The organism is Streptomyces sp. NPDC007808 (assembly GCF_042868655.1).
Taxonomy (GTDB): domain Bacteria; phylum Actinomycetota; class Actinomycetes; order Streptomycetales; family Streptomycetaceae; genus Streptomyces.
On sequence record NZ_JBIAEQ010000004.1, the window covers coordinates 1 to 57,671 of the forward strand.

The 57,671-nt window shown below is 70.9% G+C and carries 44 protein-coding genes, 8 tRNA genes and 1 riboswitch (1 of these 53 running past the window's edge); of the genes, 26 read left to right on the top strand and 26 right to left on the bottom strand.

Features of this window, described 5'->3' with window-relative positions; genetic code table 11:
• Positions 1-483: 483 nt before the first annotated feature.
• Positions 484-1,032: a MarR family winged helix-turn-helix transcriptional regulator gene (locus tag ACFYNL_RS15755; protein WP_388802779.1), complete on the bottom strand. Its 549-nt coding sequence runs from the start codon at positions 1,030-1,032 to the stop codon at positions 484-486.
• 132 nt (positions 1,033-1,164) lie between these two features.
• Here ACFYNL_RS15755 and ACFYNL_RS15760 point away from each other — a divergent pair, with 132 nt between their 5' ends.
• Positions 1,165-2,436: an MFS transporter gene (locus ACFYNL_RS15760; RefSeq protein WP_388804537.1), complete on the top strand. Its 1,272-nt coding sequence runs from the start codon at positions 1,165-1,167 to the stop codon at positions 2,434-2,436.
• A gap of 30 nt (positions 2,437-2,466) precedes the next feature.
• Here ACFYNL_RS15760 and ACFYNL_RS15765 read toward each other — a convergent pair whose 3' ends face one another.
• Complete coding sequence (locus ACFYNL_RS15765; protein ID WP_388802782.1) at positions 2,467-4,131, bottom strand: SpoIIE family protein phosphatase; 1,665 nt, start codon at positions 4,129-4,131, stop codon at positions 2,467-2,469.
• Positions 4,132-4,321: 190 nt separating this feature from the next.
• Positions 4,322-5,701, bottom strand: a complete 1,380-nt coding sequence (locus ACFYNL_RS15770) for an NAD(P)/FAD-dependent oxidoreductase (RefSeq protein ID WP_388802784.1) — start codon at positions 5,699-5,701, stop codon at positions 4,322-4,324.
• 382 nt (positions 5,702-6,083) lie between these two features.
• Here ACFYNL_RS15770 and ACFYNL_RS15775 point away from each other — a divergent pair, with 382 nt between their 5' ends.
• Positions 6,084-6,866 (top strand): TetR/AcrR family transcriptional regulator, encoded by a 783-nt coding sequence (locus ACFYNL_RS15775; protein WP_388802786.1) that lies wholly within the window; start codon positions 6,084-6,086, stop codon positions 6,864-6,866.
• Positions 6,867-7,398: 532 nt separating this feature from the next.
• Positions 7,399-9,411 carry a sigma-70 family RNA polymerase sigma factor gene (locus ACFYNL_RS15780; RefSeq protein ID WP_388802789.1) on the top strand — a complete coding sequence of 671 codons (2,013 nt, stop codon included), beginning with the start codon at positions 7,399-7,401 and terminating at the stop codon, positions 9,409-9,411.
• 349 nt (positions 9,412-9,760) lie between these two features.
• On the opposite strand, the gene ACFYNL_RS15785 is transcribed toward ACFYNL_RS15780, so the two are convergent.
• Both ACFYNL_RS15785 and ACFYNL_RS15790 read right to left on the bottom strand, forming a co-directional pair.
• The gene (locus ACFYNL_RS15785) at positions 9,761-10,423 is read right to left on the bottom strand and encodes a response regulator (RefSeq protein WP_388802792.1); all 663 of its coding nucleotides are present in this window, start codon (positions 10,421-10,423) and stop codon (positions 9,761-9,763) included.
• Positions 10,424-10,441: 18 nt separating this feature from the next.
• Positions 10,442-11,650: a sensor histidine kinase gene (locus ACFYNL_RS15790; RefSeq protein WP_388804539.1), complete on the bottom strand. Its 1,209-nt coding sequence runs from the start codon at positions 11,648-11,650 to the stop codon at positions 10,442-10,444.
• 107 nt (positions 11,651-11,757) lie between these two features.
• On the opposite strand from ACFYNL_RS15790, the gene ACFYNL_RS15795 reads away from it, so the two are divergent.
• Both ACFYNL_RS15795 and ACFYNL_RS15800 read left to right on the top strand, forming a co-directional pair.
• The gene (locus ACFYNL_RS15795; RefSeq protein ID WP_388802794.1) at positions 11,758-12,699 is read left to right on the top strand and encodes an ABC transporter ATP-binding protein; all 942 of its coding nucleotides are present in this window, start codon (positions 11,758-11,760) and stop codon (positions 12,697-12,699) included.
• A gap of 2 nt (positions 12,700-12,701) precedes the next feature.
• Positions 12,702-13,436: an ABC transporter permease gene (locus ACFYNL_RS15800; RefSeq protein ID WP_388802797.1), complete on the top strand. Its 735-nt coding sequence runs from the start codon at positions 12,702-12,704 to the stop codon at positions 13,434-13,436.
• A 273-nt stretch (positions 13,437-13,709) separates the two neighbouring features.
• On the opposite strand, the gene ACFYNL_RS15805 is transcribed toward ACFYNL_RS15800, so the two are convergent.
• On the bottom strand, positions 13,710-15,809 hold the full coding sequence (locus tag ACFYNL_RS15805) for an asparagine synthase-related protein (protein ID WP_388802800.1): 2,100 nt from the start codon (positions 15,807-15,809) through the stop codon (positions 13,710-13,712).
• A 714-nt stretch (positions 15,810-16,523) separates the two neighbouring features.
• On the opposite strand from ACFYNL_RS15805, the gene ACFYNL_RS15810 reads away from it, so the two are divergent.
• The 4 genes from ACFYNL_RS15810 to ACFYNL_RS15825 all read left to right on the top strand — a co-directional run bounded on the left by ACFYNL_RS15810 (position 16,524) and on the right by ACFYNL_RS15825 (position 21,746).
• Positions 16,524-17,948, top strand: a complete 1,425-nt coding sequence (locus tag ACFYNL_RS15810) for an MFS transporter (RefSeq protein WP_388802802.1) — start codon at positions 16,524-16,526, stop codon at positions 17,946-17,948.
• 165 nt (positions 17,949-18,113) lie between these two features.
• The gene (lhgO, locus tag ACFYNL_RS15815) at positions 18,114-19,322 is read left to right on the top strand and encodes an L-2-hydroxyglutarate oxidase (protein WP_388802805.1); all 1,209 of its coding nucleotides are present in this window, start codon (positions 18,114-18,116) and stop codon (positions 19,320-19,322) included.
• Positions 19,323-19,404: 82 nt separating this feature from the next.
• A complete protein-coding gene (gene trmB / locus ACFYNL_RS15820; protein WP_388802808.1) occupies positions 19,405-20,259 on the top strand; it encodes a tRNA (guanosine(46)-N7)-methyltransferase TrmB in 855 nt (284 codons plus the stop codon).
• A gap of 83 nt (positions 20,260-20,342) precedes the next feature.
• The gene (locus ACFYNL_RS15825; protein WP_388802811.1) at positions 20,343-21,746 is read left to right on the top strand and encodes a PrsW family intramembrane metalloprotease; all 1,404 of its coding nucleotides are present in this window, start codon (positions 20,343-20,345) and stop codon (positions 21,744-21,746) included.
• Positions 21,747-21,837: 91 nt separating this feature from the next.
• Here ACFYNL_RS15825 and ACFYNL_RS15830 read toward each other — a convergent pair whose 3' ends face one another.
• The 4 genes from ACFYNL_RS15830 to ACFYNL_RS15845 form a co-directional block, all read right to left on the bottom strand.
• Positions 21,838-22,782 carry an aldo/keto reductase gene (locus ACFYNL_RS15830; protein ID WP_388802814.1) on the bottom strand — a complete coding sequence of 315 codons (945 nt, stop codon included), beginning with the start codon at positions 22,780-22,782 and terminating at the stop codon, positions 21,838-21,840.
• Between the two features lie 188 nt (positions 22,783-22,970).
• Positions 22,971-23,993 carry a M23 family metallopeptidase gene (locus tag ACFYNL_RS15835; RefSeq protein WP_388802817.1) on the bottom strand — a complete coding sequence of 341 codons (1,023 nt, stop codon included), beginning with the start codon at positions 23,991-23,993 and terminating at the stop codon, positions 22,971-22,973.
• 11 nt (positions 23,994-24,004) lie between these two features.
• Positions 24,005-24,168, bottom strand: a riboswitch (cyclic di-AMP (ydaO/yuaA leader).
• Positions 24,169-24,494: 326 nt separating this feature from the next.
• Positions 24,495-24,568: transfer RNA gene (locus tag ACFYNL_RS15840), tRNA-Met, on the bottom strand.
• Between the two features lie 75 nt (positions 24,569-24,643).
• Positions 24,644-25,777, bottom strand: coding sequence for a dihydrofolate reductase family protein (locus ACFYNL_RS15845; protein ID WP_388802819.1), 1,134 nt, complete (start codon positions 25,775-25,777; stop codon positions 24,644-24,646).
• Positions 25,778-25,892: 115 nt separating this feature from the next.
• On the opposite strand from ACFYNL_RS15845, the gene ACFYNL_RS15850 reads away from it, so the two are divergent.
• Both ACFYNL_RS15850 and ribA read left to right on the top strand, forming a co-directional pair.
• Positions 25,893-26,408, top strand: coding sequence for a MarR family winged helix-turn-helix transcriptional regulator (locus ACFYNL_RS15850; protein ID WP_388802822.1), 516 nt, complete (start codon positions 25,893-25,895; stop codon positions 26,406-26,408).
• A gap of 142 nt (positions 26,409-26,550) precedes the next feature.
• Positions 26,551-27,195 carry a GTP cyclohydrolase II gene (gene ribA / locus ACFYNL_RS15855; RefSeq protein ID WP_388802825.1) on the top strand — a complete coding sequence of 215 codons (645 nt, stop codon included), beginning with the start codon at positions 26,551-26,553 and terminating at the stop codon, positions 27,193-27,195.
• Between the two features lie 80 nt (positions 27,196-27,275).
• On the opposite strand, the gene ACFYNL_RS15860 is transcribed toward ribA, so the two are convergent.
• The 7 genes from ACFYNL_RS15860 to ACFYNL_RS15890 form a co-directional block, all read right to left on the bottom strand.
• The gene (locus ACFYNL_RS15860; RefSeq protein ID WP_388802828.1) at positions 27,276-30,557 is read right to left on the bottom strand and encodes a S8 family serine peptidase; all 3,282 of its coding nucleotides are present in this window, start codon (positions 30,555-30,557) and stop codon (positions 27,276-27,278) included.
• Between the two features lie 215 nt (positions 30,558-30,772).
• Positions 30,773-31,552: an MBL fold metallo-hydrolase gene (locus ACFYNL_RS15865; protein ID WP_388802831.1), complete on the bottom strand. Its 780-nt coding sequence runs from the start codon at positions 31,550-31,552 to the stop codon at positions 30,773-30,775.
• Between the two features lie 302 nt (positions 31,553-31,854).
• Complete coding sequence (locus tag ACFYNL_RS15870; RefSeq protein WP_388802834.1) at positions 31,855-32,262, bottom strand: hypothetical protein; 408 nt, start codon at positions 32,260-32,262, stop codon at positions 31,855-31,857.
• A 587-nt stretch (positions 32,263-32,849) separates the two neighbouring features.
• A tRNA-Lys gene (locus ACFYNL_RS15875) sits at positions 32,850-32,922 on the bottom strand.
• 234 nt (positions 32,923-33,156) lie between these two features.
• Positions 33,157-35,265: a DEAD/DEAH box helicase gene (locus tag ACFYNL_RS15880; protein ID WP_388802836.1), complete on the bottom strand. Its 2,109-nt coding sequence runs from the start codon at positions 35,263-35,265 to the stop codon at positions 33,157-33,159.
• Positions 35,266-35,550: 285 nt separating this feature from the next.
• The gene (locus tag ACFYNL_RS15885) at positions 35,551-36,093 is read right to left on the bottom strand and encodes a hypothetical protein (RefSeq protein ID WP_388802838.1); all 543 of its coding nucleotides are present in this window, start codon (positions 36,091-36,093) and stop codon (positions 35,551-35,553) included.
• A 107-nt stretch (positions 36,094-36,200) separates the two neighbouring features.
• Positions 36,201-36,551 (bottom strand): metallopeptidase family protein, encoded by a 351-nt coding sequence (locus ACFYNL_RS15890; protein ID WP_388802840.1) that lies wholly within the window; start codon positions 36,549-36,551, stop codon positions 36,201-36,203.
• Between the two features lie 83 nt (positions 36,552-36,634).
• On the opposite strand from ACFYNL_RS15890, the gene ACFYNL_RS15895 reads away from it, so the two are divergent.
• From ACFYNL_RS15895 to ACFYNL_RS15930, 8 genes are all read left to right on the top strand, one after another.
• Entirely contained in the window at positions 36,635-38,197 is a 1,563-nt protein-coding gene (locus ACFYNL_RS15895; RefSeq protein ID WP_388802843.1) for a metallophosphoesterase, read from the top strand.
• Between the two features lie 80 nt (positions 38,198-38,277).
• A tRNA-Glu gene (locus tag ACFYNL_RS15900) sits at positions 38,278-38,350 on the top strand.
• 37 nt (positions 38,351-38,387) lie between these two features.
• Positions 38,388-38,462: transfer RNA gene (locus tag ACFYNL_RS15905), tRNA-Asp, on the top strand.
• Between the two features lie 25 nt (positions 38,463-38,487).
• Positions 38,488-38,561: transfer RNA gene (locus tag ACFYNL_RS15910), tRNA-Phe, on the top strand.
• Positions 38,562-38,726: 165 nt separating this feature from the next.
• The gene (locus ACFYNL_RS15915) at positions 38,727-39,065 is read left to right on the top strand and encodes a DUF6233 domain-containing protein (RefSeq protein WP_388802846.1); all 339 of its coding nucleotides are present in this window, start codon (positions 38,727-38,729) and stop codon (positions 39,063-39,065) included.
• A 133-nt stretch (positions 39,066-39,198) separates the two neighbouring features.
• Positions 39,199-43,176 (top strand): ATP-dependent RNA helicase HrpA, encoded by a 3,978-nt coding sequence (gene hrpA / locus ACFYNL_RS15920; protein ID WP_388802849.1) that lies wholly within the window; start codon positions 39,199-39,201, stop codon positions 43,174-43,176.
• A gap of 93 nt (positions 43,177-43,269) precedes the next feature.
• Positions 43,270-43,344: transfer RNA gene (locus ACFYNL_RS15925), tRNA-Asp, on the top strand.
• 197 nt (positions 43,345-43,541) lie between these two features.
• Positions 43,542-43,739, top strand: coding sequence for a DUF6274 family protein (locus ACFYNL_RS15930; RefSeq protein WP_388802852.1), 198 nt, complete (start codon positions 43,542-43,544; stop codon positions 43,737-43,739).
• Positions 43,740-44,277: 538 nt separating this feature from the next.
• Here ACFYNL_RS15930 and bldC read toward each other — a convergent pair.
• Positions 44,278-44,484: a developmental transcriptional regulator BldC gene (gene bldC / locus ACFYNL_RS15935; protein WP_003949541.1), complete on the bottom strand. Its 207-nt coding sequence runs from the start codon at positions 44,482-44,484 to the stop codon at positions 44,278-44,280.
• A gap of 591 nt (positions 44,485-45,075) precedes the next feature.
• A complete protein-coding gene (locus tag ACFYNL_RS15940) occupies positions 45,076-45,918 on the bottom strand; it encodes a hypothetical protein (protein WP_388802855.1) in 843 nt (280 codons plus the stop codon).
• Between the two features lie 220 nt (positions 45,919-46,138).
• Here ACFYNL_RS15940 and ACFYNL_RS15945 point away from each other — a divergent pair, with 220 nt between their 5' ends.
• Both ACFYNL_RS15945 and ACFYNL_RS15950 read left to right on the top strand, forming a co-directional pair.
• A complete protein-coding gene (locus tag ACFYNL_RS15945; RefSeq protein WP_388802857.1) occupies positions 46,139-47,227 on the top strand; it encodes a Leu/Phe/Val dehydrogenase in 1,089 nt (362 codons plus the stop codon).
• A 318-nt stretch (positions 47,228-47,545) separates the two neighbouring features.
• Positions 47,546-47,797, top strand: a complete 252-nt coding sequence (locus tag ACFYNL_RS15950; RefSeq protein WP_388802860.1) for a DUF3073 domain-containing protein — start codon at positions 47,546-47,548, stop codon at positions 47,795-47,797.
• A 71-nt stretch (positions 47,798-47,868) separates the two neighbouring features.
• Here ACFYNL_RS15950 and purM read toward each other — a convergent pair whose 3' ends face one another.
• From purM to purS, 7 genes are all read right to left on the bottom strand, one after another.
• Complete coding sequence (gene purM / locus ACFYNL_RS15955) at positions 47,869-48,942, bottom strand: phosphoribosylformylglycinamidine cyclo-ligase (protein ID WP_388802863.1); 1,074 nt, start codon at positions 48,940-48,942, stop codon at positions 47,869-47,871.
• A gap of 34 nt (positions 48,943-48,976) precedes the next feature.
• Positions 48,977-50,506 carry an amidophosphoribosyltransferase gene (gene purF / locus ACFYNL_RS15960; RefSeq protein WP_388802866.1) on the bottom strand — a complete coding sequence of 510 codons (1,530 nt, stop codon included), beginning with the start codon at positions 50,504-50,506 and terminating at the stop codon, positions 48,977-48,979.
• A 61-nt stretch (positions 50,507-50,567) separates the two neighbouring features.
• Positions 50,568-51,335: an META domain-containing protein gene (locus tag ACFYNL_RS15965; RefSeq protein WP_388802869.1), complete on the bottom strand. Its 768-nt coding sequence runs from the start codon at positions 51,333-51,335 to the stop codon at positions 50,568-50,570.
• Between the two features lie 79 nt (positions 51,336-51,414).
• The gene (locus ACFYNL_RS15970; RefSeq protein WP_388802872.1) at positions 51,415-52,212 is read right to left on the bottom strand and encodes a sterol carrier family protein; all 798 of its coding nucleotides are present in this window, start codon (positions 52,210-52,212) and stop codon (positions 51,415-51,417) included.
• A 143-nt stretch (positions 52,213-52,355) separates the two neighbouring features.
• Positions 52,356-54,614 (bottom strand): phosphoribosylformylglycinamidine synthase subunit PurL, encoded by a 2,259-nt coding sequence (gene purL / locus ACFYNL_RS15975; protein ID WP_388802875.1) that lies wholly within the window; start codon positions 54,612-54,614, stop codon positions 52,356-52,358.
• Positions 54,611-55,291, bottom strand: a complete 681-nt coding sequence (purQ, locus tag ACFYNL_RS15980; protein WP_019753406.1) for a phosphoribosylformylglycinamidine synthase subunit PurQ — start codon at positions 55,289-55,291, stop codon at positions 54,611-54,613. Before purQ ends, purL begins: the two co-directional genes overlap by 4 nt.
• Complete coding sequence (purS, locus tag ACFYNL_RS15985) at positions 55,288-55,551, bottom strand: phosphoribosylformylglycinamidine synthase subunit PurS (protein WP_003991326.1); 264 nt, start codon at positions 55,549-55,551, stop codon at positions 55,288-55,290. The genes purQ and purS overlap by 4 nt, the downstream gene beginning before the upstream one ends.
• A gap of 333 nt (positions 55,552-55,884) precedes the next feature.
• Here purS and ACFYNL_RS15990 point away from each other — a divergent pair, with 333 nt between their 5' ends.
• From ACFYNL_RS15990 to ACFYNL_RS16010, 5 genes are all read left to right on the top strand, one after another.
• Positions 55,885-56,202: an Lsr2 family protein gene (locus tag ACFYNL_RS15990; RefSeq protein ID WP_062702641.1), complete on the top strand. Its 318-nt coding sequence runs from the start codon at positions 55,885-55,887 to the stop codon at positions 56,200-56,202.
• Positions 56,203-56,337: 135 nt separating this feature from the next.
• Positions 56,338-56,409, top strand: a tRNA-Gly gene (locus tag ACFYNL_RS15995).
• 80 nt (positions 56,410-56,489) lie between these two features.
• Positions 56,490-56,562, top strand: a tRNA-Gly gene (locus ACFYNL_RS16000).
• Between the two features lie 126 nt (positions 56,563-56,688).
• Positions 56,689-57,651, top strand: coding sequence for an ABC transporter ATP-binding protein (locus ACFYNL_RS16005; RefSeq protein ID WP_388802880.1), 963 nt, complete (start codon positions 56,689-56,691; stop codon positions 57,649-57,651).
• On the top strand, positions 57,648-57,671 hold the 5' portion of the coding sequence (locus tag ACFYNL_RS16010) for an ABC transporter permease (RefSeq protein ID WP_388802883.1). Its footprint extends 753 nt past the window's final position; the window shows 24 of its 777 coding nt (coding positions 1-24); it begins with the start codon at positions 57,648-57,650; the stop codon falls past the right edge of the window. The genes ACFYNL_RS16005 and ACFYNL_RS16010 overlap by 4 nt, the downstream gene beginning before the upstream one ends.

Genomic DNA, 57,671 nt, shown 5'->3' on the forward strand with positions numbered 1-57,671 from the left:
TTCTCAAGGAACGGTCGCTTCCTTCGTACTCACCCTCTCGGGCTTTCCTCCGGGCGCTTCCCTTCGGTGTTTCCGACTCTATCAGATCTTTCCGATCCGATTTCCTCGGTGCTTTCCAGGTTCCCGCTCTCGCGTTTCCCTTTCCGGCGCTTCCGACTTTATCAGATCCTTTCGGGTCTGACTCCCAGTCAGCGGGGCTTGTCTTCGCGGCTGTTGGGCCGTTCCGACGTCTCAAACCTTAGCGGATCCTCTCGGCGATTCCCAATCGGGCCGCCGAGTCCCAATTCGAATTGAATTCGGGCACGCCGAAATCAACCCCGTCGGGAGATCGTGCTGATGGTTTGGTTTGCCGCTTACGCGGCGGGAGGTGCTGTTCGCAGAACCGTTACGGCTCCGCGGCAACCCGAAGAACTCTACGGATCGAGGCGGGGGGTGTCAAGCACCCTCTGTCAAGATCTTTTGCCGTCGGCGGCAGGAGCCACGTCAGTCGAGGTCGGTGAGGCGTCCGCCGGCGTCCGGCTGGGCGTGCTCCACCCTGCGGAGCAGGCGGGTGAGGACCTCGCCGAGAGCGGTGCGCTCCTCGGGAGAGAGGTCCTGGAGCAGGTCCTCCTCGAAGACCGTCGCAAGTCTCATCGCCTCCAGCCACTTCTCGCGCCCTTCGCCGGTCAGCTCCACGATGACCCGGACACGGTTGGACTCGTCCCGTTCACGGGTCACCAGTCCTTCGGCGACCATGCGGTCGATCCGGTGGGTCATGGCGGCCGGCGTGAGGCCGAGCCGCTTGGCGAGGTCGCTCGGACCCAGGCGGTAGGGGGCGCCCGAGAGGACCAGGGCCTTGAGGACCTCCCACTCGGCGTTGCTGATGCCCAGGTCCGCGGTCTGGCGGCCGTAGGCGACGTTCATGCGCCGGTTCAGGCGGGACAGCGCCGAGACGATCTTCTCGACCTGGGGGTCGAGGTCCTGGAACTCGCGCTGGTAGGCGGCGATCTGCTCTTCGAGGGTCGGCTCGCTGAGGCCGGAGGGGTCGCCCATGGGCCGAGTATCGCATGGGCTTGCTTGGCGTTGAAGTCCTTCAGTGTGTACTGTTTAGCTTCGAAGTTTAGCTTTGAAGTCTTCACATCTATAGCGAGAGAGGTGAACGTGACCAGGGCGATGGGCGCAGCGATGCGCCGGATCCACGTGGGCAACGCACTCAGCGCGTTCGGGCTCGGTTTCACCGTCCCCTACCTGTACGTCTATGTCGCGCAGGTACGAGGGCTCGGTGCCATGACGGCGGGGCTGGTCCTCGCCGTCTTCGCCGTGGCCGCGCTGGTGGTGCTGCCGTTCGCCGGGCGGGCCATCGTCCGGCGGGGCCCGCTGCCGGTGCTGCTCGCCGCTCTGGTCACCGCCGCGCTGGGGTCGTTGAGCCTCGGGCTCGCGGGCGACGCCGTGTCCGTACTGCTGTCGGCGGCGGCGCTCGGGGCGGGGCAGGCCGTGATGCAGCCGGCGCTCGCGACGATGATCGTGGACTGCTCGCCGTCGGAGACCCGGTCGCGGGCGTTCGCGATGCAGTTCTTCCTGCAGAACCTGGGGCTCGGGGTCGGCGGCCTCATCGGCGGGCACCTCGTCGACACGTCGAGTGTCTCGTCCTTCACTGTGCTGTTCGCGATCGAGGCGGCGATGTTCCTGCTGCTGGTCGTGGTGATGTCGACCGTCCGGATGCCGCGCGCGCCCCGGATCGAGGGTGCGCCGGGCGGTGGGTCGGTGAAGGGCAGCTGGAAGCAGTTGCTCGGGAACCGGGCGATGGTCCAGCTGTGCGTGCTGGGCTTCGTGCTGTTCTTCGCCTGCTACGGGCAGTTCGAGTCGGGGCTCGCCGCGTACGGGGTCGAGGCGGCCGGGGTCTCGACATCGGCGCTCGGGACCGCGCTGGCGGCCAACACCGCGATGATCGTGGTGGCGCAGTTCGCCGTGTTGAAGTTCGTGGAGCGGCGCAGGCGGTCCCGTGTGATCGCGGCCGTGGGGCTGATCTGGGCGGTGGCCTGGGTCGCGGCCGGGTATGCGGGGCTCGGTCATGCGAGTCAGGCGATGGCCACGGCTGCTTTCGTCTCGACGTACGCGCTGTTCGGGCTGGGTGAGGCGATGCTCTCGCCGACGGTGGCTCCGCTGGTGGCCGATCTGGCGCCGGAGGGCATGGCCGGCCAGTACAACTCCGCTTTCGCCCTGGTGAAGCAGCTCGCGCTGGCTGTCGGGCCGGCGGTGGGCGGCCCGATGGGGGCGGCGCTGCACGGGCCGTACGTCGTGACGTTCTTCGGGTTCTCGCTGGCCATCACCTATCTCGCGTTGCGGTTGGGGCGGCAGCTCAGCGCCGTTCAGGACCAGCCGTCGTCGGCCAGGAGCCGGGTGGTGGCGCAGGGGACCGCGTCGCCGTCCGGGCAGGCCCGCACCACCCACGCCTGAGGCTGCCGCCGCCGCACGGCGGGCCGGCTGCTACGAGCTGCGGTTCCCGCCTCCCGGCAGGACGAACTCGCACCACACCGCCTTTCCGCCACCCGGTGTCCGGCGGCACCCCCAGGCGGAGGCGATGGTGGCGACGATGGCGATGCCCCGGCCGGATTCGTCGCCCGGTTCGGCTCTGCGGCGGCGGGGCAGGTGGTCGTCGCCGTCGGTGACCTCGATGATCAGGCGGCGGTCGGTGCGGCGCAGGCGCAGCCGCATGGGGGGTGTGCCGTGCTGGAGGGAGTTCGCCACCAGCTCGCTCGTCGCCAGGACTCCCAGGTCGTGCAGGTCCGCGGGGAAGCGCCAGCTCGTCAGGACGCCGGAGGCGAAGGCGCGGGCTCGGGGGGCGGCTTCCACGCCGCCCAGGAGTTCGAGGGCCGCGTTGCGGAACAGGTCGCTGTCGGGGCCGGTGCGGGCGGGGTGCTGGAGGACCAGGACCGCCACGTCGTCGTCGTGGTCCGCGGTGACGCCCGCGCTGCGGACCAGGCGGTCGCAGACCACCTGGGGGGTGCCGGTCGCGCCGGCCAGGGCTCGTTCGAGGGAGGCGATTCCCTCGTCGAGGTCCTCGTCCCTGCGTTCCACCAGGCCGTCGGTGTAGAGGACGGCCGTGGAGCCGGGGCTCAGGGCGATCGAACCGGACGCGTGCATCCACCCGCCGGTGCCGAGGGGCGGGCCGGTGGGTTCGTCGGCGCGTTCGACCTGTCCGTTCTCGTCGCGGACCAGGATCGGGAGGTGGCCGGCGGAGGCGTACACCAGGCGGCCCTCGTTCGGGTCGTGGATGGCGTAGACGCAGGTGGCGATCTGGTTGGCGTCGATCTCCATGGCCAGGCCGTCGAGGAGCTGCAGGATCTCGTGCGGGGGGAGGTCCAGGCGGGCGTAGGCGCGCACCGCCGTACGGAGCTGGCCCATGACCGCCGCCGCCCGTACGCCTCTGCCCATCACGTCGCCGATCACCAGGGCCGTGCGGCCGCCGCCGAGGGTGATCACGTCGTACCAGTCGCCGCCGACCGCGGCCTCCGTGCCGCCCGGGTGGTAGGTCGCGGCGATGCGCAGGTCGTCCGGTTGTTCGAGCTCCTGGGGGAGGAGCGAGCGCTGGAGGGTGACGGCTGTTTCGCGCTGGCGGCGTTCGCTGGCGCGCAGGCGTTCGGCGGCCTCCGCGTGGTCGGTGACGTCGGTGGCGAAGACGAGGACACCGCCGTCGCCCTCCGTCACGGGGGTGCAGGTGAAGGTGTAGGAGCGGCCGCCGGGGGCCTTGCGGGACTTGAGGGTCCGGGGCCTGCCGCTGCGCAGGACCTGATCGAGGAGGGGGAGCAGGCCCAGTTCGGCCAGTTCCGGGAGGGACTCGCGCGCGGGTTCACCCGGGAGGCGTACACCGAAGGCCGTCACATAGGCGTCGTTGACGTACGCCAGGCGGTGGTCGGTGCCGTGGACGAGGGCGACCAGCGACGGGATGCGGTCCAGGACCTCGCGGACCGGCAGCTCGTCCAGGGCGGGGACGGGCCGGGAGTCGTCCGTGAGGTGTTCGGCACGGGCGGCGGGGACGGCGCCCGGGCTCTCTCCCCGGCGGTCCTGGGCGACCGCCGCCGCGGGTTCGGTCCGCGCTGCGGCGCGGCGCTGCGTTCCGGGGAGCCGGGCGCTCCAGCGCGTGAAGTTCACGAATCCTTGCCTCGTGTCGTCGTCTTCGGCCAGCTCCGGACCGGGCCGGGGGTCTGCGGGGCGGCACCCCGGGGTTGCAGCACTGTGGGTCGTCCAGGGTCGGGATCGGTTCGGGGTCAGTCTGGCAGTGCGGCCGACCTGGCCGACACCCGTCAGACGCCTGCCCGGTCGGTGGAGTTCCTGGGTCCGGTCAGGACGACCCCTTCGGGTCGCCTTCCGGCTTGTGGGGATGTTTTCCACCGGCCGCGAGTTCGAACTCCGCTCGGGGATGTTCGAGTGAACCGAGGGAGACGACTTCCCTCTTGAAGAGTCCCGACAGCGTCCATTCGGCCAGGACGCGGGCCTTGCGGTTGAAGGTCGGCACCCTGCTGAGGTGGTAGACGCGGTGCATGAACCAGGCAGGGTAGCCCTTGAGCTTGCGCCCGTAGACCTGTGCGACGCCCTTGTGGAACCCGAGGGAGGCGACCGAACCCGCGTACGAGTACGCGTACGTCTCCAGGGGCTCGCCGCGCAGGGAGTGGACGATGTTGTCGCCGAGCACCTTCGCCTGGCGCAGGGCGTGCTGGGCGTTGGGGGCGCACTGCGCGCCGGGCTCGCCGGCGGTGACGTCGGGGACGGACGCGGCGTCTCCGGCGGCCCACGCGTGCGTGGTGCCCTCGACGGCCAGCTCGGGGGTGCACCTCAGTCGGCCGCGGTCGTTGCGGGGCAGGTCGGTCGCGGCGAGGATCGGGTGGGGTCTGACGCCGGCCGTCCAGACGACCGTACGGGTCGGGAAGCGGGCGCCGTCGCTGAGGACGGCCACGCGGTCCGCGCAGGAGTCGAGGCGGGTGCCCAGGCGTACGTCGATGTTGCGGCGGCGCAGTTCGGTGACGGTGTAGCGGCCCAGGTCCGTGCCGACCTCGGGCAGGATGCGGTCCGATGCCTCGACGAGGACCCACTTCATGTCCTCGGGCCGGACGTTGTGGTAGTACCGCGTGGCGTACCGGGCCATGTCCTCCAGCTCGCCGAGTGCCTCCACGCCCGCGTAGCCGCCTCCGACGAAGACGAAGGTGAGGGCCGCGTCGCGGATCGCGGGGTCGCGGGTGGAGGAGGCGATGTCCATCTGCTCGATTACGTGGTTGCGCAGGCCGATGGCCTCTTCGACGGTCTTGAAGCCGATGCCGTGGTCGGCGAGGCCGGGGATGGGCAGGGTGCGCGAGACGGAACCGGGGGCGAGCACGAGTTCGTCGTACGACAGCTGCTCGGTGCCCGTGCCCTCCTCCTCGGTGGCGAGGGTGGTGAGGGTCGCGGTGCGCTGTGCGTGGTCGATGACGGTGGCCTCGCCGATGATGATCCGGCAGCCGGGCAGGACGCGGCGCAGCGGTACGACGACGTGACGTGGGGAGATGGACCCGGCGGCCGCCTCGGGGAGGAACGGTTGGTACGTCATGTACGGGTCGGGGGTGACCACCGTGATCTCGGCCTCGCCCCGCGCGAGTTCCTGTCTGAGTCTCCGTGTCAGACGCAGGGCCGTGTACATCCCGACGTAGCCGCCGCCGACAACGAGAATGCGCGCACGTTCCTTCACCATCCCATGACGCACCCGACGCTTGCGTTTGTCCACAGGCTCGACAATTTGTGTGACCGGGGGCCGGTGCTGCCGCGATTTGGCCGAAATGCCGGAGTGCAGGGAAAGTCCGCAGGTCAAGGGGTGTGCGCCGGGGGATCGCGGGTGGCGCAATCTGGGCGTAAACGACCCGTACTCCGATGGAGGGGAGCTCTGTGCGGAACCTGCCCCTTCTGAATTGACCCCCTCTCAACTATGTTCGTGTGTCGACGGGGTGTAGGGGGATGCGCTCTTCGAGTCCGCGAGTCACACAGGGCGAACTCGTTGTCCGGGCTTGTTCCGCGACGCTCCGGCTTGCAATGACGGGGAGTCTCCGGGGGGAGACGTCATTACCGGGGGATCGCTTATGCATGTTCAGGATTCTCGTTGGTCCACCGCGTCCGCCATCGCACCGGGCGGCGGAGCGGTGAGCGGCACGATAGGCGCGGCTGCGGGCCACGGACGCGGGGACAACTCGCGTACGACGCCGCTGCGCGTGGACGCACAGCGCAATCTGGAGCACGTGCTGCGTGCGGCGCGCGAGGTCTTCGGCGAGCTGGGATACGGCGCGCCGATGGAGGACGTGGCGCGGCGCGCGCGGGTCGGCGTCGGGACGGTGTACCGGCGTTTCCCGAGCAAGGACGTCCTGGTGCGGCGGATAGCCGAGGAGGAGACCTCCCGGCTGACCGACCAGGCGCGGGCGGCGCTCGGCCAGGAGGACGAGCCGTGGTCGGCGCTGTCGCGCTTCCTGCGCACGTCGGTGGCCTCGGGCGCCGGTCGGCTGCTGCCGCCGCAGGTGCTGCGGGTCGGGGTCGCCGAGGACGGTGCCGCACTCGACGAGGCCCGGGTGCCTCAGCAGCGGATGCAGCCGGGCGCCGGTGAGCTGCGTCTGGTGCCCGAGCCGCCCGCGGTGGTGACGGCGAACCCGGTGGACGACGCGGGGGCGGCGGCGCTGCTCGACGTGGTGGGCCAGCTCGTGGAGCGGGCCCGTGCGGCGGGCGAGCTGCGGGCCGACGTGTCGGTGTCGGACGTCCTGCTGGTGATCGCCACGGCGGCGCCCTCGCTGCCGGACGCGGCGCAGCAGGCGGCGGCGTCGGCGCGGTTGCTGGACATCCTGCTGGAAGGGCTGCGGTCGCGGCCCCAGGCGTGAGTCGGCGGGCGGTCGTGAGCGTGCCGGAGTGACCCAGAGGCGGGGCGGGCCCTGCGCCGTCCTCGCCTCGCACACCGCGGCGGGCACGACCGGGCGATGCGGCCGCCTGACTCGACTCCCTTCGAGGCAGGGCCGCTTGAGCCCAGCCCGTACCGGCGCGGGCAGGTCCTGTCCGCGAAATCCTGTCGTCCGCCCGGAGGGTGGGCGGCGCGGGGTCCGGTGCGTGCTCTGGGGCTGCCCCCGGTCCGAGGCTGCGGGAGTGCCGGGCGGAAGCACTCGTACCGGTGGTACGTGACCCTTTCGGGCGGTTCGGCGAGAGGGCGCCTCCCCCGCCCGTCAAGCAGCGGAGAGTGTGCCAGGCGCCGCGGGGCGGGCGGGACTTCACGGACTTGGCCCGGTACTGCCGGGGTGCCCGGCGGGAAGGCCCCACGGACGGGTGGATGTCCGTACGCATGGATCGGGACCCGAAGCCCATGTGGCACCCTGACCCGGTGGCCTGGACTGGTGGAGCTGGCGGCAGGGGCTTTCCGCGATGAGTGTTGACGGGCGGGACGAGTCGCACGGTGACGATGACTCGTCGACTCCGCAGGTGCCGAGTCAGGGCGGACGAGCGGACCTGCCGCCGGGCGGCGGTGCCGCGGAGGGCCGCACACGAGGACACGCGCAGGGGCGCGCCGGGGGCGGTGTCCCGGCCCAGCGCGACCGGCGTGAGGACAGCGCGCTGCCGTCGCCACGCCGGCTGCCTCCCTCGGACGCCGACCTGGTCGGGCGGATGCGTTCCGGCGACGACACCGCGTACGAGGAGCTGTACCTCAGGCACGCGGAGGCGGTCCGCCGCTACGCGCGCACCTGCTGCCGTGACGCCCACACCGCCGACGACCTCACGGCCGAGGTCTTCGCCCGTATGCTCCAGGCGGTACGCGGCGGCTCCGGTCCCGAGCACGCCGTACGCCCGTATCTGCTGACCTCGATCCGGCGTGCCGCGGCCGATTGGACACGGTCGGCGCGGCGTGAGCAACTCGTCGACGACTTCGCGGTGTTCGCCGCGCAGTCGGCGCGCGCCCGCGATGTCCCGGACGACGACACCGTCGACCTGGGCGCGGACGTGCGGGCGATGCACGAGGCCGAACGGTCCCTGGCGATGCGGGCCTTCCGGTCGTTGCCGGAGCGCTGGCAGGCGGTGCTGTGGCACACCGAGGTCGAGGACGAGTCCCCCAGCGAGGTCGCCACGCTGTTCGGGCTCGACGCCAACGGCACGCGCGTGCTCGCCAGCCGCGCCCGCGAGGGACTCAAGCAGGCCTACCTCCAGGCCCATGTCAGCGCAAGCCTCGCCGGTGACGAGGGGTGCGCCCGCTACGCCGACCGGCTCGGCGCCTACGCCCGGGGCAGCCTGCGTGCCCGTGCCGAGCGGGGGCTGCGCAAGCACCTGGAGGAGTGCGCCAGGTGTCGGCTGGCCGCGGGCCAGATCAAGGAAGTCGCCGGCGGCATCCCCGCCGTCGTGCCGGTCGCGGTCATCGGCTGGTTCGGCGCCGCCGGGTACGCCAAGGCGGCCGGGCTCATCGCCGGTGGTGCCGGAGCGGGCGCGGCCGGTGCCGCGGGAGCGGCCTCGTCGGGCGGCTCGTCGGGCGGGGCCGGGGCGTCAGGCGGGGCCGGGGCGACCGGCGGTGGTTCGTCCGGTGGAGCGAGCAGCGGCGCTGTGGCCTCCGAGGGGCTCGGCGCGCCGTTGAAGGCCGGGATCGCGGCCGGAGTGGTCGCCGTGGGCGTGGCCGCGGCGATCGTGCTCGGGCTGGCCGGCGGCGACACACCTGCCGGCCGGGAGGACGCCAAGCAGCCCTCCGTGCCGACTCCCGTCGTCGAGGACACCCCGCCGGCCGGACCGCCGACGACACCGACACCGGCACCGACGCCCAGGGCACCGAAGCCGTCGGCGAAGGAACCCGATCCGCGCCCCCCGGCGATCGCCCCCGCCGTCGGGCCGAAGCCGACGCCCACACCGACACCGACCGGAACCCCGTCACCCACGCCCCGTCCGAAGCCTCCGGCCACACCGGCGCCGACCCCCACACCGACGCCGCCCCCGCCCCCCGCGCCTGCTCCCCCGCCCGCCCCTGCCGTCTACCAGTGGAGCGAGCTGTCGTACGACATCGCGGGCGACGGCGGCGCGCCGGAGATGCGGATCGGCCAGAGCAGTTGGGTGTGGCAGCGGTACGGCGGCGTGTCGATCGCCGGCAAGCGGTACACGCACGGCGTCACCGTGCACGGCCGGTCCTCCGTCACCATCGACCTCAACCGGGAGTGCTCCACCTACGAGGCGCTGGTCGGCGTCGACGACTCGGCCCTGGGGCTCGGCGCGTTCTCCTTCTCCGTCCACGCCGACGGCGTCCGGCTGTGGCGGTCCGGGCCGCTCAAGGGCGGGGACCCGGCGGTGCCGGTCCATGTGAACCTCGCCGGGCGCGAGACGGTACGGCTGGTGGTGGAGCCGCGCAGCACGGTCGACACCCTGCTCCTCGCGGACTGGGCGGAGTCGAAGTTCAGCTGCGTGTGAGGAGGCTGGTCGCGTCGCGTGGTGGGCGGGTGGCCGGGACAGTCGGGCGCGGCCGGGACCGGGACAGGCGGGCCGCGGCCGGGACGGGGTACGGGGCGCGGCCGGCAGGCGCCAGTCGCGGCACCACGTAGGGGTGTGAGGTGAGGTACCGCCCAGTCCCGCACCATCAAGGCCGGCGGCCCCCGCCAGGGCCTGCGCCCGCTGCGCGACCCGGACGCGCCAGAACTGCACGAGGAAGACGACGGCACCTCGGACTGACGGACAGGGCCGACCTCGTCGGTGGCTCGATCGGCGTCCGCCCCGACGAGCAGGACGAGGCCCGATACCGTCGCCGATCGCCGCCCGATCCTCAGCCTGGGGAGACGAAACCGGACTCGTATGCCGCGATGACCGCCTGAGTGCGGTCCCGTGCGCCAAGTTTCGCCAGTACGGCGCTGACGTGCGACTTGACGGTCTCGGTCCCCACCACCAGACGCGCGGCGATCTCCGCGTTCGACAGGCCTTGTGCCATGAGACGAAGCACCTCCCCCTCGCGCTCGGTCAGTGCGGCACGTTCCATGGCGGTCCGGGCCGCGGTACTGCCGTGGTCCCGGCCGTAGGAGGAAGCCAGCTGCCGTACCGCTGCCGGGAACAGCAGGGAGTCGCCCTCGGCCACCAGCCGTACGGCGTGCACGATCTCGGCCGGCCGTGCCCGCTTCAGCAGGAAGCCGTCGGCGCCCGCGCGCAGCGCCCCGTACACGTACTCGTCGTTCTCGAAGGTCGTCACCACCACGATCTTCGGCGGGTCCGGCACGGTGCGCAGCACCGTCCGCGTGGCCTCGATGCCGTCCATCAGTGGCATGCGTACGTCCATGACGATGACGCCGGGGCGCAGTTGCCGTACCAAGGGGATCACGGCGGCGCCGTCGGCGGCCTCGCCCACCACTTCGATGTCCGGCTGAGCCTCCAGCACGGCGCGCAGTCCGGCCCGTACGAGCGGCTCGTCGTCAACCAGGAGAACGGTGAGCGGCATCCGGTCAGCCTAGATCAACTACAGCGGCAGATCGACGCGCAGCAACCAGTGGCCGCCGTGCTGTCCCGCCCGGGCCTCGCCCCCAAGAAGCGCGGCACGCTCACGGATCCCTCGCAGCCCTCTGCCACCGCCCGTGCCGGCCATCGGCGCCGGGTCGGGCAATGGATTGCGTACCTCAAGCCGCAGCCGCGCTGCCTCGGCGGTGATGCGCACACCGATACGGACGGGGCCCGCGTGCCGCAGCACGTTGGTGAGGGCTTCCTGAAGCATCCGGTAGGCCTCGCGGGAGACCGGCCCCGGAAGGTGCTCCAACGGCCCGGTCACTTCGGCGTCGACCTGCGCACCCGAGGACCGCGCGGAATCCAGCAGACGGCCCGCCTCGTCGAGAGCCGGACGTGCGCCAGCCGGCTGTCCTGTGTCGCGCAGAACGAGCAGGACGCGGTCCAGGTCCTCCAACGCGGCCCGTCCCGTTTCCTCGATTGCCTCCAGTGCCCGGTCGGTGAAATCCGGGTCGCTTGCCGCCCGGGCGGCACCGGCCTGCACCACGGCCAAGGTCAGCGCGTGGCCCAGCGTGTCGTGCAACTCCCGTGCGATTTCGTTGCGTTCCAGCAGCTGCTCGGTGCGCTTCTCCAATTCGGTCAGCCGCTCCTTGACCGACGGCCCGAGCAGCCGGCGAGCAGCCTGGGCCATGAGAGCCCCCGCACCAGCGGCCACCATGACCAGCACCAGCACGGGCACCGGTGCCAGCAGGACATGTCCCCAGCCCGCACCCGCATCGTTCAGCAGTGGGTCGCCGAGGCCGGGCTCCCCGGCGGCCCCGGCAAGGGACAGCGCGAGCGTCAGCAAGGTGTTGGTCACCAGTGCGAGGGCGAGCCCTGCTTCCAGACGCAGGACCAGCCAAACACCGGTTCTCGCCCGGTCGGTCCACGAAGCGGAGAAAGCGGTGGAGACACCAGGGTCCTCGTCGTTCTTCACGCGTGCGTGCGGCCCGGGAAACAGCATCAGCCGCGCCTGCAACCCCTCAGCATGACGGACTGAGGGCACCATGCCGACGGCTATGGCCAGGGGGATGGGAAGGACCGCGACCAGCCCCCAGTCGTGCGGTGACGGGTTGCTCAATCCCGGATAGACCATGGCGCAGGCGAACGGCACGATCGCGCCCACCAGCATGTGCAGCCAGCGGGTGTAGGTCACCGCACGTGTCAGCGGCAGGAGGAGGCCCGGCATGCCGACATCGTGGCAGAGCAGCATGCGCCGCCGACTCCCCCGTGCGAGGGAGACGCTCCCCTCGGGCGGGGGATGCCTGCCCGCGCCTGCCCGACCACGCTGAGGCCATGACCAGCATCGACGTCAAAGAACTGACCAAGGAGTACGGCGGCACCCGGGCCCTCGACCGTCTGACGTGCAGCATCGAGCCGGGTCGGGTCACCGGGTTTCTCGGGCCCAACGGCGCCGGAAAGTCCACCACCATGCGACTCGTCCTGGGCCTCGACCGCCCCACCTCCGGAACCGCCACGGTGGGCGGCCACTCCTACGCGACGCTGCGCGAGCCCCTGCGCGCAGTCGGCGCCCTCCTGGACGCGCAGGCCGCCCACGGTTCCCGCAGTGCCCGGGACCATCTGCGCTTCCTCGCCGTCAGCAACGGCCTCCCGGCACGCCGGGTATGCGAGGTCCTTCAGAACACCGGTCTCACCGCGGTCGCACACCGCCGTATCAGAACCTTCTCGCTCGGCATGCGTCAGCGGCTCGGCATCGCCGCCGCGCTCCTCGGGGATCCACCCGTCCTCATGCTGGACGAGCCCACCAACGGCCTCGACCCGGAAGGAATCATCTGGATCCGCCACTTGCTGCGCCGGCTCGCCCGCGAAGGCCGCACGGTCCTGGTCTCCAGCCACCTGATGAACGAGACCGCAGCTTTCGCCGACCATCTCGTCGTCCTCGGCAAGGGCCGACTCCTCGCCGACATCCCGACCCAGGACTTCATCGAACAGCACAGCCACCCGCGCGTACGCGTACGCACCAGTGACCCCATCCGACTGCGGGCCGTACTGCTGGCCCAGGGGCACACGGTCGCGCAAGAGGCCGACGGCCGATGGGTGGTCGACGGCGCCACAGCCGAACAGATCGGAGCCGCCGCAGCACGCGAGGGCGTCCCCGTCCTCGAACTCACCGACGTACGCGCATCCCTGGAGCAGGCCTACCTCTCTCTCACGGCCGCCGAGGCGGAATTCACCGCCGTGGCCCCCGCGTCCCCGACCAGCCCACAGGAGGCCTGACCATGTCCGTCACCGCGGTGCTCCACTCCGAGTGGATCAAAATCAGGTCAGTCCGGGCGAGCTTCGGATCACTCCTCGCGGTCTTCTCAGCCACGCTCGCCATCACCCTGCTCGTCTTCGCCACCGTGGGCCGCGCAGAGGTGGAAGACGGCGGGGATCCCGTCTTCGGAGCCTTCTACGCGATCAACTTCGCGCAGATCGCCGCGATCGCCTTCGGGGCCACCGCCGTCTCCTCCGAGTACACGGGCGGTGCCCTTCGGATCTCCCTGTCGGCGGTGCCACGCCGGGGTCTCTTCTACGCGGCCAAGACGGCAGTCGTGGCCACCGCCGCCCTCGTCGTAGGACTCGCCACCGCGTTCACCACCTTCTTCGCGGGCCAGGCGTTCCTGGGGAAGTACGCCATCGGCCTCGGTGAGCCCGGAGCCCTGCGGGCCTGCATCGGCGGGGGGATCTACCTCGCTCTGATGGCCTTGTTCGCTACGGGACTCACTTTCCTCCTGCGCAGCGCCGTCGCGGTGCTCAGCCTGCTCATCCCCTTCATTCTGATCGTGTCCTTCGTGGTCGGAGACATCGCCGAGGGCGCCTCCGCATACCTTCCCGACCGCGCTGGGCAACAAGTCCTGCACCAGGACCCGGCAGGAGGACTTGGCCCTTGGGCAGGTCTCGCCGTGACCGCCCTGTGGGCGGCGGCCGCGCTTGTGGCCGGCTGGTGGGCAATGCACCGACGTGATGCCTGACAACGCGGTAACCGGTGGTCGCCCCGAGCCGGGGGCGGCGCCATGAGCAGGCACACGAGCGGTCGGATCTCGGCTTCGCCGTCCGGGCGCGAACATGCAGGCAACGGCTCTCAATACCTCACGTACTCCCACCCGACGTACGAGACGCACCCGACCGGCAGACCACCGAAGCAGGCGCACGGGCCGACAGGCACCCGCCACCACAGCACACCCGAGACACAGTGCGGCCACCCCCGACGCCAACCGGAGCAGGCGGGAGCTGTCACACGCCCCCTACGCCCGCCGCGCCGCGGCCCCCGCCCCCAACGCCCCCCGCTGCGGCATGATCCCCGCCGGTACCGCCCGTTGGCGTGCCGGGGTGCCCGTCCAGCAGGTGCCCCGGCGGGCGAGCAGGCGGCGCAGCCAGAGTTCGAGGGAGACCAGGTCGGCCAGGCCGTCCAGGGGCAGGGGCTCGCCCTCGGCCGCCGCGCGCAGGGCCTTGCGGACGACGCGGGCTTCCACCAGGCCCGCCTGGGCGAGCAGCGGGGTGCCGAAGAGGGACATCAGCGGGTCGGCGGCCACCCGCATGCCGGTACGCGCCGCCACCGCCGACGACCCGTGCGACGGGGCACCCCAGCCGACGGGGAGGTCGGCCACTCCGGCGCCCTCCAGGACCGTACGGAGAATCGCGGCGCGGGCGCCGGGCTGGACGCGCAGGGCCTCCGGGAGGGTCCGGCAGGCGCGCACGACCTGGTTGTCGAGGAACGGGGCGTGCAGGCGCTGGAAGCGGATCTCCGCGGCCTGTTCGAGGACGCGCAGGTCCGCCGCGTGCCGGGCGAGGGCCGCACGCGCGCGGTAGTCGCCGGGGCGCTGGCCCGGGCCGACCCCGTTGCGGTGCGTGGCCGCCTGCAGGCGAACCGATACTTCGGCCAGTGCCTCCCCGGTCAGCCAGCGGGCCGCCGGCCCCGGTCTGGCCCAGGTGAGCGCGGCGAGCGAGGCCCCCACGGCGCCTCCGGGCTCGTCGAAGCGGCGGTGCATGAGGCGGTCGGCCAGAGAGTCCAGGCCCGTCCGGTACGGGGTGCGGGCGAGTTTGCGTGCCGCGCCGTACACGCGTGCGGGGACCAGCACCGAGCCGTCCGCCTTCGCCAGCGCCGCGACCGGGCGGACGAGATGCCGTCGCTTGCGGTCCATCAACAGGTCCGCGAGGCGGGCCGGGTGGGCGTCCAGGACCTGGCGGGCGCCGTATCCGGTGAAGTGGTCCGCGCTGCCGGACGCCAGGCGTGCCCGGTGCCGCGCCGCCGTCACCAGACTCGGGCCGGGCTCGTCCGTGAGCGGACCCTCCAGGTCGGCGTACGGCAGTGTCTCCTCGCCGCCCGCCACCACCACGTGGTGCAGGCGCGGGTTGGCCGCGAGGGCGCCCGCCCGCTCCAGCTCGGCTTCCCGGCCGCCGACCGCGAGGTCGTTGAAGGTGACCGCGAGGAGGCGTTCCCCCGCGCCCGTGCCGTGGCCCAGGACGGTGCCCGGCATGCCGGGGAGGCCGGCGGCCAGCAGCGCCAGCGTCGCCGAGGCGGGGCCGCCGGACAGGTCGGCGCCGATGCCCGGCACCGGCATCCCGCGGGCCGCGCGCCGCTCGGCGGGGCCCATCCCCGGCACCGGGCCCGGGTCTATGTCGGCGCCGGGAACATGGCGGGGCGCGGACAGCCGGGTGCGCACCGCCTCCACGAGGGCGTCGCGCACGGCGTCCACCGCGCTGTCCGGGTCCGTCGTCGGGGCGGCCACGGCGAGCGAGGCGACCGGCTCGTACCCGGCGATCTCACGGGCCCCGGTGCGCAGGATCAGCGCATGCCCCGGCGGAATGCGCCGCACGCCGTCGTACGGGGTGGAGTCGTGCAGGGCCGCCGGTACGTCGGGGGCGGCGAGCAGCGCGGCGAGGTGGCCGAAGTCGAGGTTGGCCTCGATGAGGTCGGCGAGCGGGAGCGCGGCCGTCGCGTACGCCGTGCCCCCCGCCCAGGGGGTGTAGAACACCGGCCGCGCGCCCGCCAGATCGCCGCACACCGTGATCCGGCGGCCGACCTGGACGACGGCCGTGTAACTGCCGGGCCACGCCGTCAGGTGTCGCAGCGCCCCGCCGCGCGCGGCGAACAGCCCGACCCGCAGTTGTTCGTCGCTCGCCCCGCAGGTTCCCAGCACCGCGATCCGGGTCTGCGCGTCGGCCTTCACCACGCGCACCTCGTCGGGGCGCCAGTCGCCGACCGCCCACAGCGGGTCGGGGTCGCCCCACAACAGCTGCGACCCCACCGGGTGCAGGGTCTCGCCCTCGCTGCCGGTGGCCCCCGCGGAACCGATCCCGGCGGCCACCGCGGCGGTGCTGCTCCACCCCACCAACCACCGCATCGCCGCCTCCACAGGCTGTGGACAACCAGTGCACCGTACGAACCGGTTCACCATGCTGCCATGAAGGACGCCTGCCGGAGCGGCGACGGAGCCGCTCGAACTCCCCCAATTGCGCCCGCGCGGGCGCCCCCGTGACGATCGTGCGGGGTTCGAACTCCCGGGCGGACCAGGAGGTTCGCGCGCCACCTGCGATGCGAATGCGCCCCCGATACGCTCCCCGAGAACGCCCTTCGCGCCCTCAAGTTCCGTGGTGGGAGCGGTAATCACCCCGTGGAGGCGGGGTCGATTTTCGGCCAAATCGGCGCTGCGGCGCCGGGTGCGTGCACACACCGTGCAACTTCCGCGCGCTACTCGCCGTGCTCACCGACGCGCGCAGTCCGGGGAACGCGGCACGCCCCCCGGACCGTTCCGCCGCCCGCGGGGATGAAGGCGGCGGAATCCCCCAGCCCACTGGATCCAGTACAGCGGGCCGACCCACGCATGAGCCATGGAACCGCTCCCCCGATGGCCGGAGAAGAGCGCACGGACGGGCGCACGGCCACACAGCGGGAGCACGTCACAACTGTGCGTGCAGGGTGCGCACTTGAGTGCGGACCACAATCCCGCCATCCGGAACAATGCCCCTTAACGCTTGGGATGCGGCGAACTACGCTGGGTTTACGAATGCCGCGTGGTTATGCCAGCGCGGCAGCCGTCTGTGTCGAGGGGTGGCGCATGTCCAGGGAGCAACGCGGGCCGAACGAAAAACTCGGCGCCGTTCTCGCCCTCGCGGGAATCAGCAACGCAGGCCTCGCGCGGCGCGTCAATGATCTTGGCGCTCAGCGGGGACTGACACTTCGCTACGACAAGACGTCGGTGGCGCGCTGGGTGTCGAAGGGCATGGTGCCGCAGGGTGCCGCGCCTCACCTCATCGCCGCGGCCATCGGCCAGAAGCTGGGCCGCCCGGTGCCGCTCCACGAGATCGGCCTGGCGGACGCGGACCCCGCCCCCGAAGTGGGCCTCGCCTTCCCCCGGGACGTCGGGCAGGCGGTGAAGTCGGCGACGGAGCTCTACCGTCTCGACCTCGCCGGACGCCGCGCCGGCTCCGGCGGCATATGGCAGTCGCTGGCCGGATCATTCGCGGTGAGCGCATACGCAACGCCTGCCTCACGGTGGCTGATAACCCCGGCCGACAGTTCGGTGGCGCGCGAGGTGAGCCCGTCCGAGAGCTCCGGCGCACCGCTCAAAGTCGGCCACAGCGATGTGCAGAAGCTGCGGGAGGCCGCCGAGGACGCCAGGCGCTGGGACTCCAAGTACGGAGGCGGCGACTGGCGTTCGTCCATGGTGCCCGAGTGCTTACGCGTGGAGGCGGCTCCGCTGCTGCTCGGCTCCTACTCCGACGAGGTGGGCCGGGCGCTGTTCGGCGCCTCCGCCGAACTCACGCGCCTCGCCGGGTGGATGGCCTTCGACACCGGGCAGCAGGAGGCCGCGCAGCGGTACTACATCCAGGCCCTGCGGCTCGCCCGCGCGGCGGCCGACGTGCCCCTCGGCGGGTACGTGCTGGCGTCGATGTCGCTCCAGGCGACCTACCGGGGCTTCGGCGACGAGGGCGTCGACCTCGCGCAGGCGGCCCTGGAACGCAACCGGAGCCTGGCCACGGCCCGCACCATGAGCTTCTTCCGCCTCGTCGAGGCACGCGCGCATGCGCGTGCGGGGGACGCGCAGGCGGCCGGAGCCGCGCTGAAGGCGGCGGAGGGCTGGCTGGAGCGGTCACGGGAGGGCGACAACGACCCGTCGTGGCTCGGGTTCTACTCCTACGACCGGTTCTGCGCGGACGCCGCCGAGTGCTACCGGGACCTGAAGGCGCCGCGGCAGGTACGACGGTTCACCGAGCAGGCGCTGTCGAAGCCGACGGAGGACTTCGTGCGCTCGCACGGGCTGCGGCTCGTCGTCTCGGCGGTCGCCGAGCTGGAGTCGGGCAACCTCGATGCCGCGTGCGAGCAGGGCGTGCGGGCGGTGGAGGTCGCGGGGCGCATATCGTCCGCGCGTACCACCGAGTACGTGAAGGACCTGCTGCACCGACTGGAGCCGTACGGCGACGAGCCGAGGGTCGTCGAGCTGCGCGAGCGGGCGAGGCCGCTGCTCATGACCCCGGCATGACCACCTCGCCCCGGGACCGGCGGCTCGCGCGTCCGAGCCGCCGGTGCCTGTGCTGCGCCGAAGACCCACCCGATGTGCGACCCGGGCCGCGCCGGGGGCGCCCCACCGTGGTTTGAGGGCGTTGTCAGTGGCGCAGTGCATTATCGAACCCGGGAGGTGGAGCAGGTGCGGGCGATCGCTTACGACTGTGACGTGCTCGTGATCGGCGGTGGGATCGTCGGGCTGGCCACGGCGTACGCGATCACACGTGCCGCGCCGGGCACGAAGGTGACCGTGCTGGAGAAGGAGCCGGGTCCGGCCCGGCATCAGACGGGACGCAACAGCGGGGTCATCCACAGCGGGGTCTACTACCGGCCGGGATCACTGAAGGCGCGGTACGCGGTGCGGGGCGCCGCCGAGATGGTCAAGTTCTGCGCGGAGTACGGCATCGCGCATGCCGTCACCGGCAAGCTGATCGTCGCGACCGAGCGGGAGGAGCTGCCGAGGCTGCACGCCCTGGTGCAGCGCGGCCGGGAGAACGGCATTCCGGTACGTGAGCTGGGCGCCGCGCAGATCGCGGAGTACGAGCCGGAGGTGCGGGGGCTCGCCGCGATACACGTCGGGACGACGGGGGTGTGCGACTTCGTCGGGGTCGCCCGGCAGCTGGCCGAGGCGTCGGGTGCGGAGATCCGGTACGGCGCGCAGGTCGAGCGGGTCGACCGGCGGGCGGAGCTGGGGGTCGCCGTGCGGACCTCGCGCGGGGACGTCGTGCGGGGGCGGGTGCTGGTGAACTGCGCCGGGCTGTACTGCGACGAGGTGGCCCGGATGACAGGGGACGAGCCGGAGGCGCGGATCGTGCCGTTCCGGGGGGAGTACTACGAGCTGGCGCGGCCCGAGCTGGTGCGGGGGCTGGTGTATCCGGTGCCGGACCCGGCGTTCCCGTTCCTCGGGGTGCACCTGACACGCGGGATCGACGGCGGTGTGCACATCGGACCCAACGCGGTGCCGGCGCTGGCCCGGGAGGGATACAGCTGGGGGATCGTCCGGCCGCGGGAGGTCGGGGCGACGGTGGCCTGGCCCGGGGTGTGGCGGATGGCGCGGCAGCACTGGCGGTACGGGGCCGGGGAGCTGCGGCGGTCGGTGTCGCGGGCGGCGTTCACGCAGGCGGTGCGGAGGTTGCTGCCCGCGGTGACCTCCGACGACCTGGTGCCCGTGGCGGCGGGGGTGCGGGCGCAGGCGGTGCTGCGGGACGGGACGCTCGTGGACGACTTCCTGATACGGGAGGGGGCCAGGGCCGTGCACGTGCTGAACGCACCGAGTCCCGCGGCGACCGCGTCCCTGCCGATCGGGCGGGAGGTCGCCCGGCGGGCGTTGGCGGTGCTGGAAGGGGCGTGAGCCGGGTGGGCTGGGTGCCGGCGCCGGAGGGGGGCCGTCGCCGGACGCCGACCGGTGACGGCGACGTAAAATCGACCGCACTGTGTCTGACTCCCTCAACGCCCCCGAAGCCTCCCGGCCCGGCACGACCTCCGATCTGCCCGGCGGCCCCGGCGAGCACCCCGACCACACCCCCGGTGTCTCCGTCCGGCACACCCGGGCCAAAGGCGAGCCCCGGTTCCCGGACGGGCCCAGAGCCGATCCGGCCGGGTCGCACTTCGAGCGGCGTATCCGCAGTTTCCAGCCGCGGCGCAGCCGGGTGACCGCAGGGCAGGCGGACGCCTTGCAGCGGCTGTGGCCCAAGTGGGGACTCGACATCGACGGACAGCGCGTCGTCGATCTCGGTGAGCTGTTCGGGAACGGCAACCCGGTCGTCCTGGAGATCGGCTTCGGAATGGGGGAGGCCACCGCCCAGATGGCCGCCGCGGATCCGGACACCAACGTCCTCGCGGTCGACGTGCACACCCCGGGGCAGGGGAATCTGCTCAATCTCGCCGACCGCAACGGACTGTCCAATCTCCGGGTCGGCAACGGCGACGCGATCATCCTGCTGCGCGAGATGCTCGCCCCCGACTCCCTCGACGGGCTGCGCGTCTACTTCCCCGACCCCTGGCCCAAGAAGCGCCACCACAAGCGCCGCCTCATCCAGCCGGAGTTCCTCAGCCTCGCCGCGACCCGGCTGAAGCCCGGTGCCCTCGTGCACTGCGCCACCGACTGGGAGCCGTACGCCGAACAGATGCTCGACGTCCTGACGGCGCATCCCGACTTCGAGAACACCCAGGCGGACGGCGGTTTCGCGCCCCGTCCCGAGTTCCGGCCGCTGACCCGTTTCGAGGGGCAGGGACTGGACAAGGGTCATGTGGTGAACGACCTGCTCTTCCGCCGCGTACAGCGGTAGGAGCAGCACCGACAGCACCCCCACCGGCGCCGGGCCCCTCGCGCTGCTGCGGGCGGTGCCCCTGTCTCGTTAGGGTCGATGCCGTGGCCACCTGTCCCCCGTACCCGACGCATCCCACCGGCCCCGCCGGCCCCGGCGACGGCGCGCTGCGGCATGCGCACTGGTGGCAGAAGCGATGGGTGCGTTACGGCGCGCTCAGCACCCTGCTCGCGCTGTCCGGGCTGGTCATCCTCGCCCTGGTGCGGGAGCAGACGGGCACCGAAGGCTTCCTGGTCGGGCTGGGGCTCGCCGTGCTGCCCGTGCCGCTGCTGGTCGCGTCCTTCCGCTGGCTGGACCGGGTCGAGCCGGGCCCGTGGCGCAACCTGGTGTTCTCCTTCGCCTGGGGCGCCTGTGCGGCGGCGCTGATAGCGATCATCGCCAACAGCTTCGCGACCCAGTGGATAGCGACCGCGACGGCCGACCCGTCGCACGCGGACACCCTCGGCGCGACCGTCATAGCGCCCGTCGTGGAGGAGACCGCCAAGGCCGCGGCTCTCCTGCTGGTGTTCCTCTTCCGCAGACAGGACTTCACCGGGATCGTCGACGGCGTGGTGATAGCCGGCGTCACGGCCACCGGATTCGCCTTCACCGAGAACATCCTCTACCTCGGCACCGCCTTCGGCACCGACCAGCTCACCGGCGACAGCGGCATCGCCTCCGTCACGGCGGCCACCTTCTTCGTCCGCATCATCATGTCGCCCTTCGCCCATCCGCTCTTCACCGTCCTGTGCGGCATCGGCTTCGGCGCAGCCGCCCTGTCGGGCGAGCGGCAGCACGCCCGGCGCGTCCTCCTTCCCCTCCTCGGGCTTCTGCTCGCCATGGGCATGCACGCCATGTGGAACGGCTCGTCCTCCTTCGGCGAGTACGGGTTCTTCGCCGTGTACGCGGCCTTCATGGTCCCCGCCTTCGGGCTGCTCACATGGATGGTGATCTGGACCCGGCAGCGCGAGCTGCGGACCGTGCGCGAGGAGTTGCCCGCCTACGTCGTCGCCGGGTGGCTGTCCCCCGGCGAGCCGTTCGTGCTCGGCTCGATGCGCGCGCGGCGGGTGGCCCGGCAGTACGCGCGCGGCCGTGGCGGACGGGTCGCGGCGCGGGAGGTGGCGCGGTACGAGGCGTACGCCACGTCGCTGGCGTTCCTGCGCCACCGGGGGCGCCGCGGTCGGGCCGGCGCCGACTTCGTCGGACGGGAACGGGAGTTGCTGCGGGAGCTGTGGCGCCGGCGGGAGATCGCACGGCCGGCGCTGGAGCACGCGGCCGCCACCGCGCAGCCCTGGCCGGGGCACGGGTACGGGTACGGGGCGTCGGCCCCGGCACCTTGGCAGCCGTACGGCCAGGCTCCCGGAGCGGTCCAGCGGCCGGCGTACGGGCCGGTGTACGGGGGGCCGGCGCACGATCCGGCGTACGGGCCGGTGGCGCCGTACCCCGTGAACAACCCGTACCGGACGTGACCGGGAGGGGGGCCGGCTGAGAAGACGCCGGCCCCGCCCCCTTCCCCCTCCCCGACCCCGGTCCTGATCCCGGCCCTCGCCGCCGCGCGAGTCAGGCGGACGCCGCCGTCAACCGAGCCAGCTCCTCCTCCGTCAGCCTCAGCTCGGCCACCCCGAGCAGCGCCGGGAGCTGCTCCACCGTCCGGGCCGAGGCGATCGGGGCCGTGACCGTCGGCCGGGCCGCGAGCCAGGCGAGGGCCGCCGTGGCCACCGGCACCTCGTGGGCGCGGGCGATGCCGTCCAGGGCGTCGAGCACCCGGCGTCCCCGCTCGGTCTCCAGGTGCTTGGCGGCGCCTGCGGCACGGGCGCTCCCCACCGTCGTACCGGCGCGGTATTTGCCGGTGAGGAACCCCGAGGCCAGGGCGGAGTACGGGACCGCCCCCAAGCCCTCATGCTCGGCGAGATCCCGCAGTTCGCCCTCGTAGGTGTCCCGGGAGACCAGGTTGTAGTGGGGCTGCAGGGCCACGTACCGGGCGAGGCCCTCGCTGTCGGAGAAGTCCAGGGACGCCTTCAGCCGCTCGGCGGAGATGTTGGACGCGGCGATGTGCCGGACCTTGCCCGCCTTCACCAGGTCGTCCAGGGCGCCGATGATCTCCTCGACCGGCACTTCGGGCTTGTCGAAATGGGTGTAGTACAGGTCGATGTGATCGGTGCCGAGGCGGCGCAGGGAGGCGTCGGCGGCGGCCTTGATGGTGGCCGCGCTCAGGCCCTGGAAGTCGGGGTGCTGGCTGACCTTGGTGGCGATCACGACGTCGTCCCGGTTGCCGCGCGCCTTCAGCCAGGAGCCGATGATGGTCTCGGACTCGCCGCCCCCGTTGCCCTGGACCCACGCGGAGTAGGAGTCGGCGGTGTCGACGAAGTTGCCGCCCGCCGCCGCGTAGGCGTCGAGCACGGCGAAGGACTGGGCCTCGTCGGCCGTCCAGCCGAAGACGTTGCCGCCGAGGCAGAGCGGGAAGACCCGCAGGTCGGTGGAGCCGAGTGTGCGCAGAGAGGTCATGCTTCACCTCAACCGCCACGAGGAAGTGGACCATTCCGGGGCGGCGGCGACGTTGCCGTGGACCCGGCCCTCGCGGCCGGTCCCGCACCGGCGCACGGACCGGCGGCCCTGACGTCGGGGGGTCGTCGTCAGGGCCGCCGGGGATGAGTCGTGGGGTGTCCCAAGTACCGCCTCGCGGCGGCCGGGTGTCAGACCGTCAGGCCCTTCCCGCGCAGCCAGGCCATCGGGTCGATGCCGCTCCCGCTGCCGTCGGGGTGGACCTCCAGGTGGAGGTGGGCGCCGGTCACATTGCCGGTGGCGCCCACACGGCCGATGACGTCGCCCGTGTTGACCTTCTGGCCGACGCTCACGCTGATCGAGGACTGGTGGGCGTACCAGATCTCGGTGCCGTCCTCCAGGGTGAGGACCGTCTTGTAGCCGTAGGAACCGTCCCAGCCGGCGAAGGTGATGGTGCCGGTGTGCACCGCCTTGATCAGGGTGCCGGAGGGGGCGGCGAAGTCGAGGCCCGTGTGGTAGCCGGACGACCAGTAGGCGCCGGCCTGACCGAAGGTCGAGGTGACGGTGTACGAGGAGGTCGGCAGCGCGTACTGCTTGGCCAGCTCGGCGAGGCGCTCGGCCTCGGCCTTCTTGCGAGCCTCCTCCTCGGCCGCGGCCTTCGCGGCGGCGGCCTTGGCCTCGGCCTCCTTCTCCGCCTTGGCGGCCGCGGCGGCGGCTTCCTTCTCGGCGGCAGCGACCGCTTCGGCGGCTGCCTTGCTCTCGATCTGGTCCTGCTGCTGCTCGACCTGGGCGATGATCCGGGCCCGCAGCGCCTCACCGGCGTCGCCGGTGCCCTGGGTGGTCTCCTCGGTGGTCGCGCCCATGGTGCTCAGCGCGGTGCCGGTGTCGACGGCCGGGGAGTCGTCGTCGGAGATGAGGGGCAGGTCCGGCATGGTGATGGCGACCGGCGGCTTGCCCGTCTGCGCGGTGGCCATGCCGCCCGCGCCGACGGCGGCTATGACGCCGACGCCGAGAACCGTGGAGCTGCGGGCGAGTCCCCCGCCGCGCTGCTTGGCGACGCGATGCCTGCCTCGTACGGGGCGAATGGACTCCGCGGTGGGGTTCCACTCCTCGAACGGGCCCTCGTCAGTGCGGTAGCGGTCGTAGCCGAAGGTGTCGTCGGTGCGCTGACTCGGCACGAACGGGGCTTGCGTAGCAGGCCTGTTGGACGCCACGTGGGCGTACTCCTTTCCTTCCTTCTCGCCTACCGGGTTAGCTGACGGGTTCGGAGCAGGAAGGTCTCCTACGCGCGTATACCGGCCGTGAGTCCACGGCGGCTTCAGCGCGATTCACCCCAGGGTGGTGGTTCCCCGGTTCCCGTACGGGTACAGGATTCGGCGCGTGCGCACGGAGCCGCCTCTTGTGACGGCTGGGACGACCGCGCTGCGTTATCGAACGTTAATAGACGCGGGGTACGGATTCCAAGCTGTTCTACTTGATCGTTAACGAATTTCGGGCGGACTTACGGGTCATGAGCCCCCTAAAACGGGCGAGTTGACCAGGACTCTGCAGTCACACAGGTACTGACGGTGTGTCAGTTGTTATGCGGAGGGCGGTCACCCGGTCACCGTTGGTGACAACGCGCAAGAGTCGTCACGGCGGCGAAAGCGGAGAAAAAGTCGGCCCCGAACACACTCAGGGCCGGAACTGAATCAGTTCCGGCCCTGAGCCATCAGTAGCGGGGACAGGATTTGAACCTGCGACCTCTGGGTTATGAGCCCAGCGAGCTACCGAGCTGCTCCACCCCGCGGCGATGACTCCATAGTACGCCATCCGCGGGACCCGACGCACACGGCTTTCCGGCGGCAGGCTCCCACCGGCCTTTTCACGGCAGCAGGTGCCCGTTCGGCGCCTTGGCCCGCGCCTCGAACTCGGGCAGGACCACGACGTCCACCCCCCGCTCCGCCAGCGCCCCGCTTCCGTCGGCCCCGACCACGAAGGTGTCCGGCTCCCGCCAGGCCGTCACCACCCGCCGCACCCCCGCGTCGAGGATCAGCCGCGCGCAGGGCAGCGGGCGGGACGCCCGTCGCGTGCACGGCTCCAGGCTGGTGTACACCGTCGCGTCCGCCAGTCTCGGATCGCCGGCGTCGATCTTCGCGAGGGCCGCCTCCTCCGCATGCACCACCGGGTCGCCGGCCTCCCTGGAGTGGCCGCGCGCCAGCTCGGTCCCGTCGGCGGCCACCACCACGGCCCCCACGCTGAAGGCCGTGCGCGACGGCGGGCACTGCGCCGCGAGGTCGCACGCGAGCGCCAGCCAGTGCCGGTCCGCGGCGGCGGGCAGCGTGCCGACGCCGGGCGCCGTCGGCTCGTAGCGCATCAGCACGACGTCCTCGATCCGACGGGTCTCCAGCAGCCGCAGCCGCCCGCCCTGGTACCCGCCCGGCCCGAACAGCCGTGGCGCCTGCGGGTCGCCCACGAACAACGGCGCCAGCACCAGCTGCACCTCGTCGGCCAGCCCCTGCTGGAGCAGCTGGGTGTGGATGAGGCCGCCGCCCTCCACCATCAGCCGCTCGACGCCGCGCACCTCGCGCAGGTGCGTCAGCAGGTCCCGCCAGTCCAGCTCCGCGCCCAGCGCGACCACGTCCGCCGCGACCGGGGCCCGCCGCAGCCGCTCGGCGCCCTTCTCCGTCGTGTAGACGATCTTCTCGCCGCCCGTGTGCCAGAAGTTCGCCGTCGGATCCAGCTCTCCGGAGGCGCTGACCGTGACCTTCAGCGGATACTCCGGCTTGCCCGCCGCCACCCGCGCGGCCCGTCGCTCGGCCGAGTTCACCAGCAGCCGCGGATTGTCCGCCCGGATGGTGCCGGCGCCGACGAGGATCGCGTCCACGGAGGCCCGCACCTCGTCGACCCGGTCGAAGTCGGCCGGGCCGGACAGGAGCAGCCGCTCGGCCGTGGTGTCGTCGAGGTACCCGTCCAGTGAGACGGCGGCGGACAGCAGGACGTAGGGGTACGAGGGCATCGGCGCGCTCTCCGCTCGGCGGTCTCGGTCTTGGTTCACGTGCTTGGTTCACGTGCTTGGTTCAACTCTTGGTTCAACTCTTGGTTCAAGTTTGAAACAAACCTACACTGGGGGCATGACGACTCGCTGGCTCACTCCCGAGGAGCAGCGCGCCTGGCGCGCGTACATCGCCGCCGCCGCGCTCGTGGAGGACGCGCTGGACCGGCAACTCCAGCAGGAAGCCGGCATGCCCCACCTGTATTACTCCATCCTCGCCACCCTGTCCGAGGCGCCGGAGCGCCGGCTGCGCATGACCGACCTCGCGGAACGGCTGAAGATCACCCGCAGCCGGCTGACGTACGCCGTCTCCCGGCTGGAGAAGGACGGGCTGGTGCGGCGCGAGGACTGCGGCTGGGACAAGCGCGGCAGCATCGCGGCACTCACCGAACAGGGCATGCGAACGCTGGAGCAGGCGGCACCCGGCCATGTGGAGACCGTACGGTCGCTGCTCTTCGACCGGCTGACACCGGCGCAGGTCGGACAGCTGGAGGAGATCTTCACGGCGATCGGCGCGGGCTTCCACGGGGACGGCGCGCACGCCACCGCGGACGAGGTGCCCTGGCGGCGGCGCTCCGGCAGGTCGTGCTCCTGAGGCGTTCGCCGCGCCCGTGACGTAGGCGACAAACCGATCGCCTTCCATTGCTTCAAATTTAAAGCATGGGGTAGGGTCCCGGACCATGGAGCTGCTTCAAATCTGAAGCAGATGGTCCCCGTACGGAACCCGGAGAACCCGCATGCCCGACTTCATCGCCGCCGCCACCCAGCGCGCCCGCGTCCGGGTCCCGCTGCGCTTCCACGACGGCTACCGCGCCGACGCCGAACTGGTCACCTTCCACGGCCTGGCCGACGGCCGCGAGCACGTGGCCGTGGTCCTCGGCGACCCGGCGCCCGGCACCACCCCGCTGGTCCGGCTGCACTCCGAGTGCCTGACCGGAGACGTGTTCGGATCGGCCCGCTGCGACTGCGGCCCGCAGCTGCGCGAGGCCGTCGAGCGCATCGCCGAGCGCGGCGGCGTGCTGCTGTACCTGCGTCAGGAGGGCCGGGGCATCGGCCTCTACAACAAGCTCGACGCGTACGCCCTCCAGGACCAGGGCCTGGACACCTACGCCGCCAACACCGCCCTGGGCCTGCCCGAGGACGCCCGCGACTACACGGCGGCAGCCCAGATGCTCTCCGCCCTCGGCATCGGTGAACTCGATCTGCTCTCCAACAACCCCGACAAGGCGGACCAGTTGCGCACCCTGGGTGTCGAGGTCCGCGACCGCGTCCCCACCGGCGTCTTCGCCACCCCGGACAACGTCCGCTACCTGCGCGCGAAGGTCCTGCAGACCCAGCACACGCTCCCGCTGGGCGACCTGGCCGAGCTCGGCGTGGGCTGAGCGGAAGGTGTCCGCGCACACGGCAAGAGGAAGGGCGGGTGCCCGGCCCCGGACACCCGCCCCTCAACCGTGTGCGACGGCTACGGCGTGACCTTCTCGATCGTCACGCCACCCACGCCCGCGGTCGTCCCGCGCGCGTTCACCAGCCTCACCTCGCCGAGGAGTTCACGGCCCTCGGCCACCGCCTTCGCGACCGTGACCTGCGCCGAGACCTTCGTCGTGGCGCCCGTGCCGAGCTTGACCGGCGCCGACTCGTCGACGGCGACCTTGCCGAGGACGGAGGAGAAGAACACGTCCCGGTAGTCGTACGCGGTCGAACCGGACGGCACCTCGAAGCCCACGACCTCGACGGTGTACGTACCGGCGGCCGGGTTCGCGATCGAGACGGACTCGTCCGAGTCACCGTCCGCCGACTGGCCCGCGACCTTGCCCTGGGCGTCGTACACCGTCAGGTCGAGGTCGGCGCCCGCGTCGGAGACCCCGCCGATGGCGACGTCCAGCGACGTGGTGCCCTCCGGCACCTCCAGGGTGCTGGTGTGCGTCTCGCCGCCCTTGATGGTCGGTCGCTCGGTCTTCGACGAGCCGAGGGCGCCGCCCTTCAGGGTGCCCTCGACGGCCGCCAGCTTGTTGGTCACCGTCCAGGAGGCGTCGACCGGCGTGCCGACCTTGGCCTCGGGCACGGTCACCGACTCCGGGTCGAAGGACGCGTTGTACACGGTGGCGTCCAGCTTGTACGGGTTGTCCAGCGGCACCGAGGTGCGCCGCGCGTCGACCTCGATCTCCCAGACGCCGGGCAGCGGGTCCGCGTAGGAGGCGATGTCGGTGGTCTTCGTGTCGTCGTCGGCGACCGGGACGCCGTACGGGTTGATGGCGCTGAACACCGTCCGGCTGCCCTCCTTCAGGCCGCCCAGCGTCACCTGGAGCGACTTCGCGCCCTCGGGGACGGTGACGAAGTACGACTTGAAGCCGTTGCGCTCCACCGAACCGGAGGCGGTGAAGGTGTGGTTCACCGGCTTGGAGACCACGACGGTGTTCAGGATCTGCTTGTCGACGCCGACCGTCCTCGGGTCGTCGGCCTCCAGGATCACGCTCTTGATGCCCGCGTGCTTCGGCGCGGCCTGGAGCTTCACGGTCACCGGCTTGTTCAGCGGCAGCTTCACCGCGTGCGGGCCGAGGATCTTGAAGGTGCCGGCCTTGTTGTTGGCCAGCCGCAGGGTGTGCGGGAGCGAGCCGGCGGGGCCGGACGTACGGGTGATGGTGACGTCGTACGTCTTCCTCTTCTTGGCCTTCAGACCGCCCTCGCGGTCGTAGACGCCGGTGCCGAAGCCCGGGGTCTTCAGCGCCTGGTCGAGCGCGGTGTCGACCGGGGCCTTGACCGTGTAGTCGTGGGCGGTGGCGCCCGCCCGGATCGCCTTCCAGGCGTCGACGACGTCGATGAGGCCGGCACCCTCCTCGTACGCCTGGAGCCCCTTGATGTGCCGGGCCGTCGAGGTGAGCGCGGTGCGCAGCTTCTCGGGGGTGAGGTCGATGCCCTTCTGCTCGGCGGCCGACAGCAGCAGGGCGCTGGAGCCGGCGGCCTGCGGGGCCGCCATCGAGGTGCCGTTGTACATGGCGTAGCCGGCCGGCAGCTTCCAGCCCGCCTCGGCGATGGGCGCGCCGGGCATCCAGGCCGGGATCGTGCTGACCGCGGCGCCGGGGGCGACGACGGTCGGCGTGAAGCCGCCGTCCTCACGCGGGCCGCGCGAGGAGAAGTTGAACAGCTGGTACGCGTTGCGCACACCGGTGCCGTAGTTGGCGGCGAACGTCTCCTTCGAGACGCCCGCGCCGACCGAGAGGACCTTGTCGGCGAGGCCCGGGTCGCCGATGGTGTTGGCGCCGGGGCCGGAGTTGCCGCCGGAGATGACGAGCTGGACGCCGTAGGTATCGATCAGCCGGGTGTACATCTCGGCACGGGCGTTGTTGCCGTCGTTCAGCGGGGGCAGGCCGCCGATGGACATGTTGACGATGTCGACGCCGCGGTTGGCGACGAGGTCGATCATGCCCTCGGTGAGCGCGACGTTGGAGCAGCCGGGGCCGAATACGCAGGCCCGGGACGAGACGATCTGGGCGCCGGGGGCGGCGCCGTTCATCTTCTTGCTGCCCAGCAGGCCGTGGGCGGCGGTGATGCCGGCGACGTGGCTGCCGTGCGATCCGGCGGTGAGGCCGATGTTGACGAAGTCGGCCTTCTTGCCGACCCAGTCGCCGCCCAGCGGGTCCATGGGGACGTCCTTGCGGACCTCCACCACGAAGTCCTGGCTCTCGGGGATGTCCGTGGCCGGGTTGTCGGTGCCGAAGCGGCCGACCTGGTGGCCGTCCTTGTACGGCTTCATCGGGGTGTCGTCGGTGAAGTCGCCGTTGTCGTTCACGTCGACGGTGACCGTGCCGGCGGCCGGGTCGTAGAGCACGCCCCAGTCGTCGGTGGTGTCGCCGTCGCGGTTGACGTCACCGTCGGCGTCGCCGTCCGCGGCGCTGCCCTGCGCGGTGACGGCCTCACGGAAGGTGCTGATCCGGTACGAGCCCTCGGGGGCCTTCCAGCTCTTGTCGCCGAAGGTGAAGGCAGGCCCGGAGACGGAGGTGGTCATCGCCCGCCAGGTGCCGTCGCCGTCGACGATCGGGTCGGTGGCGGTCACCCAGTCGACGATCTTGCGCTCACCGGTCGTCGTCTTCTGCAGCGCCGGGCTCGCGAGGTCGACACCGGAGTCCAGGACGCCGATGGTCACGCCGCGGCCGTCGGCCTTCGGGTTCTTCTTCACGAAGTCGACCGCGCCCGTCTCGAAGGACGGGTTGTACGGGTTCTTCGCGGGGGTGTCCTTGCCGGGGCCGGGGTAGGTCGCCGTGGAGGCACTCGACCTGCCGCCGCCGTCGAGGACCGGCTCCTCCAGGGGTATCTCGTCGCGCAGGTCGATGGCCTGCACGGAGGAGAGCCTGGCGGCGGCCGCGATGGCCGAGTCCGCCCTGCCGGTCGGCACGGTGGCCCGCACGTAACCGAGCTTGTCGTACGTACGGCCGACGGAGCCGCCCTTGACCGCGTCCAGCTCCTCGGCGACCTTCTCGGTCTGCCCGGGTGCCGTGGCGATCATCATCGTGACGGTCTTGTCGCGTTGCGCCTTGGCCTCGGCGAGGAGATCGGCGTCGTCCGAACCGAGCTTGTCATGAGCGGACTTGACGCCCGGGTCGGCCACGGGGGCGGCGGGGCCGTCCGCGGCGAGGGCGAGGGGTACGGGCCCGGCCGCGGAGAGCGCGGCTACGAGGCCGGCGGCCACCGCGATACGGACGGCGCGTTTCGCGCCCGGTATCGGGGCCGGGTGGGGGGTGGTGGGCATGGTGATCCCTGGTGCTGAAGGAATGTAGGCATCGGCGGCCGTATCGAGCACCTTCGACCGCCGCGGTCCGGAATGTGACTCCGGATGATCGCCTAGCTTCCCTCAAGGGATCTGTTTCTGTTGTTACTTCATCGTGAAGAGATCACCAGCTGACGCAAACTCGCCATACGCCACTGGGGACTTAGTGGAACATGCTGCGACATTCCCCTGAGCGGTCAGTCGAGCCCGAGTCGTTCACTCAGCCCCGCCCGCGCGAACGCGGCCACCAACTCCGCCCGGCCCTCGGTGAAGTGGGCCCAGCTGTCGAAGTGGACGGGAACGACCCGGCGGGCCCCGAGTATCCGGGCGGCCTCGGCGGCACGGGCGCTGTCGAGGGTGAGCAGCCGGCCGTCGAGGACGGCCCCGCGGGCGGCGCCCGCGAACAGCACGGCGGTGTCCACCGGCCCGAACCGCTCGGCGATCTCCCGGACCGGGCCGAGCTGGGCGTTGTCCCCGCTGACGTAGACCGTGGGCAGCCCGTCCCCGGTCAGCACGAACCCGACGACCTGCCCGAGGACCGCTTCGAGCTCCGCACGCTCCCCCGGACCGTGCAGAGCAGGCACCCCGGTCACGGTGATCGCACCCCCGCCGGGCCGCTCCACCGCCACGGACTCCCAGTCCCGCAGCCCCCGGGCGGTACCGCCGAGGCGCTTTGCCCCGCTCGGCGTGGTCAGGGTGAGCGGCACGTCGGCCAGCAGTGCCCGCCCGGAGACGTCGAGGTTGTCGGGGTGCTCGTCGTGCGAGAGCAGCACCACGTCGACGGGGCCGAGCGCGGCGGGCGAGACGGAGGAGGCGGCGGTCTTCGTCAGCCTGTGACCGCCGTCCAGGGAGTAGTCGCCCGGTGCGTCGAAGGTGGGGTCGGTGAGAAGCCGCAGGCCGCCGTACTCGATGAGGGCGGTGGGTCCGCCGAAGACGCGGACGGGGACCTGCTCGGAGGTGTCACGGGTGACGGTCATCAACAAACCTCACGGTTGAAGGGTGGCTGTTCCGTGAGATCAACCTAGCCGCATCTCACGGAAAGCCGCAAGCGAAAACGTGAGAATGCGAAAGTCGCCCGGCGCGGACCACGACCATCACGGGCCGGAAACGAGGCAGCGCCCGAGCCGACCGAAGCCGACCCGGGCGCTGCGTGGCACGTCGGAGGGCACAGGCCCCGCCTACCAGCGGTCGCGGCCCTGACATGGCGGAGGTCCGTGCGAACCCTTCCGGGACCACACGGACCTCCTGTCGTCTCCCGTCACCTGCCCATCGGGCCGGCTCAGTCGGGTGGTTCGGTTCCTGCCGCGTTCGACGGCGTCGGTACGACCCCGGGCAGCGGGGCCATCACCCAGTCCCCGTCCTCCCAGGCGACCGTCTCCGTGACGCGGACGGGTTCGTCCTCCGCACGTGCGGTGCCGGTCATGTCGACCCTCCACACCCCCTCGAACTCCGAGGTACGGCTCCACCGGACATCCCAGTCCTGTCCGCCGTACGCCTTGATCCGGGCTCGGGCGTCCTGGTCGCCCTGAGGGTGTGCGTCGAGAAGCCGGGCCAGGCCGCTCTCGTCCGACTCGTTGAGGAACTCCACATAGTCGTGCAGGAAACGGTCCTGGTCCCCCAGATCGGGGGACTTCGCCTCAGCGCCGTCCCCGCCACCACACGCGGTGAGCAGTACCGCGCAGAGCACGGCGAGCAGCAGCCCGGCGCGACGCCGCCACGAACGGTGGCCGCGCCTGTCAGGTGCGGAAGGCCCAGCCTGCAGAGGTCGTCCAGGTTGTGGGCACGGTCGCTGCACAGGGCAGAGGCCGCCCGGTGGTTGACGTTGACCCAGAATGTCGTTCGGTTCGGGGAGTTGGACCACCGGTTCGTGCATCTCTCGCAGGCCCCGCAGGTCAGGCCGCGGATTTCCTTCCTTGCGGCCGCAGCGGTGGCAGGGCTTCCCGATGGCGCCGCCGGCGTCGCGGGACCCGCGCTCGCTGGTCGGTGCTGTGGCGGGTCGACCAGCGCCGTGCTGCCCCGAGGGCGCGGGACCCGTCGGGCCGCGCCCTGGAGTCGTCGTGCGACCAGGCATTCGTCTCGGCGAAGAGCAGCACGATGCGGCCATCCGCCTTGTCATGACGTGCCCCTTCGGAAGTGGACGGGCATCCCCACGAGTCCCACCACGAGCGCATCCGCTCCCGCATGCACCCGGAAACGAAGCAACGCCCGAGCCAGCCGAAGCCGACCCGGACGCTGCGTAGCAGGTCAGAGGCCGTTTACCTCCCCCGCCACCGGTAGGCCCTGTGGGACTCGAACCCACAACCAATGGATTAAAAGTCCACTGCTCTGCCAATTGAGCTAAGGGCCCAGGCGATGTTGCCACCCCGAGCATAGCCGGACGTCGCCGCATCGCCGATCGGGTATCGGGGTCACGGCCGCGTCGGCGGTGGCGGAGGGCGGTGGGAAGAACCGTCCGGCGACATCTGACGGCCTGCCAGGCACGCCGGAGCGGGGCAGGCGTCCAGGGCGCGTCCAGCGGCGGCGGACGCGGAAGGGCCCGCACGACGGACATCGTGCGGGCCCTTCCCTGGATCAGTTGGCGTCAGCCGTTGCGCTTCCAGCGCGGCTTGTCCTCACGGCGCCCGAAGGAGCCGCCGCCGCGGTGGTCGTCACGACGGCCGTACGGCCGCTCGTGGCCGCCGGAGCGGAAACCGGGCCGGTCGTCGCGGCGGTCCCGGTTGAAGGGACGGTCGCTGCCTCGGTGACCGCCACGCTCGTCGCGCCGCTCGAAGGAACGTCCGGCCCGGTCGTCCCGACGGAAACCGCCGCGGTCGCCGTCCCGACGCTCGAAGGAACGCCCACCACGGTCGTCCCGGCGCTCGAAGGAGCGCCCACCACGGTCGCCCCGGTCGTCCCGGCGGAAACCACCGCGGTCGCCGTCCCGACGCTCGAAGCCACGGTCGCGGTCACGGTCGCGGTTGAACCCACCACGGTCGTCCCGACGCTCGAACGAACGCCCACCACGGTCACCCCGGTCGTCCCGACGGAAACCACCGCGGTCACCGTCCCGACGCTCGAAGCCACGGTCACGGTCACGGTCGCGGTTGAACCCACCACGGTCGTCCCGACGCTCGAACGAACGCCCACCACGGTCACGGTCGAACGAACGCTCCCGGTCCCGGCCGAACTCACGGTCACGGCGCTCACCGCGCTCGGCCCGGTCGACGTCCTGCGCGACCGGCTGCTCGGGCACGGCCACCTCGACGGCCTCGACGACCGCGGAAGCCTGCTCCGCCTGGGCCTCGGCCACCGCCGCCGACGGGTCCTCGCCGCGCTCACGGGCGACCCGGGCGACCAGCCGGTCGGCCTCCTCACGCAGCTCCGCGGCACGCCGCTGCGCCCGCTCCAGCTGCTTGGTCAGCTGGGCCACCTCGCGCTCGGCCTGCTGAGCGGCGTTGCCCGCCGACTCCGCCTGCACCTCGGTCATCGAACGGGCGCCGGTGATCTCGGCGACCTCCGGATCGAAGGCGGCACCGCCCTGGATGATGTGGCGCGAGGCGTCGACGCCCGCGTCCTCCATCAGCCGGAAGATCTGCCGGCGCTGGTGCGGCAGCGACAGGGAGACGACCGTGCCCGTGCGCCCCGCACGCGCCGTACGGCCGGCCCGGTGCAGGTAGTCCTTGTGGTCACCGGCCGGGTCCACGTTCAGGACGAGGTCGATGCCGTCGACGTGGATACCGCGAGCGGCGACGTCGGTCGCGACGAGCACGTTGACGTACCCGTCCTTGAAGTCGGCCAGCGTCCGGGTCCGCGCGCCCTGCGTCATGCCGCCGTGCAGCGCGTCCGCCTTCACGCCGGCGTCGCGCAGTTGCTCGGCGACACGGTCGGCGCCCAGCTGGGTGCGCACGAAGATGATCGTGCGACCCTTGCGGGAGGCGATCGCGGCGGTGACCGGCGCCTTGTCCTTCGGCTTCACGATCAGGATGTGGTGCGACATGGTCGTCACCGCGCCCTGCGCCGCGTCCACCTCGTGCAGGACCGGATCGCTCAGGTACCGGTCGACGAGGGTCTTGATCTCGTTCTCCATCGTCGCGGAGAACAGCATCCGCTGACCGCCCGCCGGAACCTGGTCCAGCAGCTCGGTGACCTCGGGCAGGAAGCCCAGGTCGGACATCTGGTCGGCCTCGTCGAGGACGGCGACCTCGACGTCCTGCAGGGAGCAGGCGCCGCGGTTGATGATGTCGCGGAGCCGGCCCGGGGTGGCGACCAGCACGTCCACGCCCCGCTCCAGGGCGTAGATCTGGTTGCCCATGGACGTACCGCCGCAGACGACCTTCATCTTCAGGCCGAGCTGGTCGCCGTAGGGCTGGAGCGCGTCCGCGACCTGCATCGCGAGCTCACGGGTCGGGGTGAGGATGACGGCGCGCGGCTTGTGCTTCTCGGTGCGGCCGCCGGACAGGCGGGCCAGCGTCGGCAGGCCGAACGACAGCGTCTTGCCGGAGCCGGTGCGGCCACGGCCGAGGATGTCCTTGCCGGCCAGGGCGTCCGGGATGGTCGCCGCCTGGATCGGGAAGGGCACGGTCACGCCGTTCTGCGCGAGCTTGCGCACGACGCCCTCGGGGAGACCGAGGTCCCCGAAGGTGATCTCGGGGGCAGCCGTCTCTTCGGTGCTCTCGGGCACGACGACGTGATCAGTACTGGAAATGGACATGCGTATGCGAAACCTTCCGGAGTCTCGTCGGCACGCGCCCGTCAACTCCGTGATTCGCAATACGACCGCCTCAATGCGGTCCGCCACGGCAAGGGAGAGTACGCGCCACACGGCGCGCTCTGTGGTGGCGCCGGGCAAATGGGATCAAACGATCTACCACCATACGCACCCCCAACCCCCGAAGGCAAACCAGCCGTCACCCATGTAGGCAACGTCACGTGCCACCGCCCCCACGCCCCCGTCGGCGCTACCCGGTCCGACCCGGCCGAGCCCGCCGTCCGCGCCTCACGCCGGCGCCCCCGCGGCCGGAGCGGGCTCCCGCTGAGCCAACTGCGGCCCGGTCTCCTCATGTGCCGACGACGACGGCTCGGCCTGCGTGGGCGTCGGCGAGACGGGCGTCGGCTGCTCCGTCGGCGTCGGGTCCGGATCCGGCGTCCGCGTGGGCGTCGGCTCGACCGGACGCGTCGGCCCCGGCTTCGCGCTCTGCCCCGGCCCGCCCGCCGCGGGAGGGGACGCGCTCACCCCGGCCGACGGCGAGACGGCCGGAGACGCCGACCTCGCGGCCCGCTCCTTCTCCTTGCCCTTCCGCTTGCCCTTGCCGTCCTTCCCCCGCCGCGGCTTGCCGGCTTCGGCGTGCGCCCCGACCCCGGATCCGCCACCCGACACCGCCGACCCGCCGTCGGGCGCCTCACCACCCCGCCGCCCCGCGGACGGCGACGGCTTCGCATCACCCCCACCGCCGTCATCGCCCACGCTCATACAGCCGGCGGCGGCAGCCACGGCCACAGCCGCGGCGGCCAGACGGACGGATACGTACAAGGGGCGCACGGAAGCCACCTCCAGGGGCGGGCGAAGAAGTCAACCTGCCCAACTCCCGCCGCCCACAAGAAGACACGCGCCCCTCGGCACGGCCTCAGGCCCTCACCGGCACCCGCTCACCCGTACCCGAGCGCGTGCAGCCGGGCGTCGTCGATCCCGAAGTGGTGGGCGATCTCGTGCACCACCGTCACCTCGGTCTCCTCGACGACCTCCTCCCGGGACTCGCACATCCGCAGCGTCGGCCCCCGATAGATCGTGATGCGGTCCGGCAGCACCCCGGCGTACCACTCCCCCCGCTCGGTCAGCGGCGTCCCCTCGTACAACCCGAGCAGCTCGGGATCGTCGGACGGCGGCTCGTCCTCCACGAACACCGCGACGTTGTCCATCAACCGCGTCAACTCCGGCGGAATCCGGTCCAGCGCCTCGGCAACCAGTTCCTCGAACTCCTCGCGCGTCATCTCCAGCACAGGCCCATTGTCCGCCACGCCCCCCGCCAAGAGGCCGCCAACGGCCCCGCATATCCGGCTCGGCACCCGGGCATACGGCACCAATGGCCCGCGTCCCCGCCGCAGTCATGAAAGTCCTCGGGCACCTCCCCAGGGCGCCCCGCGCCCTCGCCCGCCGCTACGCCACCCACCGGCCCCACCCCACCCCGGAACTCACCACCCGGCCCCACCCCTGGACCCGCGCCGTCGGCCTGGTCACCGTCGTCCTCCTCGGCACCTGGCTCGGCCTGCTCGTCGTCGGCAACGTACGCGTCCCCGTCGGCCCCATGAACACCACGATGACCCTGCGTCCCTCCCTCACGGGCGGCACGAAGATCAACATCTCCCCGCTCGGCGCACTCCAACTGGACAGCCACATCGCACCCGTCCGCCTGGACGTCAACGTCGACCAGCTCGACCCCGAACGCGCCCAAGCCCTCGTCGACCACCCCGAACGGCTCTCCGGCCTCCAGGACGAGATCGCCCAGGACATCACCGACGGCACCCGCGACCTCGCCCTGCGCAGCTGCGTCGCCGTCGTCACCGGAGCCGCCGCCCTCAGCCTCGCGATCCACCGCCGCCCCCGCCGCGCCCTGGCCGCCGGCGGTCTCGCCCTCACCGTCCTGGCGGCCTCCGGCGGCACCGCCTTCGCCACCTGGAACCCCGACTCGGTCCTGGAACCGAAGTTCTCGGGCCTGCTCTCCTCCGCGCCGTCCGTGGTCGGCAACGCACGCAGCATCGTCACCGAATTCGACGTCTACCAGAAGGAGTTGGCCCGCCTGGTCACCAATGTGACCAAGCTCTACGACGCCACCTCCACGCTCCCCGCCTACGCCCCCGACCCGAGCACCATCCGCGTCCTGCACGTCTCCGACATCCACCTCAACCCGGCGAGCTGGAAGATCATCGCCTCGCTCGTCGACCAGTACGAGGTCAACGTGATCGTCGACTCCGGCGACACCATGGACCACGGCACCGCCGCCGAGAACGGCTTCCTCGACCCCATCGAGGACCTCGGCGCCCCCTACGTCTGGGTCCGCGGCAACCACGACTCCCGGGAGACCCAGCGCTACCTGCGGGGCCTGAAGAACGTCCACGTCCTGGACGACGGCGGGGCGAAGAACGTCGCCGGGCTGCGCTTCGCCGGCATCGGCGACCCCCAGTTCACCCCCGACCGCTCCACGGTCCCCGGCGGCGACGCCGCCAACGAACTGGCCGGCGCCCGCCTCGCCACCGCCCTGCGCGACCAGAAGACCGCCGGCACCCCCGTCGACGTCGCCGTCGCCCACGAACCGGTCGCCGCCCGGCAGACCGACGGCGAGGTCCCCCTCGTCCTGGCCGGCCACGTCCACCACCAGGAGATGGAACTCCTCCCGTACGGCACCCGCCTGCGCATCGAGGGCTCCACCGGGGGCAGCGGCCTGCGTGCCGTCGAGGGCAAGCACCCCGACCCCATCCAGACCTCGATCCTCTACTTCGACCGCGACACCCGCCGCCTCCAGGCCTGGGACGAGATCGAACTGGGCGGTCTCGGACTGACGACGGCGGAGGTGAGGCGCCACCTCGTCGAGGAGAACCAACCCAGCGCGACCGACTCCCCGACCGCCCCTGTCAGCCCCTCCCCGTAAACCGTTTTGGCGATACCTCCCGCCATCCCATATGCTTCTCACGTCCCCGACGCGCTGAGAAGCGCCCAGGCGGGCCGATAGCCCTCATCGTCTAGCGGCCTAGGACGCCGCCCTTTCAAGGCGGTAGCACGGGTTCGAATCCCGTTGGGGGCACGCAACATCGTGTGCGACACTGTCGTACACATCGCTTGGTCCTGTGGAGCAGTTTGGAGTGCTCGCCACCCTGTCAAGGTGGAGGCCGCGGGTTCAAATCCCGTCAGGACCGCTGAGGCTTTACCCAAAGCCTCGACGGCTGGGTAGCTCAGTTGGTACGAGCGTCCGCCTGAAAAGCGGAAGGTCGCCGGTTCGACCCCGGCCCCAGCCACCGTCAGCCCCACCAGGGCATACGGCCCCACCGAAGATCTTCGGTGGGGCCGTTTTCGTGTCGGGTACGCCCTCGGGTACGCCAGGTGATGTCACCGCGGCGGTTGACCGGCGAACAGCGGGCCGTGTTCACCTCGGGGACGCCTCAGCGCATAGAATCGAACATGTGAACGACCCTGTCCCGTCGAGACTCGTGCTGCTCCGCTTCCTGGAGCGGGTGCAGCTCAGGGACCTGGAGCGCACCCGCCGGTGGATCGCGGACGAGGAACGGCGCGACGCCGAGCGGCAGCGCGGCATGAACGCCCGCCCGACGCCGCCGGAATGGCTTCTCGAACGGGGCCTGTCCGGACGGGCCCCCGCCTACGTCCACATCGGCGGCTGCTGGAACGCCGGCAAGCGGTCGAAGGGCATCACACGGGACCAGGCGCTGCGCGCCCTCACGGAGCAGGGCGTGCCGCACTGCCCGCACTGCCGCCCGGACACCGCGCTGGGCATCCTCGACTGAGCACCTTCGGCGCGCTCCACCACGCGCCCATGACCGAAGTCACGGCACATGGCCCACCCGGTCGGCCCGTCCGGTGCGGCGAGGGCAAAAGCGTTCGCCAGGGATTTCGGTGGGATGAGATCCTGGACCGCGTATGTCTACGCATCCCGCCCCCGCCCTCGGCGCCCTCGCCCCCCGTCTGAACGAGCTCTCGCTGCGTGACGCGCAGCGGCTCGGGCGGCGGCTCGACGGTGCCCGCAAGATCCGTAAGCCGGAGGCACGGGCCGCCGTGCTCGCCGAGATCGAGGCCGAGGTCGCGAAGGGCGAGGAGCGGATCGCCGCCCGGCGCGGCCGTGTGCCCGCTGTCCGGTATCCGGAACAGCTGCCCGTCAGTCAGAAGAAGGACGACATCGCGGCGGCCATCCGCGACCACCAGGTCGTGATCGTCGCCGGTGAGACGGGTTCCGGCAAGACGACGCAGATCCCGAAGATCTGTCTTGAGCTGGGGCGGGGCGTGCGCGGCATGATCGGGCACACGCAGCCCCGGCGTATCGCCGCCCGTACGGTCGCAGAGCGGGTGGCACAGGAGCTGGACTCCCCGCTGGGTGAGGCCGTGGGCTGGAAGGTCCGCTTCACCGACCAGGTGAACCCGGAGGCCACGTTCATCAAGCTGATGACGGACGGCATCCTCCTCGCCGAGATCCAGACCGACCGCGAGCTGCGCGCCTACGACACGATCATCATCGACGAGGCGCACGAGCGGTCCCTGAACATCGACTTCCTGCTGGGGTACCTGGCCCAGCTGCTGCCGAGGCGGCCCGACCTGAAGGTCGTCATCACCTCGGCGACCATCGATCCCGAGCGTTTCTCCCGGCACTTCGGGGACGCGCCGATCATCGAGGTCAGCGGACGGACGTACCCGGTGGAGGTGCGGTATCGCCCCCTGCTCGAGGAGGACTCCGACGACTCCGACCGTGATCAGATCACCGCGATCACGGATGCCGTCGAGGAGCTCATGGGCGAGGGCAAGGGCGACATCCTCGTCTTCCTCTCCGGTGAGCGGGAGATCCGGGACACGGCGGACGCGCTGACGAAGAAGCAGTACCGGTTCACCGAGATCCTGCCGTTGTACGCCCGGCTCTCCCATGCCGAGCAGCACCGGGTCTTCCAGCCGCACACCGGACGCAGGATCGTTCTGGCGACCAACGTGGCGGAGACGTCGCTGACGGTCCCGGGCATCAAGTACGTCATCGATCCCGGCTTCGCCCGGATCAGCCGCTACAGCCACCGTACGAAGGTGCAGCGGCTGCCCATCGAGCCGATCTCGCAGGCGAGCGCGAACCAGCGCAAGGGCCGCTGCGGCCGGACCAGCGACGGCATCTGCATCCGGCTGTACTCGGAGGACGACTTCCTCGCCCGTCCGGAGTTCACGGACGCCGAGATCCTGCGCACCAACCTGGCCTCGGTGATCCTCCAGATGACGGCGGCCGGCCTCGGCGACATCGAGAAGTTCCCCTTCATCGATCCGCCGGACCACCGCAACATCCGCGACGGCGTGCAGCTCCTGCAGGAGCTGGGGGCGCTGGACCCGACGCAGAAGGACGTACGCAAGCGGCTGACGGACACCGGCCGCAAACTCGCCCAGCTGCCGGTCGACCCGCGGCTCGCCCGCATGGTGCTGGAGGCCGACCGCAACGGCTGTGTGCGTGAGGTCATGGTCATAGCGGCCGCGCTGTCCATCCAGGACCCGCGTGAGCGCCCGGCCGACAAGCAGGCGCAGGCCGATCAGCAGCACGCCCGGTTCAAGGACGAGACGAGTGACTTCCTCGCGTTCCTGAACCTGTGGCGTTACGTCCGTGAGCAGCAGCGCGAGCGCGGTTCGTCGTCGTTCCGGCGGATGTGCAAGCAGGAGTACCTGAACTTCCTTCGCATTCGCGAGTGGCAGGACATCTACAGCCAACTGCGCACGGTGGCCAAGCAGATGGGCATCCACCTCAACGAGGAGGACGCCCCCGCCGACCGGGTCCACGTCTCCCTGCTGGCCGGTCTGCTGTCGCACATCGGCATGAAGGACGTGAAGGAGTCGAAGGACTCCGGTCCCGGCGCCCGCAAGGACGGCGGTCGCAACGAGTACCTGGGCGCCCGGAACGCCAAGTTCGCGATCTTCCCGGGTTCGGCCCTGTTCAAGAAGCCGCCGCGGTTCGTGATGTCGGCCGAGCTGGTGGAGACCTCCCGGCTGTGGGCCCGGGTCAACGCGAGGATCGAGCCCGAGTGGGTCGAACCGCTCGCCGAGCACCTCCTCAAGCGCACGTACTCCGAGCCGCACTGGGAGAAGGACCAGGCGGCGGTGATGGCGTACGAGAAGGTGACGCTGTACGGCGTCCCGATCGTCGCGCAGCGCAAGGTGAACTACGGCCGGATCGATCCGGAGGTCAGCCGCGAGCTTTTCATCCGCAACGCGCTGGTCGAGGGCGACTGGCGCACGCACCACAAGTTCTTCGCGGACAACCGCAGACTCCTCAGCGAGGTCGAGGAGCTGGAGCACCGGGCGCGGCGCCGGGACATCGTGGTCGACGACGAGACGCTGTTCGACTTCTACGACCAGAAGGTCCCCGAGCACGTGGTGTCCGGGGCGCACTTCGACTCGTGGTGGAAGCGCAAGCGGCATGAGCAGCCGGACTTCCTGGACTTCGAGCGCGAGATGCTCATCCGGGAGTCGGCCGAGGCGGTCACGAAGGCGGACTATCCGGACTCCTGGCGGCAGGGGGCGCTGAAGTTCCGGGTGACGTACCAGTTCGAGCCGGGTGCGGACGCGGACGGCGTGACGGTCCACATCCCGCTCCAGGTGCTGAACCAGGTCACCGACGAGGGGTTCGACTGGCAGATCCCCGGCCTGCGCGAGGAGTTGGTGACGGAGCTGATCCGTTCCCTGCCGAAGCCGATCCGTCGCAACTACGTGCCGGCGCCGAACTTCGCCAAGCGGTTCCTGCAGCAGGCGGTCCCCGGGCAGGAGCCGCTGACGGTGACCATGGCGCGCGAGTTGAAGCGCATGGTCGGGGTGCCCTTCACCGCGGACGACTTCGACTGGGCGAAGGTCCCGGACCATCTGCGCGTCACGTTCCGGGTCGTCGACGAGCGGCGTCGCAAGCTCGCCGAGGACAAGGACCTGGAGGCGCTGCGGCTGCGTCTGAAGCCGAAGGCCCGCAAGGCCCTGTCGCAGGCCGCCGCGGCCACCGCGTCCCGTCAGGGCGGGGAGTCGCTGGAGCGCACGGGCCTGACGGACTGGACGATCGGCACGCTGAGCCGGGTCTTCGAGACACGGCGGGCCGGGCAGCCGGTGAAGGCCTATCCGGCGCTGGTGGACGACGGTGACACGGTCTCGGTCCGGCTCTTCGACACGGAGGCGGAGCAGCAGCAGGCGATGTGGCGGGGCACGCGGCGGCTGATCCTGCGCAACATCCCGGTCAATCCGGCGAAGTTCGCGAGCGACCACCTGACGAACGCCCAGAAGCTGGCGCTGTCGGCCAACCCCCACGGTTCGATGCAGGCCCTGTTCGACGACTGTGCGCGGGCGGCGGCGGACAAGCTGGTCGGCGACTTCGGCGGCCCTGCCTGGGACGAGGAGTCGTACCGGAAGCTGTACGAGAAGGTGCGCGCCGAGATCGTCGACACGACGGTCCGTACGGTGGGCCAGGTGCAGCAGGTCCTGGCCGCCTGGCAGGCCGCTGAGCGCCGTCTGAAGGCGGTGAGCAGTCCAGCCCTGCTGGCGAACCTCACGGACGTCCGCAAGCAGCTGGACGCCCTCGTGAGGCCGGGTTTCGTGACGGAGGCGGGTCTGCGCCGGCTGCCGGACCTGATGCGGTACCTGATCGCGGTGGACCGCCGTCTCCAGCAGATGCCGACCAACGTGCAGCGGGACACGACGCGCATGCAGAAGGTCCACGAGATGCAGGACGAGTACGCCTGGCTGCTGGAGCAGATGCCGCAGGGCCGCCCCGTCCCGCAGCAGGTCCTGGACGTCCGCTGGATGCTGGAGGAGCTGCGGGTGAGCTATTTCGCCCACGCGCTCGGCACGGCGTACCCGGTCTCGGACAAGCGGATCGTGAAGGCGATCGACGCGCTGGCGCCGTAACGGGCCGTGCACGTTGGGTGAGTTCGACCAGGGGCTCACCCTCCTGTACAGTCTCTTCTCGCAGCGCAACGCACAAATCGCGCAGCGAAACCTGGTCCTGTGGAGCAGTTTGGAGTGCTCGCCACCCTGTCAAGGTGGAGGCCGCGGGTTCAAATCCCGTCAGGACCGCAGAAAGAAGAAGGCCCGCATCCGCGAGGATGCGGGCCTTCTTCGTGTCCCGGCAGGTTCGGTGACATCCCGGCGCACGGACCCGGCGCGGAAAGCGACGGCCGCGCCCGGCAGGGCCCCCGGCCACCTTGACGGAGTCACATTCGCTCGGTACTCACGAATCAGGGCACCTTCCCGCGCAGCCCCGGAGGTGGCGTATGGCGGCATCGGTTAGGCACGAGACGCGGGCCCTGCTCCGCGCACACCTGTCCGCCGCCTCCTCCTACCGACGGCACCTGACCCGTCACTGCCCGATCTGCCATCGCCTGCTACGGCTGGCGATGGACTCCCCGCCGGGCGCCGCCCAGGCGGCCGAAGACCAGGTGGCGGACGGAGAAAGCCCTTCCACCGCGTGACCGCCGAGGCGGGCGTCGCGGGTCTCAACTCCCGTGCCGCCATGGGGCGCTGACACACCCGCACCCCTTTAGCGCACCGGGGCCAGCGGCAACAAGAACCGGGGCATGTGACGGGTGTCACCGCATGAGTTTCCGGAAGTGCGGTACTTACACCCCGCCTACAAGTGGTCAATTTAATATGTGCAATTGCACCAGCTTCCCGTGTTCACCCCGTGCACGCTGAGCGACCATCCCGGGCAGGCCCACAGGAGCTCCAACCCGCGCGGCCGGCCCTCGGCGGGCCCGTCCACAGGGCCGACGGCCGGTCACCGGCCGGCACTCGAACCCCCGGCCCCAACACTCTGCGCACACAAAAAAGGATCGCGCTGGACCCGGCGGAGTCCAGCGCGATCCACGACGCACCCTTGTTGCGTGCCTCAAGTGCTCTGATCGGCTTGGGCGTGAGTTCTGTTGGGGCAGAACCCGCGTCGCTTGGAGCTAGAGTTCGGGCGCCACGGCGAGTTGGGGGAACTGCCGGTTTGCCCGGTTATGGAGTTGTTCAGGCCTCGCTGCGCTGCTGCGGGATGCCCGCGAGCAGTGCGCGGACCTCGGCCTCGCGGTAGCGGCGATGCCCGCCGAGCGTGCGGATGGAAGTGAGCTTCCCAGCCTTCGCCCACCGCGTGACCGTCTTCGGGTCCACACGGAACATGGTGGCGACCTCAGCCGGGGTCAGCAGCGGCTCGGCATCAGGGGTGCGAGCGGTCATGAGCGGCCTCCTCGGGAGAACCGAACCTTCTCGGTTCTTTCCTCTAAATTCTGCACCTTGACCCGCGTTGCCCGAAATGGCGGACGCGAGTCGAGTCGGTTATAGGACGAACGGCTTGTCCTCGGCACTACAACTACACCATCTGTCCAGCCGCGTCGGCCAAACCGATGGAATTGCCCTCCCAGGTGTTCATCAGCGACGGAAGCCGATGGACCATGCCATAGCGGACAGTCACGCCACTGTGACGATCAGTCACAGTGGCGTGCAGGAGTCTCAAGACCCCCCAAAGCGTGCAATGTCGAGCTGGAGTCCTCCCCGGACTCCTTGTCCTATTTTGGCACGAGGGGGGGTTAGGGGCGCAAGGGCCGCGTACGTGCGGTCCATCACGCTTACGCGCGTTGAAGCCCCCTTGATGCATACGCCCGGATCGGGCCCTACATCCCTTGTTGACGAGGCATCAAGAACCCCAGAACGAGCACGAAACCCCAAATCGGGCGGGCCGTCAAACGCCAGTTCGTTATGTCACGCAGTGCGCTACGTCACACCGGCCTCGGCGACACGTCACACCCGACCGCTCGGTTCGCCGACCGCTCAGTTCGCCGACTGCCGGTCGCGCACGGACCGCCACCGCTCCACGAGCCGCCCGTAGGCCTCCCCCGCCGCCGCCCCGTCGCCGCGCCGCAGCGCGTCGATGCCGTGGGCCACGTCGGCCGCCGAGTGGTCGTCCTCCAGCTCCCCGGCCGGCAGGGCGTGCACCAGACCGCCGTAGTCCAGCTCGACCAGGGAACGCGGGTGGAACTCCTCCAGCCAGCGCCCGACGTCCACCAGTCCGTCGATGAGCGGCCCTTCGTCGATGGCGTCCCTCAACGTCCGCAGAGCCCGCGCCACCCGCCGCCGCGCCTCCACCATCGGCGTCCGGTAGCGCAGCATCGGCGGGACCTCGCCCGAGCCCTTGTCGAAGCGCCGCTCCTCGTCGGACACGAGCACGAACCAATGCAGCGGCACCTGCCAGGTCGAGGTGCGGATCCAGGGCCGGGCGTCCGGGTTGCGGGCCAGCCACCGCTCGTAGTCCTGGGCCGCCTGCCGCCGTACGACCTCCGGCAGCACCGCGTCCAGGACCGCCCTCGGCAGTTCCTCGGCCAGCTCCCCGAGCGCCTGCCAGCCGCGCAGCCGGGTCCGCCAGGGACACACGCACAGCACCCCGTCCACCTCCAGTACGAAGGCGTCGCTGCTCTCGTGCACCGGCACGGGGATCGGCGGGGTCGGCAGCAAGTCCGCCAGGGAGCGGCGCAGTTCGTCCTGGTACGAGGGACGGTCGGGGCGGCGGGCATAGCGGTCCCAGTGGCCGCGCTCCGGCTCGGGGAAGGCGGCCAGCGGCTCGTACACCCGCAGATAGGTCGCGTACGGGACGATCACCGAGGACACCTTGGGCACGCCTGCTCCCTCCCCCGCCGTCTGCCAGGAAAACCTGCGAAACCCGCTCACAAACGGGCGGGAAAACTATGCAAATCGTCGCACGGTTGTACTCCGGGAGTAGGTGATCCTGAGCACTGCGGGTTCAGCGGGCGCTCACGGGTCTAATCTCATGCTCACAGCCCCCGCCACCCGTACGGGAGCCAGCTCCTTTCGCCGCAAGTACTCAGGAGTCACCACAGTGACCGACGTAACACACGGCGTCCTGCACACCCTGTTCCACTCGGACCAGGGGGGTCATGAGCAAGTCGTGCTCTGCCAGGACCGCGCCAGTGGCCTCAAGGCCGTCATCGCCATCCATTCCACCGCTCTGGGCCCCGCCCTCGGCGGCACGCGCTTCTACCCGTACGCGACCGAGGAAGAGGCCGTCGCCGACGCGCTGAACCTCGCGCGCGGGATGTCCTACAAGAACGCCATGGCCGGTCTCGACCACGGCGGCGGCAAGGCCGTCATCATCGGCGACCCCGAGAAGATCAAGTCCGACGAGCTGCTGCTGGCCTACGGCCGGTTCGTCGCCTCGCTCGGCGGGCGGTACGTCACCGCGTGCGACGTCGGTACGTACGTCGCCGACATGGACGTCGTGGCCCGCGAGTGCCGCTGGACGACCGGGCGCTCCCCGCAGAACGGCGGCGCGGGCGACTCCTCCGTGCTGACCGCCTTCGGCGTCTACCAGGGCATGCGGGCCAGCGCCCAGCACCTGTGGGGCGACCCCTCCCTGCGCGGCCGCAAGGTCGGCATCGCGGGCGTCGGCAAGGTCGGCCACCACCTGGTCGAGCACCTGCGCGCGGAGGGCGCCGAGGTCGTCGTCACGGACGTGCGCGAGGAGGCCGTCGGCCGGATCCTCGCGGCTCACCCGACGGGCGTCACGGCAGTCGCGGACACCGCGACGCTGATCCGCGCCGAGGACCTCGACATCTACGCCCCCTGCGCGCTCGGCGGAGCCCTGAACGACGACACCGTGCCGGCGCTGACCGCCAGGGTGGTGTGCGGCGCGGCCAACAACCAGCTCGCCCACCCGGGTGTGGAGAAGGACCTCGCCGACCGCGGGATCCTCTACGCGCCCGACTACGTGGTGAACGCCGGCGGTGTCATCCAGGTCGCCGACGAGCTGCACGGCTTCGACTTCGACCGCTGCAAGGCGAAGGCCGCGAAGATCTACGACACCACGCTGGCCATATTCGCACGTGCGAAGACGGACGGGATTCCGCCGGCTGCCGCGGCCGACCGGATCGCCGAGCAGCGGATGGCGGAGGCCCGCGGGGCGCTCTGATCCGCCCGTTCGGCCGAACGGACCCGACCCATGACACGGGTTTGGCCGGTACCCGCCGGTGGGCAGTTGGAGAGAACTCTCACTTTCACCGGCGGGTCGACCGTCGATAAGTGGTTAAAATCGCGGTTGACCAGCGAGGACGGGGCGCCTCGAAGGTCCTGTGCACACGCGCGTGCTGCGGGCGACGTACCGTATGGGCGCGGGCTCAGGTACCGTGGAAGCCCTACGGACCGGCCTCTCCATGGAGAGTCCGTTCCGGATCATGAACGCGTGTCAGACTCTGGGGCCGTCGAGCCCCGTCGTTGAGGGGGTCGAGCCATGGGGCGCGGCCGGGCCAAGGCCAAGCAGACGAAGGTCGCCCGCCAGCTGAAGTACAACAGCGGTGGGACTGACCTCTCACGCCTGGCTGAAGAGCTGGGCGCATCGACATCGAACCAGTCGCCGAACGGCGATCGTTTCGAGGACGATGAGCAGGACGACGACCTGTATTCGCGGTACGCCGACCTCTATGAGGACGGCGACGACGACGAGGACGACGAGGGATCCTCGCAGCAGCGTCGCGGCGCTTGACCTCGCACTGAGCACTCACCCGGTCGGTGACTCCGGTCACCGACCGGGTTCTGTGCTGCCTGCGGGGGATATCAGGCGGAGTAGTCGCCGACCAGGGCGGCGCCCGTCTCGTGCTCGCCCCTGTCCGTGATCTCGCCCGCGACCCATGCCTCGACCCCGCGGTCGGCCAGTGTCGCCAGGGCGGCGTCCGTGGACTCCTCGGGCACGATCGCGATCATGCCGACGCCCATGTTCAGCGTCTTCTCCAGCTCCAGGCGCTCGACGGAGCCGGTGGTGCCGACGAGGTCGAAGATCGGGGCCGGGGTCCAGGTGGTGCGGTCGACGATCGCGTGCAGGCCGTCCGGGATCACCCGGGCCAGGTTGGCCGCGAGGCCACCACCCGTGACATGGCTGAAGGCGTGCACCTCGGTGGTGCGGGTGAGGGCCAGGCAGTCCAGCGAGTAGATCTTGGTGGGCTCCAGCAGCTCCTCGCCGAGGGTGCGGCCCAGCTCGTCGATCCGCGTGTCCAGGGCAAGACCGGCCTGGTTCAGCAGGACGTGCCGGACGAGCGAGTACCCGTTCGAGTGAAGACCGGACGCCGCCATGGCGACCACCGCGTCACCCTTACGGATGCGATCGGCGCCCAGCAGCCGGTCGGCCTCCACGACGCCCGTACCGGCGCCGGCGACGTCGAAGTCGTCCTCGCCCAGCAGGCCCGGGTGCTCGGCCGTCTCACCGCCCACCAGGGCGCATCCGGCGAGCACACAGCCCTCGGCGATGCCCTTGACGATGGCGGCGACCCGCTCGGGGTGGACCTTGCCGACACAGATGTAGTCGGTCATGAACAGCGGCTCGGCGCCGCACACCACGATGTCGTCCATGACCATGGCGACCAGGTCGTGGCCGATGGTGTCGTAGACGCCCATCTGGCGCGCGATGTCGACCTTGGTGCCGACGCCGTCGGTGGCGGAGGCGAGCAGCGGGCGCTCGTAGCGCTTGAGGGCGGAGGCGTCGAAGAGGCCGGCGAAACCGCCGAGGCCGCCGAGGACCTCGGGGCGCTGGGTCTTCTTCACCCACTCCTTCATCAGCTCGACCGCGCGGTCTCCCGCTTCGATGTCGACGCCGGCAGCCGCGTAGGAAGCACCGGGAAGGGCAGTCTCAGACATTGCCTGGGATCTTTCGGGTTGGGTTCTACGGGGCTTACGGGCGACGGATCGCGTCGACGGCAGCCGGGGCGGCCGTGCCGGCCGCGAGCTCGGTCTCCAGGAGCTGCTTGCCGAGCAGCTCGGGGTCCGGGAGCTCCATCGGGTACTCACCGTCGAAGCAGGCGCGGCACAGGTTCGGCTTGGCGATGGTGGTCGCCTCGATCATGCCGTCGATGGAGATGTACGCCAGCGAGTCGGCGCCCAGCGAGGTGCCGATCTCCTCGATGGTCATGCCGTTGGCGATGAGCTCGGCGCGGGTGGCGAAGTCGATGCCGAAGAAGCACGGCCACTTCACGGGCGGCGAGGAGATCCGGATGTGGACCTCGGCCGCGCCCGCCTCGCGGAGCATGCGGACCAGGGCGCGCTGGGTGTTGCCGCGCACGATCGAGTCGTCGACGACGACCAGGCGCTTGCCCTTGATGACTTCCTTCAGCGGGTTCAGCTTCAGGCGGATGCCGAGCTGGCGGATCGTCTGCGAGGGCTGGATGAATGTACGGCCGACGTACGCGTTCTTCACGAGCCCCGCGCCGAACGGGATGCCGCTGGCCTCCGCGTAGCCGATCGCGGCCGGCGTGCCGGATTCCGGGGTCGGTATGACCAGATCGGCCTCGACCGGGGCTTCCTTGGCGAGCTTGCGGCCCATCTCCACGCGGGAGAGGTACACGTTCCGGCCGGCGATGTCGGTGTCCGGGCGGGCCAGGTACACGTACTCGAAGACACAGCCCTTGGGCTTCGCGTCCGCGAACCGGGAGGTGCGCAGGCCGTTCTCGTCGATGGCGACGAACTCGCCGGGCTCGATCTCGCGGACGTAGCTGGCGCCGACGATGTCGAGGGCGGCGGACTCGGACGCGGCGACCCAGCCCCGCTCCAGGCGGCCGAGCACCAGCGGGCGGATGCCCTGCGGGTCACGGGCGGCGTAGAGGGTGTGCTCGTCCATGAAGACGAGGGAGAAGGCGCCCTTGACCTGCGGGAGGACCTGGTGGGCCGCCTCCTCGATGGTCAGCGGCTTGCCGTCCTCGTCCGTCTGGGCCGCGAGCAGCGCGGTCAGCAGATCGGTGTCGTTGGTGGCCGCGACGCGCGGGGTGCGGCCGCCTTCCTGCTTGGGCAGGTCGGCGACCATCTCCGCGAGCTGGGCCGTGTTGACGAGGTTGCCGTTGTGGCCGAGCGCGATGGAGCCGTGCCCGGTGGCGCGGAACGTCGGCTGGGCGTTCTCCCACACGGAGGCGCCGGTGGTCGAGTAGCGGGCGTGTCCGACCGCGATGTGACCCTGGAGCGAACCGAGCGAGGTCTCGTCGAAGACCTGGGAGACCAGGCCCATGTCCTTGAAGACGAGGATCTGGGAGCCGTTGCTGACCGCGATTCCCGCGGATTCCTGGCCCCGATGCTGGAGGGCGTAGAGCCCGAAGTACGTGAGCTTTGCGACCTCTTCACCCGGAGCCCAGACACCGAAGACGCCACACGCGTCCTGGGGGCCTTTCTCGCCGGGAAGTAGATCGTGATTGAGTCGACCGTCACCACGTGGCACGGTTCCGAGTGTAGGCGAGGTCGACCACTGGTCCGAATTGGGGATACGCGACCGTAAAGGATCACTCAGCGGCGGTCGCGTTGACGCTCTGGCCGTTTTCGCTGGTCAGAGTGAGGTTCCGGTGATCCAGTCGGTAGGTCACGGTGCCGTCGAAGAGCCGGAGGAGGGCCTTCTCCGTTTCCATGAGTGAGGTGTCGCACATCATTCGGGTGGTGGACGCGGTGCCCAGCGTGATACTGCCGTCGCTGACCGTTGCCTTCGCCTTCACCCTGTTGCAGCCGAGGCTGCCGCTGACCTGCCCGGTCTTCTCGTCGAAGGTGAGGTGCGCCTTGCCGTCGGCGTCGGGGCTGGTGATGGTCCACTTCGTGCCCTTGAGCGGGGCCGCCTCCTGCTTGGTGAGGGCCACCTTGTCGCCGTCCTTCGTGGTGAGGGTGAGCTTGTCGCCGTCGACCTCGGTGGTGAGGTCGCCGTCGGCGAGGACGCGGGAGAGGGTCTGCTCGAAGTTCGGGGGCACGCCCTCACAGGCCATCTCGGTCGCGTGGAGCTTGTCGAAGGTGACGTGGCTGTCCTCGAAGGAGGCGTCGGCTCCGAAGTTGTTGCAGCCGAGGTTGCCCTTGACCTCGCCGCCGTCGGCGATCCGCAGGTAGGCGCCGCCCGGGGCGGCGTTCTTCCTGCCGTCGACGGTGACGTCGTCGACCGACCAGTGCGCGCCGGAGACGGAGGCCGAGGCGCCGGCGCCGACCGAGTCGCTGCCCGCCTTCTCATTGCCGCAGGCGATGGCGAGCGGGAGCAGGGTCAGCGCGGCGAGGGCGGTCAGTCGCTTGTCCATGCGGAGAGTGCCGAGTGTGTTCATGCCGGTGGGACGGGAGGGACACGGGACCGGTTCCGCCGGGTTCCGCCCACCGGTGTCAGCCCATGAGCGGCAGCAGTCCGCCCAGGTCGGCTCGCTCCCCGCTCGCGCTGACCCGGGCCTGCGCGAGCGCGTCCCGCCACCGCAGCCGTCCGGTCGCGAGCCGGATCCAGGTCATCGGGTCGGTCTCGACGACGTTCGGCGGGGTCCCCCGGGTGTGCCTGGGTCCCTCGACGCACTGCACGACGGCATACGGGGGGATCCTCACCTCGGTGGAGCCGCCGGGCGCCCTGGCGGCGAGCGCGTCGGCGAGCAGGCGGGTGCAGGCGGCGAGGGCCTGGCGGTCGTACGGGATGTCGAGGCCGGGGACGGCGGCGTTCAGGTCGTCGGTGTGGACGACGAGTTCGACGGTACGGGTGACCAGGTAGTCGGCGAGGGTCATGGCGCCGGTGCGGGCGGCGAGCAGGCGGTCGCCGGGTGCCTTCGCCAGCCGGTGCGTGAGGCGTTCCTCGGTGCGGGCGTACAGGGCGTCGAGGTCGGGGTGGGCGGCGGACAGCTCCCGGGTGTCGCCGGCGATGTCGTCGGCGCGGGCGGCGGTGGCGAAGGGCCAGTCCAGCAGGGTGAGCTCCACCTTGGCCGGCTCGTCGCGGTCGAGGTTGCGGCTGACGCTCTCCACGCCCATGGCCACGTGCGCGGCCAGGTCGCGTACGGTCCAGCCGGCCAGGCGGGTGGGCAGGGCGAGCCGGTCGTCGGTGAGGGTGCGCACGGCCTGCCGGACGTTCCCGAACTGGGTGAGGACCGCCGTGCGGATCTTGGCCGGGTCGTAGGTGCGGGCGCGCTTCTTGGCCGGGGACATGGCGGTGAGCCTAGTCGTGGTGGGGCAACCGGCCGACGGTGAGCGGGCGGTGGAGGACACGCGAAGGCCCCGCCGGAGTCCTGGACTCGGCGGGGCCTTCACCGTCGTACCGCTACGACCGTCGGCGCGTGACCGGCCTGCGCTTACGCGAGCAGCGCCGGGATCGTCCCCTCGTGCGCCTCGCGCAGCTCCTCCAGGGTGAGCGCGAACTCGCCCTGGACGTCCACCGAGTCGCCGTCGACGACACCGATACGGGTGGCCGGCAGGCCGCGGGCACCGCACATGTCGTTGAAGCGGACCTCCTCGGAGCGGGGCACGGCCACGACCGCGCGGCCCGCCGACTCCGAGAACAGGAAGGTGAAGGCGTCCAGACCGTCCGGAACGATCAGGCGGGCGCCCTTGCCGCCGAGCAGGGCCGACTCGACGACCGCCTGGATCAGGCCACCGTCGGACAGGTCGTGCGCGGAGTCGATCATGCCGTCGCGGGAGGCGGAGATCAGGATCTCGGCCAGGAGGCGCTCGCGCTCCAGGTCGACCTTCGGGGGCAGGCCGCCGAGGTGGTCGTGGACGACCTGGGACCAGGCCGAACCGCCGAACTCCTCACGCGTGTCGCCGAGGAGGTAGATCAGCTGCCCCTCCTCCTGGAAGGCGACCGGCGTGCGCCGGGCCACGTCGTCGATGACGCCGAGGACCGCGACGACCGGGGTCGGGTGGATGGCCGCCTCGCCGGTCTGGTTGTAGAGGGAGACGTTGCCGCCCGTGACCGGGGTGCCCAGCTGCAGGCAGCCGTCCGCCAGTCCGCGCACCGCCTCCGCGAACTGCCACATCACCGCGGGGTCCTCGGGCGAGCCGAAGTTCAGGCAGTCGGACACCGCGAGCGGCTTGGCGCCGGTCGTGGCCACGTTGCGGTAGGCCTCGGCGAGGGCCAGCTGGGCGCCCGCGTACGGGTCCAGCTTGGCGTACCGGCCGTTGCCGTCGGTCGCGATGGCGACGCCGAGACCGGTCTCCTCGTCGATGCGGATCATGCCGGAGTCCTCGGGCTGGGCGAGGACGGTGTTGCCCTGCACGAAGTGGTCGTACTGCGAGGTGACCCACTTCTTGGAGGCCTGGTTGGGGGAGGCGACCAGCTTCAGGACCTGGTCCCTCAGCTCCTCGCTCGTCCCCGGCCGGGGCAGCTTGTTCGCGTCGTCGGCCTGCAGCTCGTCCTGCCAGGACGGGCGGGCGTACGGGCGCTCGTAGACCGGGCCCTCGTGCGCCACCGTGCGCGGGTCGACGTCGACGATCTTGCCGCCGTGCCAGTAGATCTCCAGGCGGTCGCCGTCGGTGACCTCACCGATGACGGTGGCGATGACGTCCCACTTCTCGCAGATCTCCAGGAACCGGTCGACCTTCTCCGGCTCCACGACCGCGCACATGCGCTCCTGCGACTCGCTCATGAGGATCTCCTCCGGCGAGAGCGTCGAGTCGCGCAGCGGTACGTCGTCCAGCGTCACGCGCATGCCGCCGGAGCCGTTGGAGGCGAGCTCGGAGGTGGCACAGGACAGACCCGCGGCACCGAGGTCCTGGATGCCGACGACCAGCTTCTCCTTGAACGCCTCCAGGGTGCACTCGATGAGGAGCTTCTCCTGGAAGGGGTCGCCGACCTGGACGGCCGGGCGCTTGGACGGCTTGGCGTCGTCGAAGGTCTCGGAGGCCAGGATCGACGCGCCACCGATGCCGTCACCACCCGTGCGGGCCCCGTACAGGATGACCTTGTTGCCCGCGCCGGACGCCTTCGCGAGGTGGATGTCCTCGTGCCGCATGACACCGATGGCACCGGCGTTGACCAGCGGGTTGCCCTGGTAGCAGGCGTCGAAGACGACCTCGCCGCCGATGTTGGGCAGGCCGAGGCAGTTGCCGTAGCCGCCGATGCCGGCGACGACACCGGGCAGCACGCGCTTGGTGTCGGGGTGGTCGGCGGCGCCGAAGCGCAGCGGGTCGACCACGGCGACCGGCCGTGCGCCCATCGCGATGATGTCGCGCACGATGCCGCCGACGCCGGTGGCCGCGCCCTGGTAGGGCTCGACGTACGACGGGTGGTTGTGCGACTCGACCTTGAAGGTGACCGCGTAGCCCTGGCCGACGTCGACCACACCGGCGTTCTCGCCGATGCCGACGAGCATCGCGTCGGACTCGGGGGCCTTCTCCCCGAACTGGCGGAGGTGGACCTTGGAGGACTTGTACGAGCAGTGCTCGGACCACATGACCGAGTACATGGCGAGCTCGGCACCGGTGGGCCGACGGCCGAGGATCTCGACCACGCGCTCGTACTCGTCCTTCTTCAGGCCCAGTTCGGCCCAGGGCAGCTCGACGTCGGGGGTCGCGGCCGCGTGCTCGACCGTGTCCAGAGGCGTCCGGCTCATGCGTTGACCAGCTTCTTGAGGATCGAGGTGAAGAACGGGAGGCCGTCGGTGCGGCCGGTGCCGATGAGCGGCTCCACGGCGTGCTCCGGGTGCGGCATCAGCCCCACGACGTTGCCGGCCTCGTTGGTGATGCCGGCGATGTCGTTGAGCGAGCCGTTGGGGTTGAAGTCCAGGTACCGGAAGGCGACCCGGCCCTCCGCCTCCAGCTTGTCCAGCGTGTACCGGTCGGCCACGTAGCGGCCGTCCATGTTCTTCAGCGGGATGTGGATCTCCTGGCCGGCCGTGTAGTCGGTCGTCCAGGCGGTCTCGGCGTTCTCCACCCGCAGCTTCTGGTCACGGCAGATGAAGTGCAGATGGTCGTTGCCGAGCATCCCGCCGGGCAGCAGGTGGGCCTCGGTGAGGATCTGGAAGCCGTTGCAGATGCCGAGGACCGGCAGACCGGCCTTGGCCTGCTCGATGACCGTGTCCATCACCGGCGAGAAGCGGGCGATGGCCCCGGCCCGCAGATAGTCGCCGTAGGAGAACCCGCCGCACAGCACCACGGCGTCGACCTGCTTGAGGTCCTTGTCCTTGTGCCACAGGGCGACGGGTTCGGCGCCCGCGAGCCGGATCGCACGCTGGGTGTCCCGGTCGTCGAGAGAGCCCGGGAAAGTGACGACGCCAATACGAGCGGTCACTTCGCGGCCTCCGCGACTTCCTCGACGCGGACGGTGAAGTCCTCGATCACGGTGTTGGCGAGGAAGGATTCCGCAAGATCGTGGATGCGGGCGAGCGCGGCCTCGTCGACCGGCCCGTCAACTTCCAGTTCGAAACGCTTTCCCTGACGGACGTCCGAGATGCCGTCGAAACCCAGCCGCGGCAGTGCGCGCTGCACCGCCTGGCCCTGGGGGTCGAGGATCTCCGGCTTGAGCATGACGTCGACTACGACGCGTGCCACGTGCACTCCCGGTGGTGTGGTGCTGAGCAGGTTCCTGCAGTGGTTTCAGACTACCTGCACAAAATTTCTACGCGCGTCGACTCGTAGGAAGCTACGTGACCGCGGTCACGCTGCGGAACAGGGGCCTCCGTCGGCGAAAAGTTCCGGAAAAGATCCCGGATCGACACCCGATACCTATTGCGCACGCCCCTCTCCCGCCACCACCCTTCAATCGAAGTCGCTGCGCTCCCTCTTGATTTTGGACACGCGGGAGGATTTAGTCGAGCTTCACATTGCATTGTCGGGCACGGTACAAATGAATTGTCAGCGTGCCGTACGAAGGGACCGATATTCGTGGCGCAGAAGGTCGTGGTCACTCTCTTTGACGACATCGACGGCTCAGAAGCGGCGGAAACGATCGCCTTCGGACTCGACGGCAAGTCGTACGAGATCGACCTGAATGAAGCCAATGCCAAGAAACTGCGTAAGGCGCTCGCGCCGTACGTGGAAGCCGGCCGCAAGCGGTCGAAGTCAGGCAAGGCGTACAGGCAGACCGAGGTCGCCCCGGACCCGGCTGCCGTCCGGGCCTGGGCCCAGGCCAACAAGATGGAGGTCCCCGCTCGCGGCCGGATCCCCAAGAAGGTCTACGAGGCCTTCGCCTCCGCGCAGTGAGGTGACCCGGGAGCACGCCCTCAGGGCCCGTCAGCGGGCCCCGGGGGCAGCCGACTTGCGCTACCCCCCTGCCGATCAGCTAATGTCTGGGACACGCCGCCGAGCGGGGCAGAAAAGCCCAGCTCGCGAAGGCATGCGGGTGTAGTTCAGTAGTAGAACATCCCCCTTCCAGGGGGAAGGCGCAGTGTGCAATTCCTGTCACCCGCTCTGCACCGCCGTACGGACCACTGTTGTGGATCAGGTAGGCTGGTGCTCGCACCGATCGGTGAGAGCCGGTCGGGGGCAATGCGGACGTAGCTCAGTTGGTAGAGCGCAACCTTGCCAAGGTTGAGGTCGCGAGTTCGAGCCTCGTCGTCCGCTCTGACGGAAAACCCCGGTCCACTGGACCGGGGTTTTTCCGTGCGTGCCCGCCCGCCTGACATTTGTCATGCGGAGTCATGACAGCGCGCACTGCTGCCGTCCCCCGGTCGCCGGGACGCTTATGTCATGAACATCGACGAACGCGAACACGTGATTGAGGTCACTGACCTGCGGCGTGTGTACGGGGGCGGGTTCGAGGCGGTGCGCGGAGTGACCTTCCGCGTGGACCGCGGCGAGATCTTCGCACTGCTCGGTACCAACGGCGCCGGGAAGACATCGACCGTCGAACTGCTCGAAGGACTCGCCGTACCCGCCGGCGGGCGGGTACGGGTGCTCGGGCACGACCCCTACACCGAGCGGGCCGCCGTACGGCCGCGGACCGGGGTGATGCTGCAGGAGGGCGGATTCCCGTCCGAGCTGACCGTCACCGAGACCGCGCGGATGTGGGCCGGGTGCGTCAGCGGGGCACGGCCGCCGCTGGAGGTGCTGGACATGGTCGGGCTGGCCGGGAAGGCCGGCGTACGGGTGAAGCAGCTGTCCGGGGGTGAACGGCGGCGGCTGGACCTGGCGCTCGCGCTGCTCGGCGACCCCGAGGTGCTGTTCCTGGACGAGCCGACGACCGGACTGGACGCCGAAGGGCGCCGGGACACCTGGGAGTTGGTGCGGGCACTGCGCGACGCCGGTACCACCGTGCTGCTGACCACGCACTACCTGGAGGAGGCCGAGGACCTCGCCGACCGGCTCGCGATCCTGCACGAGGGGCGGATCGCGGCCACCGGGACACCGGCCGCCGTGACCGCCTCCCAGCCGTCGCGGATCTCCTTCGAACTGCCCGAGGGCTACTTCCTCGGGGACCTGCCGCCTCTGGGTGAGCTGGGCGTGACCGAGCACCAGGTCGACGGCCGGACCGTCCGGCTGCGGACCCGCCGGCTGCAGCAGGCGGCGACCCGGCTGCTGGTGTGGGCCGAGACGACCGGAGTGGAGCTGCGCAGGCTGGATGTGCGTTCGGCCTCGCTGGAGGAGGCGTTCCTGGGGATCGCCCGGGAGGCGTCCAGGGATTCCGTCGAAGTGAAGGAGTACGCGGCATGAGCGGGACCGCCACCACGCCC

What these genes read in the sequence shown, in the direction of transcription:
- ACFYNL_RS15770 (WP_388802784.1), bottom strand. Translation starts at nt 5,701, where the DNA reads ATGGTGAAGGAACGTGCGCGCATTCTCGTTGTCGGCGGCGGCTACGTC.
- ACFYNL_RS15805 (WP_388802800.1), bottom strand. Translation starts at nt 15,809, where the DNA reads ATGCGGTGGTTGGTGGGGTGGAGCAGCACCGCCGCGGTGGCCGCCGGG.
- ACFYNL_RS15755 (WP_388802779.1), bottom strand. Translation starts at nt 1,032, where the DNA reads ATGGGCGACCCCTCCGGCCTCAGCGAGCCGACCCTCGAAGAGCAGATC.
- ACFYNL_RS16005 (WP_388802880.1), top strand. Translation starts at nt 56,689, where the DNA reads ATGAACATCGACGAACGCGAACACGTGATTGAGGTCACTGACCTGCGG.
- ACFYNL_RS15970 (WP_388802872.1), bottom strand. Translation starts at nt 52,212, where the DNA reads ATGTCCCCGGCCAAGAAGCGCGCCCGCACCTACGACCCGGCCAAGATC.
- ACFYNL_RS15780 (WP_388802789.1), top strand. Translation starts at nt 7,399, where the DNA reads ATGAGTGTTGACGGGCGGGACGAGTCGCACGGTGACGATGACTCGTCG.
- ACFYNL_RS15950 (WP_388802860.1), top strand. Translation starts at nt 47,546, where the DNA reads ATGGGGCGCGGCCGGGCCAAGGCCAAGCAGACGAAGGTCGCCCGCCAG.
- purL (WP_388802875.1), bottom strand. Translation starts at nt 54,614, where the DNA reads ATGAGCCGGACGCCTCTGGACACGGTCGAGCACGCGGCCGCGACCCCC.
- ACFYNL_RS15845 (WP_388802819.1), bottom strand. Translation starts at nt 25,777, where the DNA reads ATGCCCTCGTACCCCTACGTCCTGCTGTCCGCCGCCGTCTCACTGGAC.
- ACFYNL_RS15895 (WP_388802843.1), top strand. Translation starts at nt 36,635, where the DNA reads ATGGCCCGCGTCCCCGCCGCAGTCATGAAAGTCCTCGGGCACCTCCCC.
- ACFYNL_RS15865 (WP_388802831.1), bottom strand. Translation starts at nt 31,552, where the DNA reads ATGACCGTCACCCGTGACACCTCCGAGCAGGTCCCCGTCCGCGTCTTC.
- ACFYNL_RS15760 (WP_388804537.1), top strand. Translation starts at nt 1,165, where the DNA reads ATGCGCCGGATCCACGTGGGCAACGCACTCAGCGCGTTCGGGCTCGGT.
- ACFYNL_RS15810 (WP_388802802.1), top strand. Translation starts at nt 16,524, where the DNA reads ATGTCCAGGGAGCAACGCGGGCCGAACGAAAAACTCGGCGCCGTTCTC.
- purM (WP_388802863.1), bottom strand. Translation starts at nt 48,942, where the DNA reads ATGTCTGAGACTGCCCTTCCCGGTGCTTCCTACGCGGCTGCCGGCGTC.
- ACFYNL_RS15850 (WP_388802822.1), top strand. Translation starts at nt 25,893, where the DNA reads ATGACGACTCGCTGGCTCACTCCCGAGGAGCAGCGCGCCTGGCGCGCG.
- ACFYNL_RS15965 (WP_388802869.1), bottom strand. Translation starts at nt 51,335, where the DNA reads ATGGACAAGCGACTGACCGCCCTCGCCGCGCTGACCCTGCTCCCGCTC.
- ACFYNL_RS15785 (WP_388802792.1), bottom strand. Translation starts at nt 10,423, where the DNA reads ATGCCGCTCACCGTTCTCCTGGTTGACGACGAGCCGCTCGTACGGGCC.
- ACFYNL_RS15775 (WP_388802786.1), top strand. Translation starts at nt 6,084, where the DNA reads ATGCATGTTCAGGATTCTCGTTGGTCCACCGCGTCCGCCATCGCACCG.
- ACFYNL_RS15795 (WP_388802794.1), top strand. Translation starts at nt 11,758, where the DNA reads ATGACCAGCATCGACGTCAAAGAACTGACCAAGGAGTACGGCGGCACC.
- hrpA (WP_388802849.1), top strand. Translation starts at nt 39,199, where the DNA reads ATGTCTACGCATCCCGCCCCCGCCCTCGGCGCCCTCGCCCCCCGTCTG.
- ribA (WP_388802825.1), top strand. Translation starts at nt 26,551, where the DNA reads ATGCCCGACTTCATCGCCGCCGCCACCCAGCGCGCCCGCGTCCGGGTC.
- ACFYNL_RS15830 (WP_388802814.1), bottom strand. Translation starts at nt 22,782, where the DNA reads ATGACCTCTCTGCGCACACTCGGCTCCACCGACCTGCGGGTCTTCCCG.
- ACFYNL_RS15880 (WP_388802836.1), bottom strand. Translation starts at nt 35,265, where the DNA reads ATGTCCATTTCCAGTACTGATCACGTCGTCGTGCCCGAGAGCACCGAA.
- ACFYNL_RS15790 (WP_388804539.1), bottom strand. Translation starts at nt 11,650, where the DNA reads ATGCCGGGCCTCCTCCTGCCGCTGACACGTGCGGTGACCTACACCCGC.
- ACFYNL_RS15800 (WP_388802797.1), top strand. Translation starts at nt 12,702, where the DNA reads ATGTCCGTCACCGCGGTGCTCCACTCCGAGTGGATCAAAATCAGGTCA.
- ACFYNL_RS15930 (WP_388802852.1), top strand. Translation starts at nt 43,542, where the DNA reads ATGGCGGCATCGGTTAGGCACGAGACGCGGGCCCTGCTCCGCGCACAC.
- ACFYNL_RS15860 (WP_388802828.1), bottom strand. Translation starts at nt 30,557, where the DNA reads ATGCCCACCACCCCCCACCCGGCCCCGATACCGGGCGCGAAACGCGCC.
- bldC (WP_003949541.1), bottom strand. Translation starts at nt 44,484, where the DNA reads ATGACCGCTCGCACCCCTGATGCCGAGCCGCTGCTGACCCCGGCTGAG.